Source organism: Hydrogenophaga sp. (assembly GCF_025699295.1).
Classification (GTDB): Bacteria; Pseudomonadota; Gammaproteobacteria; order Burkholderiales; family Burkholderiaceae_C; genus Hydrogenophaga.
Map to the genome: position 1 here is coordinate 1 of NZ_JAILWB010000017.1, position 56,951 is coordinate 56,951.

General features: G+C 66.6%; 48 protein-coding genes and 4 tRNA genes (1 of these 52 running past the window's edge). 37 read left to right on the top strand and 15 right to left on the bottom strand.

The features are described 5' to 3' along the window. The 5 genes from K5880_RS17425 to K5880_RS17445 form a co-directional block, all read right to left on the bottom strand. Nucleotides 1–1,053: Gfo/Idh/MocA family oxidoreductase (locus tag K5880_RS17425; RefSeq protein WP_297655214.1), on the bottom strand; the 1,053-nt coding region annotated here is incomplete at its 3' end. Continuing rightward, the gene (locus K5880_RS17430; protein ID WP_297655217.1) at nucleotides 1,050–2,120 is read right to left on the bottom strand and encodes a sugar phosphate isomerase/epimerase; all 1,071 of its coding nucleotides are present in this window, start codon (nucleotides 2,118–2,120) and stop codon (nucleotides 1,050–1,052) included. The genes K5880_RS17425 and K5880_RS17430, both read right to left, overlap by 4 nt. Before the next feature lie 23 nt (nucleotides 2,121–2,143). Continuing rightward, nucleotides 2,144–3,511: a xylose isomerase gene (gene xylA, locus K5880_RS17435; RefSeq protein ID WP_297655220.1), complete on the bottom strand. Its 1,368-nt coding sequence runs from the start codon at nucleotides 3,509–3,511 to the stop codon at nucleotides 2,144–2,146. A 31-nt stretch (nucleotides 3,512–3,542) separates the two neighbouring features. Continuing rightward, complete coding sequence (xylB, locus tag K5880_RS17440) at nucleotides 3,543–5,033, bottom strand: xylulokinase (protein ID WP_297655223.1); 1,491 nt, start codon at nucleotides 5,031–5,033, stop codon at nucleotides 3,543–3,545. Beyond that, nucleotides 5,030–6,076, bottom strand: coding sequence for a LacI family DNA-binding transcriptional regulator (locus K5880_RS17445; protein ID WP_297655226.1), 1,047 nt, complete (start codon nucleotides 6,074–6,076; stop codon nucleotides 5,030–5,032). The genes xylB and K5880_RS17445 overlap by 4 nt, the downstream gene beginning before the upstream one ends. A 170-nt stretch (nucleotides 6,077–6,246) precedes the next feature. On the opposite strand from K5880_RS17445, the gene K5880_RS17450 reads away from it, so the two are divergent. Continuing rightward, nucleotides 6,247–6,687, top strand: a complete 441-nt coding sequence (locus tag K5880_RS17450; RefSeq protein ID WP_297655229.1) for a nucleoside deaminase — start codon at nucleotides 6,247–6,249, stop codon at nucleotides 6,685–6,687. Nucleotides 6,688–6,702: 15 nt separating this feature from the next. Here the strand turns inward: K5880_RS17450 and hpnC are convergent, their stop codons facing one another. Next, nucleotides 6,703–7,626: a squalene synthase HpnC gene (gene hpnC / locus K5880_RS17455; RefSeq protein ID WP_297655232.1), complete on the bottom strand. Its 924-nt coding sequence runs from the start codon at nucleotides 7,624–7,626 to the stop codon at nucleotides 6,703–6,705. Between the two features lie 119 nt (nucleotides 7,627–7,745). Here hpnC and K5880_RS17460 point away from each other — a divergent pair, with 119 nt between their 5' ends. From K5880_RS17460 to K5880_RS17470, 3 genes are all read left to right on the top strand, one after another. Then, nucleotides 7,746–8,867: an efflux RND transporter periplasmic adaptor subunit gene (locus K5880_RS17460; protein ID WP_297655235.1), complete on the top strand. Its 1,122-nt coding sequence runs from the start codon at nucleotides 7,746–7,748 to the stop codon at nucleotides 8,865–8,867. 8 nt (nucleotides 8,868–8,875) lie between these two features. Beyond that, nucleotides 8,876–12,037 carry an efflux RND transporter permease subunit gene (locus K5880_RS17465; protein WP_297655238.1) on the top strand — a complete coding sequence of 1,054 codons (3,162 nt, stop codon included), beginning with the start codon at nucleotides 8,876–8,878 and terminating at the stop codon, nucleotides 12,035–12,037. 323 nt (nucleotides 12,038–12,360) lie between these two features. Further along, nucleotides 12,361–13,260, top strand: coding sequence for a LysR substrate-binding domain-containing protein (locus tag K5880_RS17470; protein ID WP_297655241.1), 900 nt, complete (start codon nucleotides 12,361–12,363; stop codon nucleotides 13,258–13,260). Here the strand turns inward: K5880_RS17470 and K5880_RS17475 are convergent. After that, entirely contained in the window at nucleotides 13,220–14,512 is a 1,293-nt protein-coding gene (locus tag K5880_RS17475) for a D-amino acid dehydrogenase (RefSeq protein ID WP_297655244.1), read from the bottom strand. The genes K5880_RS17470 and K5880_RS17475 overlap by 41 nt on opposite strands. A gap of 155 nt (nucleotides 14,513–14,667) precedes the next feature. Between K5880_RS17475 and K5880_RS17480 the strand changes: the two genes are divergently transcribed. From K5880_RS17480 to K5880_RS17545, 14 genes are all read left to right on the top strand, one after another. Beyond that, a complete protein-coding gene (locus K5880_RS17480) occupies nucleotides 14,668–16,026 on the top strand; it encodes an aspartate aminotransferase family protein (RefSeq protein ID WP_297655246.1) in 1,359 nt (452 codons plus the stop codon). A gap of 145 nt (nucleotides 16,027–16,171) precedes the next feature. Beyond that, nucleotides 16,172–17,146 (top strand): TAXI family TRAP transporter solute-binding subunit, encoded by a 975-nt coding sequence (locus K5880_RS17485; protein WP_297655249.1) that lies wholly within the window; start codon nucleotides 16,172–16,174, stop codon nucleotides 17,144–17,146. 116 nt (nucleotides 17,147–17,262) lie between these two features. After that, a complete protein-coding gene (locus tag K5880_RS17490) occupies nucleotides 17,263–19,860 on the top strand; it encodes a TRAP transporter permease (protein WP_297655252.1) in 2,598 nt (865 codons plus the stop codon). After that, the gene (locus tag K5880_RS17495; protein WP_297655255.1) at nucleotides 19,857–20,507 is read left to right on the top strand and encodes an aspartate/glutamate racemase family protein; all 651 of its coding nucleotides are present in this window, start codon (nucleotides 19,857–19,859) and stop codon (nucleotides 20,505–20,507) included. Before K5880_RS17490 ends, K5880_RS17495 begins: the two co-directional genes overlap by 4 nt. 105 nt (nucleotides 20,508–20,612) lie before the next feature. Beyond that, nucleotides 20,613–20,699 (top strand) — tRNA-Leu (locus K5880_RS17500). A gap of 73 nt (nucleotides 20,700–20,772) precedes the next feature. Next, nucleotides 20,773–22,083 carry a trigger factor gene (gene tig / locus K5880_RS17505; RefSeq protein ID WP_297655258.1) on the top strand — a complete coding sequence of 437 codons (1,311 nt, stop codon included), beginning with the start codon at nucleotides 20,773–20,775 and terminating at the stop codon, nucleotides 22,081–22,083. A 178-nt stretch (nucleotides 22,084–22,261) separates the two neighbouring features. Then, nucleotides 22,262–22,879 (top strand): ATP-dependent Clp endopeptidase proteolytic subunit ClpP, encoded by a 618-nt coding sequence (gene clpP, locus K5880_RS17510; protein WP_297655261.1) that lies wholly within the window; start codon nucleotides 22,262–22,264, stop codon nucleotides 22,877–22,879. 110 nt (nucleotides 22,880–22,989) lie between these two features. After that, the gene (clpX, locus tag K5880_RS17515; protein WP_297655264.1) at nucleotides 22,990–24,255 is read left to right on the top strand and encodes an ATP-dependent Clp protease ATP-binding subunit ClpX; all 1,266 of its coding nucleotides are present in this window, start codon (nucleotides 22,990–22,992) and stop codon (nucleotides 24,253–24,255) included. A gap of 98 nt (nucleotides 24,256–24,353) precedes the next feature. Continuing rightward, complete coding sequence (gene lon, locus K5880_RS17520; protein WP_297655267.1) at nucleotides 24,354–26,786, top strand: endopeptidase La; 2,433 nt, start codon at nucleotides 24,354–24,356, stop codon at nucleotides 26,784–26,786. An 89-nt stretch (nucleotides 26,787–26,875) separates the two neighbouring features. Then, a tRNA-Gly gene (locus K5880_RS17525) sits at nucleotides 26,876–26,951 on the top strand. Between the two features lie 73 nt (nucleotides 26,952–27,024). After that, nucleotides 27,025–27,098, top strand: a tRNA-Cys gene (locus K5880_RS17530). A 74-nt stretch (nucleotides 27,099–27,172) separates the two neighbouring features. After that, nucleotides 27,173–27,260: transfer RNA gene (locus K5880_RS17535), tRNA-Leu, on the top strand. A 41-nt stretch (nucleotides 27,261–27,301) separates the two neighbouring features. After that, nucleotides 27,302–27,925 carry a DUF6806 family protein gene (locus K5880_RS17540; RefSeq protein WP_297655270.1) on the top strand — a complete coding sequence of 208 codons (624 nt, stop codon included), beginning with the start codon at nucleotides 27,302–27,304 and terminating at the stop codon, nucleotides 27,923–27,925. Nucleotides 27,926–28,019: 94 nt separating this feature from the next. Then, nucleotides 28,020–29,333, top strand: coding sequence for an MFS transporter (locus tag K5880_RS17545; protein WP_297655272.1), 1,314 nt, complete (start codon nucleotides 28,020–28,022; stop codon nucleotides 29,331–29,333). A 7-nt stretch (nucleotides 29,334–29,340) separates the two neighbouring features. Here K5880_RS17545 and murI read toward each other — a convergent pair whose 3' ends face one another. Continuing rightward, nucleotides 29,341–30,144, bottom strand: coding sequence for a glutamate racemase (murI, locus tag K5880_RS17550; RefSeq protein ID WP_297655275.1), 804 nt, complete (start codon nucleotides 30,142–30,144; stop codon nucleotides 29,341–29,343). Further along, nucleotides 30,141–31,694 (bottom strand): fumarate hydratase, encoded by a 1,554-nt coding sequence (locus tag K5880_RS17555; protein WP_297655278.1) that lies wholly within the window; start codon nucleotides 31,692–31,694, stop codon nucleotides 30,141–30,143. Before K5880_RS17555 ends, murI begins: the two co-directional genes overlap by 4 nt. A 147-nt stretch (nucleotides 31,695–31,841) precedes the next feature. Between K5880_RS17555 and fumC the strand changes: the two genes are divergently transcribed. Further along, on the top strand, nucleotides 31,842–33,239 hold the full coding sequence (fumC, locus tag K5880_RS17560; RefSeq protein ID WP_297655281.1) for a class II fumarate hydratase: 1,398 nt from the start codon (nucleotides 31,842–31,844) through the stop codon (nucleotides 33,237–33,239). 69 nt (nucleotides 33,240–33,308) lie between these two features. Here fumC and K5880_RS17565 read toward each other — a convergent pair whose 3' ends face one another. Then, nucleotides 33,309–33,908, bottom strand: a complete 600-nt coding sequence (locus tag K5880_RS17565; protein WP_297655284.1) for a TIGR00645 family protein — start codon at nucleotides 33,906–33,908, stop codon at nucleotides 33,309–33,311. A 172-nt stretch (nucleotides 33,909–34,080) separates the two neighbouring features. On the opposite strand from K5880_RS17565, the gene acs reads away from it, so the two are divergent. Next, entirely contained in the window at nucleotides 34,081–36,075 is a 1,995-nt protein-coding gene (acs, locus tag K5880_RS17570) for an acetate--CoA ligase (RefSeq protein WP_297655287.1), read from the top strand. An 88-nt stretch (nucleotides 36,076–36,163) separates the two neighbouring features. On the opposite strand, the gene K5880_RS17575 is transcribed toward acs, so the two are convergent. Then, complete coding sequence (locus K5880_RS17575) at nucleotides 36,164–36,469, bottom strand: c-type cytochrome (protein ID WP_297655290.1); 306 nt, start codon at nucleotides 36,467–36,469, stop codon at nucleotides 36,164–36,166. A 123-nt stretch (nucleotides 36,470–36,592) separates the two neighbouring features. On the opposite strand from K5880_RS17575, the gene K5880_RS17580 reads away from it, so the two are divergent. Then, nucleotides 36,593–36,838, top strand: a complete 246-nt coding sequence (locus K5880_RS17580) for a TIGR04438 family Trp-rich protein (RefSeq protein WP_297655292.1) — start codon at nucleotides 36,593–36,595, stop codon at nucleotides 36,836–36,838. Nucleotides 36,839–36,850: 12 nt separating this feature from the next. Here the strand turns inward: K5880_RS17580 and ilvD are convergent, their stop codons facing one another. Continuing rightward, complete coding sequence (gene ilvD, locus K5880_RS17585; protein ID WP_297655295.1) at nucleotides 36,851–38,557, bottom strand: dihydroxy-acid dehydratase; 1,707 nt, start codon at nucleotides 38,555–38,557, stop codon at nucleotides 36,851–36,853. 129 nt (nucleotides 38,558–38,686) lie between these two features. On the opposite strand from ilvD, the gene K5880_RS17590 reads away from it, so the two are divergent. From K5880_RS17590 to K5880_RS17615, 6 genes are all read left to right on the top strand, one after another. After that, complete coding sequence (locus K5880_RS17590; RefSeq protein WP_297655297.1) at nucleotides 38,687–39,613, top strand: LysR family transcriptional regulator; 927 nt, start codon at nucleotides 38,687–38,689, stop codon at nucleotides 39,611–39,613. 25 nt (nucleotides 39,614–39,638) lie between these two features. Beyond that, on the top strand, nucleotides 39,639–40,448 hold the full coding sequence (gene lgt / locus K5880_RS17595; protein ID WP_297655301.1) for a prolipoprotein diacylglyceryl transferase: 810 nt from the start codon (nucleotides 39,639–39,641) through the stop codon (nucleotides 40,446–40,448). Nucleotides 40,449–40,522: 74 nt separating this feature from the next. Then, nucleotides 40,523–41,191, top strand: a complete 669-nt coding sequence (locus K5880_RS17600; protein ID WP_297655304.1) for a GntR family transcriptional regulator — start codon at nucleotides 40,523–40,525, stop codon at nucleotides 41,189–41,191. Nucleotides 41,192–41,237: 46 nt separating this feature from the next. Then, on the top strand, nucleotides 41,238–42,569 hold the full coding sequence (locus K5880_RS17605; RefSeq protein WP_297655307.1) for a malonyl-CoA decarboxylase: 1,332 nt from the start codon (nucleotides 41,238–41,240) through the stop codon (nucleotides 42,567–42,569). 107 nt (nucleotides 42,570–42,676) lie between these two features. Further along, a complete protein-coding gene (locus K5880_RS17610; protein ID WP_297655310.1) occupies nucleotides 42,677–43,444 on the top strand; it encodes an enoyl-CoA hydratase/isomerase family protein in 768 nt (255 codons plus the stop codon). A 25-nt stretch (nucleotides 43,445–43,469) separates the two neighbouring features. Continuing rightward, entirely contained in the window at nucleotides 43,470–45,029 is a 1,560-nt protein-coding gene (locus K5880_RS17615) for a malonyl-CoA synthase (RefSeq protein ID WP_297655313.1), read from the top strand. Here K5880_RS17615 and K5880_RS17620 read toward each other — a convergent pair. Continuing rightward, nucleotides 45,002–46,375, bottom strand: a complete 1,374-nt coding sequence (locus K5880_RS17620; RefSeq protein ID WP_297655316.1) for an MATE family efflux transporter — start codon at nucleotides 46,373–46,375, stop codon at nucleotides 45,002–45,004. The two genes, K5880_RS17615 and K5880_RS17620, sit on opposite strands and share 28 nt — an antisense overlap. Nucleotides 46,376–46,435: 60 nt before the next feature. Then, nucleotides 46,436–46,879, bottom strand: a complete 444-nt coding sequence (locus K5880_RS17625; protein ID WP_297655319.1) for a universal stress protein — start codon at nucleotides 46,877–46,879, stop codon at nucleotides 46,436–46,438. A 110-nt stretch (nucleotides 46,880–46,989) separates the two neighbouring features. On the opposite strand from K5880_RS17625, the gene K5880_RS17630 reads away from it, so the two are divergent. From K5880_RS17630 to K5880_RS17670, 9 genes are all read left to right on the top strand, one after another. Beyond that, nucleotides 46,990–49,347, top strand: coding sequence for a cation-translocating P-type ATPase (locus tag K5880_RS17630; protein ID WP_297655322.1), 2,358 nt, complete (start codon nucleotides 46,990–46,992; stop codon nucleotides 49,345–49,347). A 9-nt stretch (nucleotides 49,348–49,356) separates the two neighbouring features. Continuing rightward, nucleotides 49,357–49,494 carry a cbb3-type cytochrome oxidase assembly protein CcoS gene (gene ccoS / locus K5880_RS17635; RefSeq protein WP_297655324.1) on the top strand — a complete coding sequence of 46 codons (138 nt, stop codon included), beginning with the start codon at nucleotides 49,357–49,359 and terminating at the stop codon, nucleotides 49,492–49,494. Between the two features lie 81 nt (nucleotides 49,495–49,575). After that, nucleotides 49,576–51,024, top strand: a complete 1,449-nt coding sequence (ccoN, locus tag K5880_RS17640; protein ID WP_297655326.1) for a cytochrome-c oxidase, cbb3-type subunit I — start codon at nucleotides 49,576–49,578, stop codon at nucleotides 51,022–51,024. Between the two features lie 10 nt (nucleotides 51,025–51,034). Then, the gene (gene ccoO / locus K5880_RS17645) at nucleotides 51,035–51,658 is read left to right on the top strand and encodes a cytochrome-c oxidase, cbb3-type subunit II (protein ID WP_297655328.1); all 624 of its coding nucleotides are present in this window, start codon (nucleotides 51,035–51,037) and stop codon (nucleotides 51,656–51,658) included. A 19-nt stretch (nucleotides 51,659–51,677) separates the two neighbouring features. Then, the gene (locus K5880_RS17650; RefSeq protein WP_297655330.1) at nucleotides 51,678–51,845 is read left to right on the top strand and encodes a cbb3-type cytochrome c oxidase subunit 3; all 168 of its coding nucleotides are present in this window, start codon (nucleotides 51,678–51,680) and stop codon (nucleotides 51,843–51,845) included. After that, complete coding sequence (gene ccoP, locus K5880_RS17655) at nucleotides 51,842–52,756, top strand: cytochrome-c oxidase, cbb3-type subunit III (protein WP_297655332.1); 915 nt, start codon at nucleotides 51,842–51,844, stop codon at nucleotides 52,754–52,756. Before K5880_RS17650 ends, ccoP begins: the two co-directional genes overlap by 4 nt. 19 nt (nucleotides 52,757–52,775) lie before the next feature. After that, on the top strand, nucleotides 52,776–54,209 hold the full coding sequence (gene ccoG, locus K5880_RS17660; RefSeq protein ID WP_297655335.1) for a cytochrome c oxidase accessory protein CcoG: 1,434 nt from the start codon (nucleotides 52,776–52,778) through the stop codon (nucleotides 54,207–54,209). 27 nt (nucleotides 54,210–54,236) lie between these two features. Continuing rightward, the gene (locus K5880_RS17665) at nucleotides 54,237–54,536 is read left to right on the top strand and encodes a hypothetical protein (RefSeq protein ID WP_297655337.1); all 300 of its coding nucleotides are present in this window, start codon (nucleotides 54,237–54,239) and stop codon (nucleotides 54,534–54,536) included. Between the two features lies 1 nt (nucleotide 54,537). Continuing rightward, complete coding sequence (locus tag K5880_RS17670) at nucleotides 54,538–54,777, top strand: hypothetical protein (protein WP_297655339.1); 240 nt, start codon at nucleotides 54,538–54,540, stop codon at nucleotides 54,775–54,777. Here the strand turns inward: K5880_RS17670 and fnr are convergent. Continuing rightward, a complete protein-coding gene (fnr, locus tag K5880_RS17675; RefSeq protein WP_297655341.1) occupies nucleotides 54,762–55,481 on the bottom strand; it encodes a fumarate/nitrate reduction transcriptional regulator Fnr in 720 nt (239 codons plus the stop codon). The two genes, K5880_RS17670 and fnr, sit on opposite strands and share 16 nt — an antisense overlap. A 121-nt stretch (nucleotides 55,482–55,602) precedes the next feature. On the opposite strand from fnr, the gene hemN reads away from it, so the two are divergent. Then, nucleotides 55,603–56,951: the 5' portion of an oxygen-independent coproporphyrinogen III oxidase gene (gene hemN / locus K5880_RS17680; RefSeq protein ID WP_297655343.1), read on the top strand. 46 nt of this gene lie beyond the right edge of the window; only the first 1,349 of its 1,395 coding nucleotides appear in the window; it begins with the start codon at nucleotides 55,603–55,605; its stop codon lies beyond the right edge, outside the window.

The window sequence follows — 56,951 nt, forward strand, 5'->3', positions numbered from 1 at the left end:
ATCGCGCGCGGCGCGCAGGGCCTGCGCGATCTCGGCGTAGACGGTGGCAAAGCCTTCCAGGTAACCCTCGGGGTGGCCCGAGGGCAGGCGCGTCACGCGGGCGGCATCGGCGTTGGCCGCGCCGGTGCCGCGCGAGACGATCTGCGTGGGTTGCCCGAAGGGTGACCAGTGCAGCTGGTTGGGGTGTTCCTGGCGCCATTCGAGGCCACCCTTGTCGCCATAGAGGCGCAGGCGCAGGCCGTTCTCGTTGCCGGGCGCGACCTGGCTGGCCCACAGCATGCCGCGCGCGCCACCGGCAAAGCGCAGCATCACCTGCACGTTGTCGTCCAGCGCGCGGCCGGGCACGAAGGCGCTGAGTTCGGCGCAGAGCGACTGCGTCTGCAGGCCGCTCACGAACGCGGCCAGCTGGTAGGCGTGCGTGCCGATGTCGCCAATGCAGCCGCCCGCGCCGGCGCGCGCCGGGTCGGTGCGCCAGGCAGCCTGCTTCTGGCCGCTGGACTCCAGTGCCTCGGTCAGCCAGTCCTGGGCGTACTCCACCTGCACCACGCGCAGCGTGCCCAGCGCGCCGTCGCGCACCAGCTTGCGCGCGTGCCGCACCATGGGGTAGCCGCTGTAGTTGTAGGTCACGGCCAGCAGGCGTCCTTTCGAACGGGCGAGTTCGCGCAGGCGCTGCGCCTCGGCCAGCGTGGTGGTCACCGGCTTGTCGCAGATGACGTGGATGCCGGCTTCCAGGAAGGCCTCGGCGGCGGGTGCGTGCTGGTCGTTGGGCGTGACGATGGCCACGGCCTCGATGCCGTCGGCGCCGCGCGCGGCTTCTTCGCGCGCCATGGTGCGGAAATCCGGGTAGGCGCGCGCCAGGCCCAGCGCCTGCGCCGAGCGCAGGGCCTTCTCGGGCGTGGACGAGAGCGCCCCGGCGAGCAGTTCGTAGTGGTCGTCCAGCCGCGCGGCGATGCGGTGCACCGCGCCGATGAAAGCCCCTTCACCGCCGCCGACCATGCCCAGCCGGATGCGGCGGCCTGCGCCTTCGGAAGCGGAGCCGGCTTCGATCGTCATTTCGCGGCCTCCTGCAGCCCGAGCATGCGGCGCAGTTGCGCGGGGTCGGTGTCGCCACCGGCGAAGTCGTCGAAGGCTTTTTCCGTCACGCGGATGATGTGGCGGCGGATGAACTCAGCGCCTTCGGCCGCGCCGGCTTCCGGGTGCTTGAGGCAGCACTCCCATTCCAGCACGGCCCAGCTGTCGTAGTTGTACTGCGCCATCTTGGAGAAGATGGCACCAAAGTCCACCTGCCCGTCGCCGAGCGAGCGGAAGCGCCCCGCGCGCTGCACCCAGGGCTGGTAGCCGGAATACACACCCTGGCGACCGGTGGGGCGGAATTCCGCGTCCTTGATGTGCAGGGCCTTGATGCGCTCGTGGTAGATGTCGATGAACTCGAGGTAGTCCAGTTGCTGCAGCAGGAAGTGCGAGGGGTCGTAGTTGATGCAGCAGCGGGGGTGGTTGTTCACGCGTTCCAGGAACATCTCGAAGGTGGTGCCGTCGAACAGGTCTTCGCCCGGGTGCAGTTCAAAGCACACGTTGCAGTCGGCGTCCTCGAAGGCGTTGAAGATCGGCGTCCAGCGCTTGGCGAGTTCGTCGAAGGCGGCCTCGATCAGACCGGCCGGGCGTTGCGGCCAGGGATAGAGAAACGGCCAGGCCAGCGCGCCGGGGAAACTCACGTTGCTCTTCAAGCCCAGGCGCTGCGAGGCCCTGGCCGAGAGCTTCATCTGCTCCACCGCCCAGGCCTGGCGCGCTGTCGGGTTCCTGCGCACGGCCTCGGGGGCGAAGCCGTCGAAGGCTTCGTCGTAGGCCGGGTGCACGGCCACCAGTTGTCCTTGCAGGTGCGTGCCCAGTTCGGTGATGGCCACGCCGTTCTCGCGCGCCACGCCGGCGATCTCGTCGCAGTAGGTCTGTGATGCGGCGGCCTTGTCCATGTCGAAGATGCGCTTGTCCCAGGACGGGATCTGCACCCCCTTGAAGCCCAGGCCGCCGGCCCATTTCGTGATCGACGCCCAGGAATCGAACGGCGCGCTGTCGCTGGCGAACTGCGCGAGGTAGATGCCGGGGCCCTTGATGTTGGTGGCCATGTCGTTGTCTCCTTTGTCGGGGTTCAGAAGTAGCTGTTGGCCAGGTGCTCCAGCCGTTCCTGCTGGGCAGAACGTGGCTGGGGTTCGATGGCGTCGGCCTCGACCTCGCGCGCCAGCGCTTCCAGCGAACGTTCGCCCTGCAGGATGGCGCGTCCGCGCTCTGTGTCCCAGCCCTGGTAACGCGCCTGGACGTGGCGCTGCAGCGCGCCGTCCTGCAGCATCTTCTCGGCCACCAGCAGGGCGCGCGCGCACAGGTCCATGGCGGTGGCGTGGGCCCACACCAGGTCGTCAGGGTCGATCGACTGGCGGCGCAGCTTGGCGTCGAAGTTCAGGCCGCCCTGGCCGATGCCGCCGGCCTTGAGCACCTCGTACATCGTCATCGCCACCTGCGGCAGGTTGTTGGGGAACTGGTCGGTGTCCCAGCCCAGCATCTCGTCGCCGCGGTTCATGTCCAGCGAGCCCAGGATGCCGAGCGCGCCGGCCAGCGCGATCTCGTGTTCGAACGTGTGGCCCGCCAGCAGCGCGTGGTTCTGCTCCAGATTCACCTTCACTTCGTTTTCCAGCCCGTGCGCCTTCAGGAAGCCGTAGACGGTGCCCACGTCGTAGTCGTACTGGTGCTTGGTCGGCTCGGCCGGCTTGGGCTCGATCAGGATCTGGCCGGTGAAGCCGATCCTGTGCTTGTGCTCGACGACCAGGTTCAGGAAGCGGCCCAGCTGCGCCAGCTCGCGTTTCAGGTCGGTGTTGAGCAGGGTCTCGTAGCCTTCGCGCCCGCCCCAGAGCACGTAGTTGTGGCCCTTGAGGCGGTGCGTCATCTCCAGCACGTTCTTCACCTGCGCGGCGGCGTAGGCGAACACGTCGGGGTCCGGGTTGGTGGCGGCGCCGGCCATGTAGCGCCGGTTGCTGAACAGGTTGGCCGTGCCCCAGAGCAGCCGCACGCCGGTCTCGTCCATCTTGCGTTCGAACACGGCTTCGATGCGGCGCAGGTGCTCGTTCGATTCGCGCAGCGTGGCGCCTTCGGGGGCCACGTCGCGGTCGTGGAAGGTGAAGAAGGGGGAGTCGATCAGGCGGAACAGGTCGAAGGCCGCGTCGGCCTTGCGCAGTGCCTGGGCCATGGGGTCGCCCGCGCCATGCCAGGGCCGCTGGAAGCTGGGTTCACCGAAGGGGTCGGTGCCGCCCCAGCCGAAGCTGTGCCAGTAGCAGGTGGCAAAGCGCAACTGGTCTTCCATGCGCTTGCCCAGCACCAGGCGGTTCTTGTCGTAGTAGCGGTAGGCCAGGGGTTCGTCGGGCGTGGGCTGGAAGCCTTCGCCACGGAAGGCGACGGGCTGGCGCAACGAGAAATAGGCGGTGTGTGGCGCGGTGGCCACCGGCGCGGCATCGAGTGTCTGCATCATGGGGCGGGGCTGTGGGATGAAGGTGGGTGGATCACGCGGCCAGGGCGGGCGTGGGTGAGGGAAAGGCGGGCGGCGCGCTCACCTGGCGCGCCAGGCGGTAGAGCATCTGCCAGCGGGGATAGGCCTCGTCGTACAGCGCCATGCGGCAGCGATCGGGCTCGAAGCTGCGCACACGCCGGGGCTTGGCAAAGTCGCTGCCACCACCGGCGGCGGCGCGGGCGAGCCGCGCGGCACCGAGCGCACAGCCGTGTTCGCCGCCCTCGACCTGGTGCAGCGGGATTCCCAGCACGTCGGCCAGGATCTGACTCCAGCGCGCCGAACGTGCGCCGCCCCCGAGCAGGTCGGCCTCGCGCAGCTGCGTGCCGGCGCTGGCAAGCGCATCGCGCGCGTCGCGCAAGGCGTAGGCCACGCCTTCGAGCACGGCCTGGGTCATGCCGGGCCGCTCGGTGTCGGCCGAGAGGTGCAGGAAGCCGCCGCGCACGGCGCTGTCGTTGTGCGGTGTGCGGTCGCCCGAGAGGTAGGGCACGAACCAGCAGGGCGCGGGGCCGCCGTGGCCGAAGCCTTCCAGTTCGTCGAGCAGCGCAGCTTCGCCCGCGCCGGCCACACGCGCCCACCAGCTCAGCGAGGCCGCGGCCGAGAGCTGCACGCCCATCTGGTGCCACAAGCCGGGCAGGGCGTGGCAGAAGGCGTGCACGCCCAGGTCGGCGGCGGGTGCGAAGCCGGCGGTGGTGGCCCACAGCACGCCCGAGGTGCCGAGCGAGACGAAGGCGTCACCCGGCTCGACCGCGCCCACGCCCACGGCGCCGGCCGCGTTGTCGCCCGCGCCACCGGCCACGACCGGCGCCTGCGCGAAGCCCCAGCGTCGGACCCACTCGGCGCGCAGCGTGCCCGCGGCTTCGCTGCCTTCGACCAGGCGCGGCATCTGGGCTTCGGACAGGCCGCAAGCCGCCAGCAGCGAGGGCGACCAGCGGCGTTGCGCCACATCGAGCCACAGGGTGCCGGACGCGTCGGACATCTCCTCGATGAACTCGCCCGTGAGCTTCCAGCGCAGCCAGGCCTTGGGCAGCAGCACGGTGGCGATGCGCGCGAACACCTCGGGTTCGTGCTCGCGCACCCACAGCAGTTTGGGCGCGGTGAACCCGGCCATGGCGGGGTTGCCCGCGATCTGGCGCAGCCGCAGGTCCGGTGCCTCCAGCGGCTCGCACTGCGCGCCGCTGCGCCCGTCGTTCCACAGGATGCAGGGGCGCAGAACGGCGTGGCTTGCGTCGAGCAGGGTGGCGCCGTGCATCTGGCCCGACAGCCCGATGCCGCGCACGGCGGCCATGGCGCGCGGGTGCGCGGCGGCCAGTTCGTCCAGGCAGCGCTCGGTGGCCTGCCACCAGTCGTGCGGGTGCTGTTCCGACCAGCCCGGCGCGGGCCGCTGCACCGACAGCGGTGCCGTGGCCGTGGCGATGGTGGCGTCGCCGTCCAGCAGCAATGCCTTCACGCCGGAGGTGCCGAGATCGAGGCCGAGCGTGATCACGGCAGGTTGTCCTTGAGGTAGATGTCGATGCGGATGCGCTCCTGGTCCGCGATCACCGGCTCCTGCGACCACTGCGCCAGCGCCACGCGCAGGGCGGAGCGGATCTCGTGGCCAGCGTCCTGGTTGATGACGGCGTCCATCGTGCCGTTGAGCAGCTCGGCACGCGAAACGGCGGTGAGTTCATGACCGACGAAGACCGTGTCCTGATCGCGCCCGGCCGCGCGCAGCGCCTGGCAGATGCCCGCGTTGCCCGCGCCCACGCTGTAGATCGCCGCGAGGTCGGCGTGCGCCGCCAGCAACTGGGTGGCCAGCACCTCGTTGCGCGCGGCGTCGTCCTGGCCCTCGACCGGGGGCAGCACGCTCAGGTGCGGGTGTTCCTGCGCCATGACCTGGTTGAACCCGAAGTAGCGTTCGGCATGGTCGCGCAGCGAGAGGCTGCCGAGCACGACGGCCACCTTGGCGGGGCGGGGGCCGGCGAAACGGCCGATGAGCGTGGCGGCGGTGCGGCCCGCGGCCGTGTTGTCGATGCCGACGTAGTGCTGGCGCGTGGAGGAGGGCACGTCCGAGACCAGTGTGATCACCACGGTGCCGGCCTGCGTGAGCTGGTCGATGGCCGAGCGCACGACCGGGTGGTCCAGCGCCATCACCACCACCGCATCGCGACGGCCTTCCTGCGCGAGCAGGGCCTTGGCCAGCTCACCCGGGTTGAAGACGTTGACCGAGAGCACCTCGGATTCGATGCGCTGGTCGCGCATCCATTCGGTGTTGGCTTCTATCTGTTCGCCCAGCAGGTCCACGAAGCGGTTGACACCCGCGGGCAGCAGGAAAACCACCTGACGCAGGCGGGAGCGGGCGAGCCGCGCGGCCGACGGATCGGGCCGGTAGCCCAGCCGGCGCACGGCGGCGTCCACCCTGGCCACCGTGGCCGCGCGCACGCCGGGGCGCTTGTTCACCACCCGGTCAGCCGTGGCCAGGCTGACCTGGGCGTCCTGCGCCACGTCTTCCAGCGTGGCGCGCGACTTGGTGGGTGGTTTGGCGTCCATGTGGCAATTTTGAGGTGCGCACCTCAGAAATGTCATTAGGGGTTTCTACGGAATGTTGAAGCCGGTTTGAGGTTCGCTCCTCTTTGTCATCAGGCATGGGGGGTGGCATGAAGCCTGCTCCACAATCGCCACCAGGCCGCCAACCGGTGGCCGTTCGCAAAGGAGATCCCATGGACCCGTTCATGCAGGCCGCCATCGACGAAGCCCGGCTCGGGCGCGCCGAGGGTGGCATCCCCATCGGCTCGGTGATCGTGCACCGGGGTCGCATCATCGGGCGCGGCCACAACCGGCGCGTTCAGCAGGGCAGCGCCATCCTGCACGGCGAGATGGACGCGCTGGAGAACGCTGGGCGCCAGCCGGCGCAGGTGTACCGGGAGTCGGTGATCTACACCACGCTCTCGCCCTGCCCGATGTGCAGCGGCGCGATCGCGCTCTATGGCATTCCGAAGGTGGTCGTGGGCGAGAACCAGACCTTCATGGGCGAAGAAGCGTGGCTGCGCGGCCGGGGCGTGGCGGTGGAGGTGCTGCAGGACGCGACCTGCGTGCACCTGATGCGCGACTTCATCGAAGCCGAGCCGACGCTCTGGAACGAGGACATCGGCGAGCCCTGAGTTCCTGGCGCGCGCTCACATCCACAGCGCGCGCCAGGCCAGCCGCGGCAGATCGCCCTTGTGCAGGGTCACGCGCGCCAGCCAGCTGCGGTGCTGCTGCGCGGCGATGCCGTCGAGGATGCGCAGCCCGCCCTGCACGACCATGCGCAGTTCCCAGCCGGCGCGGCCGGGCACGCGGTGCACCAGGGGTGCGCCCTGCTGCATGAGGCCGCGCGCCTGGGCGCAGAGCTCGGCCACGGCGGCCTCCATCGTTGCCCCGCTCTGGCGGGTTTCGAAATCGGCCACGCCCACACCGTGGCGGCGCAGCACGTCGGCCGGCAGGTAGCAGCGCCCGCGCGGCAGGTCCACGCTGAGGTCCTGCCAGAAGTTGATGAGCTGCAGCGCGCTGCAGATCTGGTCGCTCTGCTGCAGCGCCACTTCCTCGCGCACGCTGTACAGATGCAGCAGCAGCCGGCCCACGGGGTTGGCCGAGAGGCGGCAGTAGGCCAGCAGCTCGGCGCTGTCGGCGTACCGGTGGCCGCTCGCGGTGTGGCGCACATCCTGCTCGAAGGCGCTGAGCAGGTCGTGCAGCAGTTCCCCGGGCAGGGCGTGGCGCCGAACCGCCAGCGAGAGCGGGCCGAAGATGCCCGGCCAGCGCAGGTCGGCATCGGCGATGGCCAGGGTCGATCGCGAGGTCGGCTGCAGGCAGCGGTGCAGCTCGGCGCGGTAGGCCGCCAGGTCGGCCAGGCGTTGTTCGGCCGTGGCCTCGCCCTCGTCGGCGATGTCGTCCGCGGTGCGGGCAAAGCGGTAGATTGCCGCCACCGCCGGGCGCAGGTTGGGCGGGCAGAGCCAGGACGCGACAGGGAAGTTCTCGTAGTGGCCCACCCCATCGGCCAGGGGCAGGCCGGGCAATGGCGAGCGGGGCTGCTGCGGGGCGGGTTCGGATGACGGCGATGTCATGAAACGGTGGCCTGTTCTGGTCTACAATTTTGTTACTAACCGGTCAGTCATTAATATACGGCAGACCTGCGGACCTCGAATTCCCGCTCCAGCCCAGCCAGTCCATCGCCTGCATCGCCATGAAAACACCGCATTTTGTCCTGATCATGACCGTCGCGCTGACCCTGGTGGCCTGCGCACCCGCCACGCCGCCGCAGGAGCCGATCCGCTCGGTCAAGCTGCTCACGGTGGGCACCGACAAGCTCAGCGCACGCACCGAATACGCTGGCGACGTGCGCGCGCGCATCGAATCGCGCCTGGGCTTTCGCGTGGGGGGCAAGCTGGTACAGCGCCCGGCCGAAGTGGGCCAGCGGGTGAAAGCGGGGCAATTGCTGGCACAGCTGGATGCGCAGGACCTCGCGCTGTCGAGTCAGGCGGCACAGGCCCAGGTGAGCGCGGCGCAGACGCAGCGCGACCTGGCGGCGGCCGACCTCAAGCGCTACCAGGACCTGCTGGCGCAGGGCTTCGTGAGTGGCGCGGAGATCCAGCGCCGCGAGGCCACGCTGCAGTCGGCCGAGGCCACGCTGCGCCAGGCGAAGGCCCAGGGTGCGGTGCAGGGCAACCAGGCCGCCTATGCGCGCCTGCTGGCCGACGGCGCCGGCGTGGTGCTGGCCGTGGAGGCCGAGGTGGGCCAGGTGGTGGCCGCTGGCACGCCCGTTGTGCGGCTGGCGCGCGATGGTGCGCGCGATGTGGTCATCGCCGTGCCCGAAGACCGTGTGACGCAGATCAAGCCCGGCATGCCGGCGAAGGTGCGCCTGTGGGCCGGCGCGGGTGCCGCCGCCACGGGCGGTGTGGTACCGCTGGACGCCGAGGTGCGCGAGGTGGCTGCCAGTGCCGACGCGGCCACGCGCACCTACCAGGTCAAGCTCTCGCTGCCCGACGACGCGGCCGTTCCCCTGGGTGCTACCGCCTACGTGACGCTGGGCGGCGCCACGACGACCGCGGCGCCGGCCGTGATCAAGCTGCCCACCACCGCGCTGATGCGCTCGGATGAGGGAGACCGTTCGGGCTCGGCGGTGTGGGTGTACGACGCCAGCGCCAGCACGGTGCAACCGCGCGCGGTGCAGGTGGCGGGCGCCGACGGCAACCAGATGGTGATCGCCGCCGGCCTCAAGCCGGGCGAGGAGGTGGTGGCCACGGGGGTGCACGTGCTCTCGCCAGGCCAGAAGGTCACGCGATTCGACGCCGCCGCCACGCGATGAGGCCCGGCATGAACGACGCCACCTCGAGCACGACGACCCCCGACCACCCCGCTTCCTGGGTTTCGCGCTTCAACCTCTCGCAGTGGGCGCTGGACCACCAGGCCTTCACGCGCTACCTGATGATCGTGCTGATGGTGCTGGGCGTGGCGGCCTATTTCCAGCTCGGCCAGGACGAAGACCCGCCTTTCACCTTCCGCGCCATGGTGGTGCAGGCCTTCTGGCCCGGCGCCACTGCCGAGCAGATGGCAGAGCAGGTGGCCGACCGGATCGAGAAGACGCTGCAGGAAGTGCCCTACGCGGACAAGATCCGCAGCTATTCCAAACCGGGCGAGACGCTCATCATCTTCCAGCTCAAGGACTCGTCGCCCCCGCGCGAGGTGTCGCAGGTCTGGTACACGGCGCGCAAGAAGATCGGGGACATGCGCGGCACGCTGCCCCAGGGTGTGCAGGGGCCGTTCTTCAACGACGAGTTCGGTGACGTCTATGGCGTGATCTACGCCTTGCAGGGCGAGGGTTTTTCGCCCGCCGACAAGAAGCAGGTCGCCGACGAGGTGCGCCAGCAACTGCTGCGCGTGCCCGACGTGAGCAAGGTCGAGCTGTTCGGCGAGCAGGACGAAAAGCTCTATATCGAGATCTCGCAGAAGCGCCTGGCCACGCTCGGGCTGAACCTGCAGCAGGTGCTGGATGCGCTGGGCCAGCAGAACGCGGTCGAATCGGCCGGCAGCGTGCAGACCCCGGGTGACGTGGTGCAGGTGCGCGTGGCCGGGGCCTTCAACTCGGTGGAGCAGTTGCGCGCCATGCCGATCCGTGCCGCCAGCGGCACGCAGATCCGTCTGGGCGACATCGCGGAGATTGGCCTGGGTTACGCGGACCCGCCGCAGGTGATGGTGCGCCACGACGGCAAGGACAGCATCGCCCTGGGTATCTCCATGGCCAAGGGCGGCGACATCATCGCCCTGGGCGAGGCGCTCAAGACCACCGTGGCGGGCATCGAGGCCACACTGCCCGCGGGCATGACGCTGGCGCAGGTGCAGGACCAGCCCAGCGCCGTGACGACCTCGGTCAACGAGTTCGTGAAGGTGCTGATCGAGGCGGTGGTGATCGTGCTCGCGGTGAGCTTCCTCGCGCTGGGCCTGCACCGGCGCCCGGGCGGCAAGGGCCTGCGCCGCTACGTGCTGGACATGCGCCCCGGCCTGGTGGTGTTCATCACCATCCCGCTGGTGCTGGCCATCACCTTCCTGGCCATGAACTACTGGGGCATCGGCCTGCACAAGATCTCGCTGGGCTCGCTCATCATCGCGCTGGGCCTGCTGGTGGACGACGCCATCATTGCGGTGGAGATGATGGTGCGCAAGCTCGAAGAGGGCTACAGCATGGTGCGCGCGGCCACCTTCACCTGGGATGCCACCGCCATGCCCATGCTGACCGGCACCCTGATCACGGCGGCGGGCTTCCTGCCGATCGGCCTGGCCAACTCGCTCACGGGCGAATACACCTTTGCGATCTTCGCGGTCACGGTGCTGGCGCTGGTGATCTCCTGGGTGGTGGCGGTGATGTTCGTGCCCTACCTGGGCGTGGTGCTGCTCAAGGTCAAGCCACACGTGGGCGAGGTGCACGAGGTGTTCGACGGCCCGTTCTACGTGCGCTTTCGTGCCGTGGTGGACTGGTGCGTGCAGCACCGCTGGCTGACCATCGGCGCGACCATCCTGACCTTCGTGCTCGGCATCGCCGGCATGGGCAAGGTGCAGCAGCAGTTCTTCCCCGATTCGAGCCGCCCGGAGATCCTGGTGGACATCTGGCTGCCCGAGGGCAGCGGCATGCGCGCCATGGACGAGGTGAGCCGCCGGCTGGAAAAGCGCCTGGCGGCCGAGGAGGGCGTGCGCAGCGTGACCACCTGGGTGGGTTCGGGCGTGCCACGTTTCTACCTGCCGCTGGACCAGATCTTTCCGCAGACCAACGTGTCGCAGCTGATCGTGCTGCCGCAGGACCTGAAGACGCGCGAGCACCTGCGCATGGCCCTGCCGGCGCTGCTGGCGACCGAATTCCCCGAGGTGCGTGGGCGCGTGAAGCTGCTGCCCAACGGCCCGCCCGTGCCGTACCCGGTGCAGTTCCGCGTGGTCGGCACCGACCCCACCCAGCTGCGCACCCTGGCCGATGAAGTCAAGCAGGCGATGCGCGAGAACCCCAACATGCGCGGCGTGAACGACAACTGGAACGAGTCGGTGAAGAAGCTGCGCCTGGAGGTTGACCAGGTCAAGGCGCGTGCGCTGGGCGTGTCGAGCCAGTCGATCGCGCAGGCCGCGCGCACGCTGCTCTCGGGCACCACGGTGGGGCAGTACCGCGATGGCGACAAGCTGATCGACATCGTGCTGCGCCAGCCGCTCAGCGAGCGCGACGCCATCACCGATCTGGCCAACGCCTACCTGCCCACGGCCAGCGGCCAGGCGATTCCGCTGCTGCAGATCGCGACACCGGTGTTCGACTGGGAGCCGGGCGTGGTCTGGCGCGAGAACCGCGACTATGCGATCACCGTGCAGGGCGATGTGGTCGAGGGCCTGCAGGGCGCGACCGTCACGGCCGAATTGCAGCCGGCGCTCAAGGTGATCAGCGACGGCTGGGCCGCGCGTGGCCTGGGTGCCTACCGCATCGAGGTGGCGGGGGCGGTGGAGGAGAGCAGCAAGGGTTCGGCGTCGATCGCGGTCGGCATCCCGGTGATGCTGTTCATCGTGTTCACGCTGCTCATGCTGCAGTTGCAGAGCTTCAGCCGTTCCATGCTGGTGTTCCTCACCGGCCCGCTGGGCATGGCGGGCGTGGCAGCGGCGCTGTTGCTGCTGAACCGGCCGTTCGGTTTCGTGGCGCTGCTGGGCGTGATCGCGCTCATGGGCATGATCCAGCGCAATTCGGTGATCCTGATCGACCAGATCGAGCAGGATCGCGCGCGCGGCGTGCCGGCCTGGGACGCGATCGTGGAGGCGGCCGTGCGGCGCATGCGCCCGATCGTGCTGACGGCTGCGGCGGCGGTGCTGGCGATGATTCCCTTGTCGCGCAGTGTGTTCTGGGGGCCGATGGCGGTGGCCATCATGGGTGGCCTGATCGTGGCGACGGTGCTGACCTTGCTGGCCTTGCCGGCGATGTATGCGGCGTGGTTCCGGGTTCGGCGGCCCGCCTGAATTGCATTTCCTTTCTTTCCAGGACCTCGCGGACCCGGAGGCGGTTGGCGCTCTGCTCCGCGAATGTCCCCTGGCGGCGGGAGGCCGCCTCCACCTTGATTACGCTGCGCAGAGCGCCAACCGCCTCCGGGCCAGAGACAGGGGTGGCGCGCGAACGGCTCGAATGCCCTAAGGCCATCGGCGCGGGCGGGGGGAGGGCGCAGCGAAGTCAAGGAGGAGAACCGGCGAAGCCGGTTCGGGGGACATGAGCGGAGCCCTCCCCCCGCCCGCGCCGATGACCGCTCCAGCCGGCGACAACCCGGGCATGGTCAACAATAAGACCCATGCGCCTCCGACACATTGAAGTCTTCAACGCGGTGATGCTCACCGGCAGCGTGAGCGCGGCCGCGCGCATGATCAACGTCACGCAACCTGCGGTGAGCCGCACGCTGCAACACGCCGAGATCCAGCTCGGCTTTCAGCTGTTCCAGCGCGTGGGCGGGCGGCTCAAGCCCACGGTCGAGGCGCAGACGCTGTACCCGCACATTGAACGCCTGTTTGCTCAGCTCGACGAGGTGCAGCGCCTCTCGGCCAGCCTCAAGGCCGGTCGCGGCAAGGGTGAATTGCGTGTGCTCACGGTGCTGGCGCTGAGCTACGAGGTGTTTCCGCGTGCCATGCGCCTGTTCCGCGAAAAACACCCGAGCGTGGTGGTCCACCACGAGGCGCTGCATTCACCCCAGATCGTTTCGTCTCTCGTGCTGCAGGAGGCCGACGTGGGCTACGTGTTCAGCGCGGTCTCGCACCCGGCGCTGGTGCAGGAACAACTGGCCGACCGCAAGGTGGCCTGCGTGGTGCCCAGGGGCCTGCTGGCGCCGCGCCAGGTCAGGGCCGGCACGATCACGGTGGCGCAGCTCGCGAAGCTGCCGGTGATCGCGCTCGACGGCCAGGACCCGCTGGGCGTGCTGCTGGCGCACGCGGTGCGCGACAGCGGCGCCGGGCTGAAGGAGGTGATGACCGTGCAGACCTACCACGTGGCGCTGGCGCTGGCCCACCACGGCGTGGGCGTGGCCATGGTCGAGGGCTGCACCGCCGCTTCGGCCGACCGCAGCAAGGTCGATGTGCTGACGCTGGAGCCGCCCGTGGCCACCGCCGTGCACATGCTGCGGCCCACCGCGCGGCCGAATTCGCTCACCACCCGCGCCTTCACGCGCTGCATGCAGCAGGCGCTGCAGGAAACGGCCTGATCGCCACCTTGCGCGGCGGTGCCAGCTGCGCGGCGATGCGCTGCGCGCTGCCGAAGGCCAGGGTGAAACCCAGCGCACCGTGCCCGGTGTTGAACAGCAGGTTGGACGGCCCCCCGCGCAGCCGACCCGCCACCGGCAGGCCGGTGGGTGTGGCTGGGCGCAGGCCGGCCCAGGGCCGCAGTTCCTCGTAGCGGCTGGCTTCGGGGAACAGCGCGCGCGCGGTTGCCACGAGCGAGGCGACGCGGTCGGCCGGAATGCTCATGTCCTCGCCCACCAGTTCGGCCATGCCGGCCACGCGCAGGCGCTGGCCGATGCGCGCGAACACCACCTTGCGCGCCGCGTCGGTCACGCTCACGCGCGGCGTGGCACCGGGTGCATCGCTCGCGTCCACCGTGAGGCTGTAGCCTTTGAGCGGGTAGACCGGCACGCGCAGGCCCAGCGAACGCGCCAGTGGATGAGAGGCCGTGCCCAGCGCGACCACGAAGGCGTCGGCCTCGATCGCGCCCTGGGGCGTTTCCGCCGCCACCACACGCCCACCCGAGCGCCGCAACTGTGTGACCGGTGTGTCGAATGCGAAGCGCACGCCGCGCGCCTGCAGCAGGCGCTGCAGTTCGAGGCAGACCTTGTGGCAATCGGCCGCGCACTCGCCGGGGGTGTGGACGGCGCCTGCGAAGCGGCCCGCGTAACTGGCCAGCGCGGGCTCCACGGCCACGCTTTCGATGGGCGAGAGCGCGTGCTGCGGGCTGCCACCCAGCGCCTGTTGCAACTGCATCTGCCGGCGCGCGGACGAAAAGCTGGTGGCATCCGGGTAGAGCACGAGCTTGCCGGTGGTGGAGAAGTCGCATTGAATGCGCTCCTCGTTCATCAGCCGTTCAAACCCCGCGCGGCTCTCTGCCGCCAGCGCGAGCAGGCTTGCGGTGGTGCGCAGCGACACGGGGGTGCGGCAGGCGGCGAGAAACTGCAGGCCCCACACCCACTGGTGCAGGTCGGGCCGCAGGCGCAGCTTCAACGGCGAATCGTCGGCCAGCAGCAGCCGGGGCAACTGGCGCCAGATGCCTGGATCGGCCAGCGGCTGCACGTAGGCGTAGCTCAGTTGCGCGCCATTGGCGGCGCTGGCACCGGAGCCAGCCCGGGCGCGGTCGAGAACGGTGACCCGGTGGCCCTGCTGATGCAGTTGCCAGGCCGTGGCCAGGCCAACGATGCCGGCGCCGAGCACGCACACATGGAGGGGTTTGTCGGCATGGGGGTTCATGGCGGTCCACTGTAGGAAAAACGGCCCGGGCGGAAAAATGCCGATCGCGCCGTCACCCATGCCGCGAACTCATGGGTCGGGGTCAAAAAGGCATTTCTGCGCCGGCGCCCCGCTGCCTACACTGCGCTTGTCGTTCACCACCTGTTCATTGCCACATGACCACCGCACCCACCCACGTGTTCCACCGCCAGTTGCGCCACGCCTTGCCTGTCGCCGTGAGCGGGCAGGGCATATCCATCACCGACGCCAGTGGCAAGGCCTATCTGGACGCGTCGGGCGGCGCCGCGGTCTCGTGTCTTGGCCACGGTCACCCGGACGTGATTGCCGCCATGCACGCGCAGATCGACCAGCTGGCCTATGCCCATACCAGCTTCTTCACGACCGCCGTGGCCGAGGAGCTGGCCGATCAATTGATCGACACCGCTCCCGCGGGCATGAGCCATGTGTACTTTGTCAGTGGCGGTTCCGAGGCGGTGGAGGCCGCGCTGAAGATGGCGCGCCAGTATTTCGTGGAGATCGGACAGCCGCAGCGCCGCCATTTCATCGCGCGCCACCAGAGCTACCACGGCAACACCCTGGGTGCGCTGGCAGTGGGCGGCAACGCCTGGCGGCGCGAGCAGTTCAAGCCGCTGTTGATCGATGTGACCCACGTGGCGCCGTGCTACGAATACCGCGACCGACGCACCGACGAAACCGCCGAGCAGTACGGCCAGCGCCTGGTGGTCGAGCTGTCCGACGCCATCGATCGCCTGGGGGGCGAGAACGTGATGGCCTTCGTGGCCGAGACCGTGGGTGGGGCCACGGCTGGCGTGCTCACGCCGGTGCCCGGCTACTTCAAGGGCGTGCGCGAGCTCTGCGACCGCCATGGCATTTTGCTGATCCTGGACGAGGTGATGTGTGGCATGGGCCGCACCGGCACGCTGCATGCGTGCGAGCAGGAAGGCGTGGTGCCCGACCTGATCACCATCGCCAAGGGCCTGGGCGGCGGCTACCAACCCATCGGCGCGGTGCTGGCGCAGTCGAAGCTGGTGGAGGCTTTCCGCCAGGGCAGCGGCCTGTTCCAGCACGGCCACACCTACCTGGGGCATGCGGTGGCCTGCGCGGCGGCACTGGCGGTGCAGCGCGTGATCCAGCGCGATGGCCTGCTGTCCCAGGTGCGCGAGCGTGGTCAACAGTTGCAGGCTCTGCTGCAACAGACCTTCGGTGACCATCCTCACGTGGGCGACATCCGCGGACGCGGCCTGTTCCGGGGCGTCGAGCTGGTGGCCGATCGCGCCAGCAAGCGCTGGTTCGACCCGGTGCACAAGCTGCACGCGCGCATCAAGAGCGAGGCCATGGCCGCTGGCCTGATGGTCTACCCGATGGGGGGCACGGTGGACGGTCGCTGTGGCGACCACGTGCTGCTCGCGCCGCCTTTCATCAGCACGCCCGCCGAGCTGGAACAGATCGTGGCGCGCCTGGCCGTGGCAATCGATCGCGCGGTGGCGCAGGCTGACATCGGCCTGACTTCATGAGGCATTTGCATGCCCCTCGGGGTAAACCCGGGCTCAAGAATGCAGAGTGAGCACGGTGCTTGCTTTAGCATGTAAAGCCTTCGTGTACGGCCCGTGCGGGCACCACGATGTTTCATCCACGCAAGAAACCGCAGGAGCATTCACCATGAAAAAGATCCCCCTTTGCCTGAGCAGCCTGGCTGCCGCGGCCGCCCTGATGGCCCCGATGGCACCGGCCCAGGCCCAGCAGAAATTCATGACCATCGGCACCGGCGGCGTCACGGGTGTGTACTACGCGGCCGGTGGCGCGATCTGCCGCCTGGTCAACAAGGACCGCGCCAAGCACGGCTACCGCTGCTCCGTGGAGTCCACCGGTGGCTCGGTCGTCAACATCAACACCATCAAGGCCGGTGAGCTCGATTTCGGCGTGTCGCAGTCGGACGTGCAGTACAACGCCGTCAACGGCGCCAAGCAGTTCGAGAAAGATGGCAAGCACGCCGATCTGCGCGCCGTGTTCTCCATCCACCCCGAGCCCTTCACCGTGCTCTCGCGCAAGGAAGCGAACATCACCAAGTTCGATGACCTCAAGGGCAAGCGCTTCAACATCGGCAACCCCGGCTCCGGTACCCGTGCCGCCATGGAGGAGTACCTGAGCACCGCCGGCTGGAAGGTGTCCGACTTCGGCCTGGCCGCCGAACTCAAGGCCGACGAACACGGCGCCGCGCTGTGCGACAACAAGATCGACGGCTTCTTCTATGGCGTGGGCCACCCCAGCGCCAACATCCAGGACCCGATCACCACCTGCGGCGCCAAGCTGGTGCCCATGACCGGTGCGGCCGTGGACAAGCTCGTTTCCGCCAACAGCTACTACGCCAAGGTCAACATCCCCGGCGGCCTGTATGCCGGCCACCCCAACCCCACGCCCACCTACGGCGTGCTGGCCTCTTTCGTGACCTCCGCCAAGGTATCCGACGCGGCCGTGTACGAGCTGGTCAAGGCGGTGTTCGAGAACTTCGACGAGTTCAAGAAGCTGCATCCCGCGTTCGGCGCGCTGGACCCGAAGAACATGATCAAGGACGGCCTGTCGGCGCCCCTGCACCCCGGTGCGGTGAAGTACTACAAGGAAAAAGGCTGGATGTGATCATCCATCCGGGGCCGAGGTCTTGAGGGACTGAAGCGCGCAAGAAAGCTCTGACCTGTCAGGGCTTTTTTGTTTTTGTCCGCTGTGCAACGGGAAAACGAAGAATCGAGGAACGCATGAACCAGCCCACACCAACCGACGTCGACGTCAATCAACTGGTGGCCGACAACGACACCGGCGGGCGGGCCCCGGGCCCGTGGATGAGCCGCTTTCTGCTGTACCTGGCGATCGCATGGTCGCTGTTCCAGCTCTGGATCGCCTCGCCGCTGCCGTTCACCCTGGGGGTGTTCGTGTTCAACGACACAGAGTCGCGCGCCATCCACCTGGCCTTCGCGGTGTTCCTGGGTTACATGGCCTATCCCGCGTTCAAACGTTCGCCACGCACCTATGTGCCCGTGACGGACTGGGTCTTCGCCATCGTGGGCGCGTTCTGCGCGGCGTACCTGTTCCTGTTCTACAGGGAGTTGTCAACGCGCCCCGGACAGCCGACGGACATGGACGTGTACACCGCCGCCGTGGGCATGGTGCTGTTGCTCGAAGCCACGCGCCGTGTGCTGGGGCTGCCCATGGTTATCGTGGCCCTGGTGTTCCTGGTCTATACCTTTGGCGGGCCGTACATGCCCGACATGATTGCCCACCGCGGCTTCTCGCTCAATCGCGCGATGAGCCACCAGTGGCTGACCACCGAAGGGGTCTTCGGTGTCGCGCTGGGCGTCTCCAGCGGCTTCATCTTCCTGTTCGTGCTGTTCGGCTCGCTGCTGGACAAGGCGGGCGCGGGCAACTACTTCATCAAGTCGGCGTTTGCGCTGCTGGGGCACATGCGCGGCGGTCCGGCCAAGGCGGCGGTGCTTTCGTCGGCGGCGACGGGCATCATCTCGGGGTCGTCCATCGCCAATGTGGTGACCACGGGCACCTTCACCATCCCGCTCATGAAGCGGGTGGGCTATCGGGGCGACCAGGCCGGCGCGGTCGAGGTGTCGAGCTCGGTCAACGGTCAGATCATGCCGCCGGTGATGGGCGCGGCGGCGTTCCTGATGGTGGAGTACGTCGGCATTCCCTACATCGAGGTGATGAAACACGCCTTCCTGCCGGCGATCATTTCCTATATCGCGCTGATCTATATCGTGCACCTGGAGGCGCTCAAGGCCAACATGGTCGGGCTGCCCCGGCGTGGCACAGCCACGCCGGGCTCACGCCTGCTCTCGTTCGCTCTCACGCTGACCGGCTTCTTCGCGCTCGCGGGCGCCGTGTACTGGGGTATTGGCTGGATCAAGGACGTGGCGGGCGATGCCGCCATCTGGATCGTGGGCGTGGGCCTGCTGGCCGCGTACGTGGGCCTGCTGCGGTTTGGCGCCCGACAGCCGGAACTGGCGCTGGATGATCCGAACGCACCGGTGTTCGAGCTGCCCGAGACCGGGCCTACGGTGAAGTCCGGGCTGCACTACCTGCTGGCTGTGGTGGTGCTGATCTGGTGCCTGATGGTCGAGCAGATGTCGCCCGGCCTCTCGGCGTTCTGGGCCACGATGTTCATGATCTTCGTCATGCTCACGCAAAAGCCCATCACGGCGGCCTTTCGAGGCCAGGGCCAGCTGGGCGAGGCCACCCGCCAAGGCTTCATGGACCTGGTCGATGGCCTGGCCACGGGCGCACGCAACATGATCGGCATCGGCGTGGCCACAGCGGCGGCGGGCATCATCGTCGGCACGGTGTCGCTCACCGGCGTCGGTCTGGTCATGACCGAGCTGGTGGAACTGCTCTCGGGTGGCAATCTCATGCTGATGCTGGTGCTGGTGGCGCTGATCAGCCTGATCCTGGGCATGGGCCTGCCCACCACCGCCAACTACATCGTGGTGTCCACGCTGATGGCGCCCGTGGTGGTGGAGCTGGGCGCGCAAAGTGGCCTGATCGTGCCTCTGATCGCGGTGCACCTGTTCGTGTTCTATTTCGGCCTCATGGCCGACGTGACGCCGCCGGTGGGCCTGGCCTCGTTCGCGGCCGCGGCCATCGCCCGCGCCGATCCGATCAAGACCGGCATCACCGCCTTTGCCTACAGCATGCGCACGGCCATCCTGCCGTTCCTGTTCATCTTCAATACGCAGTTGCTGTTCATCGGCCTCACCGGGCCATTCCATCTGATTCTCACGGTGACGAGTGCGGTGGTTGCCATGCTCGTGTTTGCGGCCGCCACGCAGGGCTACTTCGTCGTTCGGTCGCGCTGGTACGAGTCGCTGGCGCTGCTGCTGGTCACCTTCACGCTGTTCCGGCCTGGCTTCTGGTGGGACATGGTCTATCCACCTTATGAGCAGGTGCCGGCGTCCAGGATGTCCGAGCTGATCGAGGCGGCCCCGGCAAACACCGGCAAGCGCCTGTGGATCGAGGGCACCAACCTGAACGGTGACGACATCCGCAAGGGCGTGCTGCTGCCCCTGGGGCCGCAGGCACCGGCGCGCGAACGTCTGGCCAGCGCAGGCGTGAGCGTGGTGGCCCAGGGTGACGAGCTGCTGATCTCGGGCGTCAAGTTCGGCAGCCGGGCCGAGAAGCTCGGCATGGAGCAGGGCTTCCGCATCGTCTCGGCAGAAGTGGCGACGGAGCGCCCACCCAAGGAATGGATGTTCCTGCCGGCGGTGCTGCTGCTGCTGGTGGTGATGGGTCTGCAGCGGCTGCGCCGACCGCGCAAGGGCAGTGCCCAGCCCGTGGGAGGAAGCGCTGCGTGACGCGTCTGGCCCTGATTCATGCGCTCGCTCATTCTGTGGCCCCCATCAACGAAGAGTTGAGCCGGGCATGGCCGGAGGCGGTGCGCATGAACCTGCTGGACGACAGCCTTTCCGCCGACCTGGCGCGCAGCGGCGCCGGGCTGGATGCGGCGATGCACCAGCGCTTCGAAGCCCTGGCGGCCTATGCCGAAGGTACCGGTGCGCAAGCCATTCTGTTCACCTGCTCTGCGTTCGGACCCTGCATCGAGGCGGTGGCTGCGCGACGCCCCCACATGCCCGTGCTCAAGCCGAACGAAGCCATGGTCGCGGAAGCCGTGGCCGTGGCGCGCGGTGGCCGCATTGGGCTGGTGGCGTCCTTTGCTCCGACGCTGGTCTCGATGCCGCAGGAGTTCCCGCCCGGTACCGAACTGCTCACCTGCCTGGCTGAAGGTGCCATGGACGCGCTCAACCGCGGTGACGATGCCGGTCACGACGAACGGGTGGTGGAAGCGGCGCGCTGGCTGGTGGCGCAGGGCTGTGACGTGATCGCGCTGTCGCAGTTCAGCATGGCGCGTGCCCAGATCGGCGTGCACCGGGCTGTCGGACTGCCCGTGCTCACTACGCCAGGCAGTGCCGTGCGCGCCTTGCGCCATCGGCTGGAGGGCTGAGGCCGCCTGTCGGACCAGGTCCAGCGGCTACAATCGAAGGTTGCCGTGAGGTGGGCAACCGGTCGCTCAGCGCTCTTTCGCGCAACGCCGGTTACCCCGCGAGGCGCGCGGGTGGCGAAATTGGTAGACGCACCAGGTTTAGGTCCTGACGCCAGCAATGGTGTGGGGGTTCGAGTCCCCCCCCGCGCACCACACCACAGACGACGAACACTTCCCCCGGGTCGGCCAGAGAGGCTGGTTGACCGACACCCATTTGGAGAAAGCCATGACCGTGACCGTTGAAACCCTGGAAAAGCTCGAGCGCAAGATCACGCTGACGCTGCCGGCCGATGTGATCCAGAACGAGGTGTCCAGCCGCCTCAAGCGCATCGCGCGCGACGTGAAGATGGATGGCTTCCGTCCTGGCAAGGTGCCGATGAACGTGGTGGCCCAGCGCTATGGCTACTCGGTGCACTACGAGGTCATGAATGACAAGGTGGGCGAGGCCTTCAACAGCGCCGCCAACGAAGCGCAACTGCGCGTGGCGGGCCAGCCCAAGATCACCGAAAAGGAAGGCGCTCCCGAGGGCCAGTTGACCTTCGACGCGGTCTTCGAGGTGTACCCGGAAGTGAAGATCGATGATTTGTCCACCGCCGCCGTTGAAAAGGTCTTGGCCGCCGTCGACGACGCCGCGATCGACCGCACGCTGGACATTCTGCGCAAGCAGCGCCGCACCTTTGCGCAGCGCGCCCAGGACCAGGCCGCGCAGGACGGCGACCGCGCCACCATCGACTTTGCCGGCAAGATCGACGGCGAGCCCTTCGAAGGCGGCAAGGCCGAGGCATTCCAGTTCATCATTGGCGATGGCCAGATGCTCAAGGAATTCGAAGATGCCGTGCGCGGCATGAAGACCGGCGAGTCCAAGACGTTTCCGCTGGCCTTCCCGGCCGATTACCACGGCAAGGACGTGGCTGGCAAGACCGCCGACTTCCTGGTGACCGTCAACAAGGTCGAGGCGGCCAATCTGCCTGCAGTGGACGACGCGCTGGCGAAGGCGCTGGGCATTGCCGACGGCACGGTGGAAGGCTTGCGCGCCGACATCCGCAAGAACCTTGAGCGCGAGGTCAAGTTCCGTCTGCAGGCCCGCAACAAGCAGGCGGTCATGGATGCGCTGGTGTCCAAGGCCGAGCTGGACCTGCCCAAGTCGGTGGTGCAGTCGGAGCTGGACCGCCTGGTCGAAGGTGCGCGAGCCGATCTGAAGCAGCGCGGCGTGAAGGATGCCGACAAGGCGCCGATTCCCGAGGAACTGTTCCGCCCCCAGGCCGAACGCCGCGTCCGTCTGGGCCTGGTGGTGGCCGAACTGGTGCGCGCCAACGAACTGCACGCCAAGCCCGAGCAGATCAAGGCGCACATCGAGGAACTGGCAGCGTCCTACGAGAAACCCGCCGACGTGGTGCGCTGGTACCAGGGCGACAACCGCCGCATGGCGGAGGTCGAAGCAATCGTGATCGAGAACAATGTGACCGAATTCGTGCTGTCCAAGGCGCAGATCACCGAGAAGACCGTCAGCTTCGACGATCTGATGGCGCAGTCCTGATTGCCCCGGGGGGCGGTGTAGCAGGGCGGAGCAATCCGCCCTTTCTTTTTTCGTCGGACCCCCCATCTGTGGTCACCCGCATCCCCGCAGCCATTCCGGTCTTCAACCCGGGCGGCATGGGGCTTCAAGCGGTTGGTTACAGTAGCGTCGTGAAAAGCATCAATACATGGAGAAACGCATGAGCGCAATGGACATTCAAGGTTTGGGCATGGTGCCCATGGTCATCGAGCAGTCGGGCCGGGGCGAACGTGCTTACGACATCTATTCGCGTCTGCTCAAGGAGCGCGTGATCTTCCTCGTCGGTCCGGTCAATGACCAGTCGGCCAACCTGGTGGTCGCGCAACTGCTGTTCCTGGAAAGTGAAAACCCCGACAAGGACATCTCGTTCTATATCAACTCCCCCGGCGGGTCGGTCAGCGCCGGCATGGCGATCTTCGACACCATGAACTTCATCAAGTCGGACGTTTCCACGCTGTGCGTGGGCATGGCCGCTAGCATGGGGGCCTTCCTGTTGGCCGCTGGCGCCAAGGGCAAGCGCTTCGCTCTGCCGAACTCCAAGATCATGATCCACCAGCCGCTGGGCGGTACCCAGGGGCAGGCCACGGAGATCGAGATCCACGCCCGGGAGATCCTCAAGACGCGCGAGCAACTCAACAAGATCCTGGCCGAGCGCACCGGCCAGCCGCTGGAGAAGATCGAGCGTGACACCGAACGCGATTACTACCTCTCGGCCGCGGAGTCGGCCGAGTACGGCCTGATCGACAAGGTGATCGACAGGCGCCCGGGTACGACCTGAGGTCGTCCAAACCCGGGAGACGGCGCCAAAACGGGCGCTTTTTGCCCGTTTGGCCCTCTCGGGGCTTGAACTATCATTGTTGTTACCGCTTCATCCGACCTCCCCAATCTATGGCCGACAAAAAAGCCGCCTCCAGTGAAAAAGCGCTCTACTGCTCGTTTTGCGGCAAGAGCCAGCACGAGGTCAAGAAGCTGATCGCCGGCCCCTCGGTGTTCATCTGCGACGAATGCATCGACCTGTGCAACGACATCATTCGTGATGAGCTGCCCGGCCTTGAGTCGGTCAAGGCCACTGGTGATGATGTGCCAACGCCCGCGCAGCTCAAGTCCAATCTGGACAACTACGTCATTGGCCAGCAGGCCGCCAAGCGTGCGCTGGCGGTGGCGGTTTACAACCACTACAAGCGCTTGCGCCACAAGCAAGGCGCCCGCAAGGACGATGTGGAGCTGGCCAAGAGCAACATCCTGCTGATCGGCCCGACGGGTTCCGGCAAGACCCTGCTGGCGCAGACCATGGCGCGCATGCTGAATGTGCCGTTCGTCATGGCCGACGCCACCACGCTGACCGAAGCTGGCTACGTGGGCGAGGACGTTGAAAACATCGTCGCCAAGCTGCTGCAGAGCTGCAACTACGACGTCGAGCGCGCCCAGCAGGGCATTGTCTACATCGACGAGATCGACAAGATCACGCGCAAGTCGGACAACCCGTCGATCACCCGGGATGTCTCGGGCGAGGGTGTGCAGCAGGCGTTGCTCAAGCTCATCGAGGGCACGATGGCCTCTGTGCCGCCCCAGGGTGGTCGCAAGCACCCCAACCAGGACTTCCTGCAGGTGGATACGACCAACATCCTGTTCATCTGCGGTGGTGCATTTGCCGGATTGGAAAAGATCATCGAGAACCGGACCGAGGCCTCCGGTATCGGCTTTGGTGCGATGGTCAAGAGCAAGCAGCAACGCAGCCTCACCGAAGCCTTCAAGGAAATCGAGCCGGAGGACCTGATCAAGTTCGGTCTGATCCCCGAGCTGGTGGGCCGTGTTCCTGTCATCGCAGCCCTGTCGGAACTCAGCGAAGACGCACTGGTCGAAATCCTCACCGAACCCAAGAATGCGGTGGTCAAGCAGTTCTCGCGACTGCTGGCCATGGAAGGGGCAGAGCTCGAAGTGCGGCCCGCCGCGCTCAAGGCGATTGCACGCAAGGCGCTGGCGCGCAAGACGGGCGCGCGTGGTCTGCGATCGATTCTGGAGAATGCGCTGATCGACACCATGTTCGATCTTCCCGGCATGAGCAATGTTGAAAAGGTGGTGGTCGACGAATCGACCATCGACGAAAGCAAGCCGCCTCTGCTGGTGTACCGCGAAGCGGCCAAGCAGGCCTGACACCTGCTTGCCGGGCCTAGGCCTGCCAACCCGCCACGGATGCGTCCGGTTGAGATCGCCCGCACCGACCCCATTTACCCGTTTTAGTCGAGGTTGAAATGTCCGGACAGACCCCCCTCCCCAGTACTCCGGTTGAGCTTCCGCTGCTGCCCTTGCGCGACGTGGTGGTGTTTCCGCACATGGTCATCCCGCTCTTCGTGGGACGGCCCAAGAGCATCAAGGCGCTCGAAGCGGCCATGGAGTCCGAGCGCCGCATCATGCTGGTCGCGCAGAAGGCTGCGGCCAAGGACGAACCCTCGACCGAGGACATGTTCGAGATGGGCTGCGTGGCCACGATCCTGCAGATGCTCAAGCTTCCCGACGGCACCGTGAAGGTGCTGGTCGAAGGCGTGCAGCGTGCCAAGGTTCTGGATATTAGGGACGGCGAGAGCCATTTCGTGGCCAACGTGAACCCTGTCGACCCAGGTCTTGAGCGATCCGATGTGCAGTCCAACGAACTCGAAGCTCTGCGCCGCGCGGTGATGCAACAGTTTGACCAGTACGTCAAGCTCAACAAGAAGATCCCTTCCGAGATTCTGACCTCCATCTCCAGCATCGACGACCCGGGTCGACTGGCCGACACGATCGCCGCGCACCTGCCGCTCAAGCTCGAGTCCAAGCAGGTGGTGCTCGATCTCGATCCGGTCAACAAGCGCCTGGAGAACCTGTTCGAGCAGCTCGAACGCGAAGTGGACATCCTCAACGTCGACAAGAAAATCCGTGGCCGCGTCAAGCGCCAGATGGAGAAGAACCAGCGCGACTTCTACCTGAATGAGCAAGTCAAGGCGATCCAGAAGGAGCTGGGCGAGGGTGAAGAGGGTGCCGACATCGAAGAGATCGAGAAGAAGATCAAGCTGGCCAAGATGCCCGCTGAGGCGCGCAAGAAAGCCGATGCCGAATTCAAGAAGCTCAAGCTGATGTCACCGATGTCGGCTGAAGCGACCGTCGTGCGCAACTACATCGATGCACTGGTGGGTCTGCCCTGGAGCAAGAAGACCAAGATCAAGCACGATCTGGCCCATGCCGAAGCGGTGCTCAACGAGGATCACTACGGCCTGGAGAAGGTCAAGGATCGCATCCTCGAATACCTCGCGGTCCAGCAACGCGTGGACAAGGTCAAGGCGCCCATCCTGTGCCTGGTTGGCCCGCCCGGCGTGGGCAAGACGTCGCTCGGGCAGTCGGTGGCCAAGGCCACCGGGCGCAAGTATGTCCGCATGGCCCTGGGCGGCATGCGCGACGAGGCCGAGATCCGCGGACACCGTCGCACCTACATTGGCGCCATGCCTGGCAAGGTCCTTCAGAGCCTTACCAAGGTGGGCACACGCAATCCCCTGTTCCTGCTGGACGAAATCGACAAGCTCGGTACCGACTTTCGCGGCGATCCGTCCAGTGCACTGCTCGAGGTTCTCGACCCGGAGCAGAACCACACTTTCGGAGACCACTATGTCGAGGTCGACTTCGACCTGTCCGATGTGATGTTCGTTGCCACCTCGAATTCGATGAACATTCCACCAGCCTTGCTGGACCGGATGGAGGTAATCCGCCTTTCGGGTTACACCGAGGAGGAGAAGACCAACATTGCCATGCGCTATCTGTTGCCTAAGCAGCTCAAGAACAACGGCCTGAAGGAGGGCGAGCTCGAAGTGCAAGAGGAGGCAGTGCGCGACATCGTGCGCTACTACACACGTGAAGCCGGTGTGCGGTCGCTGGAACGCGAACTCTCCAAGATCTGCCGCAAGGTGGTCAAGGGCTTGCTGCTGAAGAAATACACACCCACCGTGGTGGTCAACGCCGAAAATCTGAGCGAATTCCTGGGTGTGCGCAAGTTCAGCTATGGTCGTGCTGAGGCCCAGAATCAGGTCGGCCAGGTCGTTGGTCTGGCGTGGACAGAGGTGGGGGGGGATCTGCTGACCATCGAGGTCGCGACGATGCCTGGCAAGGGTGTGATCACGCGAACAGGCTCGCTCGGTGACGTCATGAAGGAGTCGGTCGAAGCCGCCCGCACCGTGGTTCGCAGCCGGGCGCGCCTGCTGGGTATCAAGGACGAGCAGTTCGACAAGCGCGACATCCACATTCACGTGCCGGATGGCGCCACACCCAAGGACGGCCCGAGTGCCGGTGCCGCCATGACCACTGCGCTGGTGTCGGCCATCACCGGTATCCCCGTGCGCGCCGATGTGGCGATGACGGGTGAGATCACGCTGCGTGGCGAGGTGACCGCCATCGGCGGATTGAAGGAAAAGCTGCTGGCCGCGCTGCGGGGTGGCATCAAGACTGTGATCATCCCGGAAGAGAACGTGAAGGACCTCGCGGAGATTCCGGACAACGTGAAACAAGGGCTTGAGATCGTGCCCGTGAAGTGGGTCGACAAGGTACTCTCGATTGCCCTTGAACGCCAACCCGTTCCGCTGACCGAAGAGGAAGTGGCGGCACAGATTGCGGCCGCCAGCGTGAGCAAGCCGGCAGCCGTGCCGGATGCTGTGAAGCACTGAGCAAAAAAATTCGGAGCGCTTGAAAACACCTAAATTTTTAGGCTAGAATCACGGTTTCCGACGAACACTCGGAACGGCATGAAAAGCATGCGGGAATAGCTCAGTTGGTAGAGCGCAACCTTGCCAAGGTTGAGGTCGCGAGTTCGAGTCTCGTTTCCCGCTCCAGATTCAAAAAGGGAAGCTTTGCTTCCCTTTTTTGTCAGAGTTTCAGAACGGTGCTTCTGGCGCCGCAACTGATGGCGCGATAGCAAAGCGGTTATGCAACGGATTGCAAATCCGTCCAGTCCGGTTCGACTCCGGATCGCGCCTCCAGATGGAACACGGGCCCCGCCAGCGTTGCGTTGACGGGGCCTTTGTTTTTTGCAACCTGCCACAATGGCTGGCGTGCCTCGGTGGTGAAACTGGTAAACACAGGGGACTTAAAATCCCCCGTCGCGAAACGACTTGGCGGTTCGAGTCCGCCTCGAGGCACCATCTCTAGGATTTTTCCGTTTTCGCCAGTACAGTGAGTTTCCATGACCCGATACAACGCGCCCTTCGAGATCCACGTGCACGGCGACGTTCCGCTGCGCGAGGACGTGGCATTTGCCCAGATACAGGACGCGCTCAAACCCCTGTGGCAGTACGCGGGTGCTCGCTCGCTCGCGGCGGCGGCCGAAAGCAGTTATGAGGACGAGCCGGGTATCCGGTTCGATGCCGAGGCCCACGTGCTGCAGATCTGCTGGACGGTGCCTGGCGATGAGGATTTTCGTCAGGCGGTCGAGGAAGCCTGTATGGGCCTGAACGAGATCGCCTCGGCCGGTGCTCCCCTTGAAGTGTCCTTTTACGACGCCGAGTATGACGAAGAAGACGAGTCCTCCGAAGAAGAGGCTCGGGACGACTTCCTGATGTGCTTCGTCGGCCCCACGCCGGCTGCGATCATGCAGGTGCAACGCGATCTGCTGGTTCAGGACGTGATGCATATCATGGAGCGCCATTTTGATGCCGCCGAGCTCGGTGACGTGGTCGGCGCCATCGACAAGCTTTTCACCCAGCGTTTTGACGCGCTGGTGAGTTCCATGCAGTTGGGCAAGCCGCCGCGCGGCTACGGTGGCCCTTCCGGGCATGGCGGCCCGCGCAAGCCGCGCCATCTGCACTGAGCTGACACCCGCGCCGGCCGGTCACCGACCGATCGCCTGCACGTACTAGACTCCCCTGCAACGCGAGCGGGTGGCCTCGCGGTCTGGAGTCTGCATGGCCTTCTTCTCCTCCGATGCCCTGAACCCTGGTGTGCGCAAACGCGAGGTGTTCGGCTGGGCGATGTTCGACTTCGCGAACTCGGGCTATACCACAGTGGTCATCACCGCGGTGTTCGCGGCCTATTTCGTGGGCGCGGTCGCCGGAGGCGCCCATTGGGCAACGTTTGCCTGGACGGCGGCCCTGAGCCTGTCCCACCTGATCGTGATGTTCACCATTCCGGCGATGGGCGCCTGGGCGGACCGCCACGCGGCCAAGAAGCGCTTGCTGATGATGACCACGCTGGGCTGTGTGCTCGGCACTGCCGCGCTCGCGCTGGTGAGCCCCGGAGCCGTGGTGCTGGGGGTGGTGCTGATCGTGATCTCCAACGTCTTCTTCGCCTGGGGCGAGTCGCTCATCGCGGCCTTTCTTCCGGAACTGGCGCGTCCGCAGGCGATGGGGCGGGTCAGTGGCTGGGGCTGGAGCCTTGGGTACGTGGGTGGCATGCTGGCGCTGGGCTTGTGCCTGGCCTACGTGTTGTGGGCGCAGGCACAGGGCCAGAAGGCCGAGCAGTTCGTGCCGGTGACGATGCTGATCACCGCGGGCGTGTTTGCGGCAGCGTCCCTGTTCACCCTGCTGTTGTTGCGCGAGCGAGCGCAACCGTTGACGCAGACGGAGGGTGCCGCGGGCTGGCGCGAGTCGCTCCGGCAGTTGCGGCGCACTTTCGGGCAGGCGCGCCGCTATCAGGACTTCATGTGGTTGCTGGCCTGCGTGGCGGCCTACCAGGGCGGCGTGGCCGTGGCCATCACGCTCGCGGCGATCTATGCCGAACAGGTGATCGGTTTCGTGCAGCAGGAAACCATGGTGCTGATCTTCGTGCTCAACATCGCTGCGGCAATGGGTGCGTTGGCGTTCGGTTACTGGCAAGACCGGCTGGGCCACAAGCTGGCGCTGGGCATCACCCTGGTGGGCTGGGTGGCCACCTGCATCATCGCGGCACTCACCACCACCAAGGGCGGCTTCTGGTACGCCGCAGCCATTGCCGGCGTGTGCATGGGCTCGAGCCAGTCATCCGGCCGTGCCATGGCCGGCATGCTGGCGCCGCCAGCGCAACTGGCCGAGTTCTTCGGGCTGTGGACCTTTGCCACGCGCGTGGCCAGCATCATTGGACCCCTGAGCTACGGTGCCATCACCTGGATGACCGGGGGTAACCAGCGTCTGGCGATCGGATTTACCGCGGTGCTGTTCCTGATCGGCCTGGCGTTGCTGATGCCGGTGAACGTGCAGCGTGGTCGGGCGGCCGCGCTGGGCGAGGGCGCCCTCTCGCATTGAATCAGCGTCAAGGCTGGGCGAGCTGCGCCGTGACGCCAAGACCCAACCAGCGGTGTACGGCGTGCGCGAGCCCTTGTGGATCGCGGGTGGCCAGCAGCACAGGCGGCAGGGCCGGCGCATCGGGGGAGGCGGTCATCGCGCCCAGCACCTCGCGTGTGCGGCGAGCCACCGGCACGGCGGTGTCCACCAGGGTCACGGTCGGTCCGCACAGAAGGGCGAGTGTGCTCATCGCGAACGGATAGTGCGTGCAGCCCAGCACCACGGTGTCAAGCTCAGACCCGGCCGCCTTGCACAGGGACAAGATGTAGCGTTCGCACAAGGCCCGGATGGCATCTTCATCATCGCGTTCGATCGCGGCGGCCAGCCCGTCACAGGGTTGGCTGATGAAGTGAAGCGGGCCTTTCGCCTGCGACGCCTGCCGTTCGCGCAGCAAGGCAAACCGCGCGCTGTCGAGCGTGCCCCGCGTGGCCAGCACGCCGATGCGCCCGCTGCGGCTCAGGCTGACAGCGGGCTTGAGGGCCGGCTCCACGCCGATGATGGGCAGGTCAGGGTGCGTCTTGCGAAGGCTGTCGACGGCAAGTGCCGTAGCCGTGTTGCAGGCCACAACCAGCGCGTCGATGGCGTGGACTTCACGCAGGTACCCGGTGATGCGGTGGCTGCGCTGCGACACCTCGGCCGCGGAGCGCTCGCCATACGGCGCAAAGGCGTTGTCGGCCAGGTAGACGAAGCGCGTGTCCGGCAGCTCGACGAGCAGGGCACGCAGCACGCTCAGGCCGCCGACCCCGCTGTCGAATACCCCGACGGTTTTCAAGCGGTCGCGACGGCGATGCCCTTGAACTCGCCGGTGGCGATGCGCTTCTGCCACTCGGCCGGGCCGGTGATGTGCGCGCTGGTGCCGCCAGCATCCACCGCCACCGTCACCGGCATGTCAACCACGTCGAATTCGTAGATGGCTTCCATGCCGAGATCCTCGAAGCCCACCACCCTGGCGTGTTTGATGGCCTTGGACACGAGGTAGGCCGCGCCGCCCACGGCCATGAGGTAGGCGCTCTTGTGCTTCTTGATCGACTCGATGGCGACCGGGCCGCGCTCGGCCTTGCCGATCATGGCGATGAGGCCGGTCTGCTCCAGCATCATGTCGGTGAAGCCGTCCATGCGCGTGGCGGTGGTGGGGCCTGCGGGGCCCACGGCCTCGTCGCGCACCGGATCGACCGGGCCCACGTAGTAGATGACGCGGTTGGTGAAGTCCACCGGCAACTTTTCGCCCTTGGCCAGCATGCCCTGGATGCGCTTGTGCGCCGCATCGCGGCCGGTGAGCATCTTGCCGTTGAGCAGCAGGGTCTGGCCCGGCTTCCAGCTGGCGACTTCGGCCGGCGTCAGCGTGTTCAGGTCCACTCGCTGGCTCTTCTGTGTGTCGGGCACCCAGTTGACGTTGGGCCAGAGGTCCAGGCTCGGCGCGTCCAGGTAGACCGGGCCGCTGCCGTCGAGCACGAAGTGCGCGTGGCGCGTGGCCGCGCAGTTGGGGATCATGGCCACCGGCTTGCTGGCCGCGTGCGTGGGGTACATCTTGATCTTGATGTCGAGCACGGTGGTGAGGCCTCCCAGGCCTTGCGCGCCGATGCCCAGCGCATTGACCTTCTCGTAGAGTTCCAGGCGCAATTCTTCCACCTGGGTGAGCTTCTCGCCCTTCGATGCCTTGGCCTGCAGTTCGTACATGTCGATGTCGTCCATCAGGCTTTCCTTGGCCATCAGCACGGCTTTCTCGGCGGTGCCGCCAATGCCGATGCCCAGCATGCCCGGCGGGCACCAGCCGGCGCCCATGGTGGGCACGGTCTTGAGCACCCAGTCGACCACCGAGTCGCCGGGGTTGAGCATGATCATCTTGCTCTTGTTCTCGCTGCCACCACCCTTGGCCGCCACGGTCACTTCCACGGTGTCGCCGGGCACCAGCTCGGTGAAGATCACCGCCGGGGTGTTGTCCTTGGTGTTCTTGCGGGCGAACTGGGGATCGGCCACGACCGAGGCACGCAGCTGGTTGTCGGGGTGGTTGTAGCCCTGGCGCACGCCTTCGTTGATCGCGTCGTCCACGCTGCCGGTAAAGCCTTCCCAGCGCACGTTCATGCCGACCTTGAGGAACACGTTGACGATGCCGGTGTCCTGGCAGATCGGGCGGTGGCCCGTGGCGCTCATCTTGCTGTTGGTCAGGATCTGCGCGATCGCGTCCTTGGCCGCCGCACTCTGCTCGCGCTCGTAGGCACGTGCCAGGTGGGCGATGTAGTCGGCCGGGTGGTAATAGCTGATGTACTGCAGCGCGGCGGCGATCGATTCGATCAGGTCGGCCTGGCGGATGGTGGTGGTCATGGTGTCGTGGGCGTTGGGAGCAAATCGCGCTGGCGGCCACCGGGCTTCAAGAGGCCATCCCGTCAGAGTTGCTTTGGTTCGGAACTATGCTGAGGGTCTCCGGGCAGGAGCGTCCCAGCCCGCTATTTTGACAGGTGAAGCCAGACCATGAGCACGCGCCCAGCCACTCGAACCGAACACGACACCTTCGGCCCGATCGACGTGCCGGCCGAGCGCCTCTGGGGGGCGCAGACACAGCGCTCGCTGCAGAACTTCGACATCTCCGGTGAGCGCCAGCCGCTCGAGCTCATCCGTGCCCTGGTGCAGGTCAAGCGCGCGTCGGCGGTGATCAATCACGCGCTGGGCCTGCAGAAGGTGGATACAACGCAGGCCATCGTGGCAGCAGCGGACGAGGTCATCGCAGGTGTCCACAATGCCGAGTTCCCGCTGGTGGTCTGGCAGACCGGCTCGGGCACGCAGACCAACATGAACGTCAACGAGGTGCTGGCCAACCGCGCAAGCGAGTTGCTGGGCGGCGAGCGTGGAGAAGGGCGCCTCGTGCACCCCAACGACGACGTGAACCGCAGCCAGTCCAGCAACGACGTGTTCCCGACCGCCATGCATGTGGCGGCGGTGGGAGCGATCACGCACCGGCTGCTGCCGTCCCTGGCGCTGCTGCGCGCTACGCTGGAAGACAAGGCGCGCGCGTTCGACGACATCGTCAAGATCGGCCGCACCCACCTGCAGGACGCCACGCCCCTTACGCTGGGCCAGGAGATCTCCGGGTGGGCTGCCCAGCTTGCTCATGGCGAAGCGCACGTGCGCGCGGCGCTGCCGCACCTGTGTGAACTGGCGCTGGGCGGCACGGCGGTGGGCACCGGCTTGAACGCGCCCAAGGGCTATGCCGAGCAGGTGGCGGCCGAACTGGCGAGGCTCACCGGCCTGCCATTCGTGACGGCACCGAACAAGTTCGAGGCCATGGCCAGCGTCGATGCACTGGTGCACGCGCACGGCGCGCTCAAGACGCTGGCGGCCAGTCTGATGAAGATTGCCAACGACGTGCGCTGGCTGGCCAGTGGCCCGCGCAGCGGCATCGGGGAAATTGGTATTCCCGAGAACGAACCTGGCTCGTCCATCATGCCGGGCAAGGTCAATCCCACGCAGAGCGAGGCGGTCACCATGCTGGCTGCACAGGTGTTCGGCAACGATGTGGCCGTCAACATCGGTGGTGCCTCGGGCAATTTCGAGCTCAACGTGTTTCGCCCGATGGTGGCGCACAACTTCCTGCAGAGCGTGCGCCTGCTGGCCGACGGCATGCGCAGCTTCAACAACCACTGCGCTGTGGGAATCGAACCCGATCGCGGGCGCATTGCAGAACTGGTGGATCGCTCGCTGATGCTGGTGACGGCGCTGAACCCCCACATCGGCTACGACAAGGCCGCGCAGATCGCCAAGAAGGCACACCAGGAGGGCTCCACCTTGCGCGAGGCCGCGCTGGCGCTGGGCCATGTGACGCCCGAACAGTTCGACCAGTGGGTGCGGGCGGAGCAGATGGTGGGGCGTTGACGGGACGGAAGCCCAACGAGAAAGGCGGTCGATGTGACCGCCTTTCTCGTTGAAACCCTGGGAAAGCCCTCAGTGCTTCGCGCCGGGTGCCGGCTGCATCAGCCGGTCCGTCAGGGCAATAGCCATGGCACTGAGCAGGAACACGACGTGGATGATGGTCTGCCACATCAGCACCTTCTCGTCGTAGTTGGCGGCGTTGATGAAGGTCTTGAGCAGATGGATGGAGCTGATGCCGATGATGGCGGTGGCCAGCTTCACCTTGAGCACCGAGGCGTTCACGTGGCTGAGCCATTCGGGCTGGTCGGGGTGGTTTTCCAGGTGCATGCGGCTGACGAAGGTTTCGTAACCGCCCACGATCACCATGATCAGCAGGTTGGAGATCATGACCACGTCGATCAGCGCCAGCACCACCAGCATGATGACGGTCTCGTTGAGGCCGGTGAGCTGCACGTCGCTCTTGTAGCCGATGCTGGTGACCAGTTTGGCCAGCGCGGCATCGTTGCCGAAGGCGGCCTCGATCAGGTGGACCAGCTCGACCCAGAAATGGAAGACGTAGATGCCTTGTGCGGCGATCAGCCCGATGTAAAGGGGCAACTGCAGCCAGCGGCTGGCAAAGATCAGGTTGGGCAGGGCGCGGATGGGTGCGGTGGCTTTGACGGGGTCGGTCATGCGGGGAGACAATCTGTCGCGCGCCGGGTTGGCGCCGGTGTATTGTATGAGTGCTGCAATCGCCCGCGCCCGGTGCCGTCGAGTCTGGCGCACTCGGGTGTAAGAGGCTCGTAAGAGCCTTTGCGCACAGTCCGCCGCAGCCGCGTACCCACAACATCCCAGGAGACAGCCCATGTCCGCACCTTCGTCGTCCATCGAGTCCACCCTGGTCGAGAACCGTGTTTTTGAGCCCACAGAGGCGACGGTCAAGACCGCCCGGGTATCCGGCATGGCAGCGTACCAGGCGCTGTGTGACGAGGCGGACATGGATTTCGAAGGCTTCTGGGCCCGGCTGGCGCGCGAAACCCTGCACTGGCACAAGCCCTTCACCAAGACCCTGGACAGTTCCAGAGCCCCGTTCTACAAGTGGTTCGAGGATGGCGAGCTCAACGCCTCATACAACTGCCTGGACCGCCACATCGGCACGCCGGTGGAGAACAAGACCGCCATCATCTTCGAGGCCGATGGCGGGGAGGTCACCAGGGTCACCTACAAAGAATTGTTGGCCAAAGTCTCGCGCTTTGCCAATGCGCTCAAGGCACGCGGCGTGAAGAAGGGTGACCGCGTCGTCATCTACATGCCCATGACGGTGGAGGGTGTGGTGGCCATGCAGGCCTGCGCCCGCATCGGGGCCACGCACAGCGTGGTGTTCGGCGGCTTTTCGTCCAAGGCACTGCAGGAGCGCATTCAGGATGCGGGCGCTGTCGCCGTGATCACCGCCAATAACCAGTTGCGCGGTGGCAAGGAATTGCCCCTCAAGGCCATCGTGGACGAAGGCATTGCCATGGGCGGATGCGAATGCGTCAGGAACGTGATCGTGTTCCAGCGCACGCCGACCGCCTGCAACATGGTGGCGGGGCGCGACAGCTTCATGCACGAGGTGATGGCCAGCGAATCCGACGTCTGCCCGGCCGAGATGGTGAGCGCCGAACACCCGCTGTTCGTGCTCTACACCTCGGGCTCCACCGGCAAACCCAAGGGCGTGCAGCACAGCACCGGCGGCTACCTGCTGTGGGCACAGCTCACGATGAACTGGACCTTCGACCTCAAGCCCGAAGACATCTTCTGGTGCACGGCCGACATCGGCTGGATCACCGGCCACACCTACGTGGCCTATGGTCCGCTGGCCGCAGGCGCCACGCAGATCGTGTTCGAGGGCGTGCCCACGTTCCCGAACGCCGGGCGCTTCTGGCAGATGATCGAGAAGCACAAGGTCACCATCTTCTACACCGCCCCGACGGCGATCCGCTCGCTGATCAAGGCCGCCGAGGGCGACGAAAAGGTGCATCCGGCGCGCTCCAACCTTTCCAGCCTGCGTCTGCTCGGTTCGGTGGGTGAACCGATCAATCCCGAGGCCTGGATGTGGTACTACAAGCATGTCGGTGGCGAGCGCTGCCCGATCGTGGACACCTTCTGGCAGACCGAGACCGGCGGCCACATGATCACGCCGTTGCCGGGTGCCACGCCGCTGGTTCCGGGTTCGTGCACCCTGCCGCTGCCGGGCATCGCCGCAGCCATTGTCGACGAGGCGGGTCACGACGTGCCCCACGGCGCGGGCGGCATCCTGGTGGTGAAGAAACCCTGGCCATCGATGATCCGCACCATCTGGGGCGACCCGGAGCGTTTCAAGAAGAGCTACTTCCCCGACGAGCTCAAGGGTTACTACCTCGCCGGTGACGGCGCGGTGCGCAGCGCCGACCGTGGCTACTTCCGCATCACCGGCCGCATCGACGACGTGCTCAACGTCTCTGGCCACCGCATGGGCACGATGGAGATCGAGTCCGCCCTGGTGGGCAAATCCGACCTTGTGGCCGAAGCCGCCGTGGTGGGACGCCCGGACGATCTGACTGGCGAGGCCATCGTGGCCTTCGTGGTGCTCAAGCGTTCGCGCCCCACGGGTGAAGAAGCCAAGGCCATTGCCAAACAACTTCGCGACTGGGTGGGCAAGGAGATCGGCCCGATCGCCAAGCCCAAGGACATCCGTTTCGGCGACAACCTGCCCAAGACCCGCAGCGGCAAGATCATGCGCCGCCTGCTGCGTTCGATCGCCAAGGGCGAGGCCATCACGCAGGACACGTCCACCCTGGAGAACCCGGCCATCCTGGACCAGTTGTCGGAGAACAACTGATCCAGGCCCGGCGCTGGCGAGAAGTCCGCGCGGGCCAACAAAAAACCCGCTGATCGCTCAGCGGGTTTTTTGTTGGATGGGCGCAGGCCTACTTCTGGCTCAGGACCCACGCCGCCAGCTTCTTGGCATCGGCTTCGCTGACCTGCGGGTTGGCGGGCATGGGAATCGCGCCCCAGGTGCCCGAGCCGCCCTTCATGATCTTGGTGGCCAGCAAGTCGACGGCCTTGGCGTCGCCAGCGTATTTCTTGGCCACATCCTTGTACGAGGGCCCCACGAGCTTCTTGTCGACGGCGTGGCAGGCCATGCAGTTCTTGCTCTTGGCCAGGGCTTCATCTGCCATCACGGGTGCCGCCAGCGTGGTCATGGCGGCCATAATCAGGAGAGCACGTTTCATGGGGTTGTCCTTCTGTTGGAGGTCTGAGGAGTTGATGCGGTCGATTCTACCGACGCCGGGGCTCCCGGAAACGAACGCTTACAGTTGCTTGCCCGCTTCACGGGGCCTTTACCGGAGTGTGTGATGTATTTGCTGATCCTGGGCGTCCTGCTGCTGCTGATGAAGTACCTGGAGTACGGTATCGTGGCCACCTGGTCCTGGTGGTGGGTGCTTTCGCCGTTCGCGCTGGCGGTGGCGTGGTGGGCCTGGGCCGACACCACCGGGTACACCCGCCGCAAGGCCATGGAGAAGATGGACCAGAAAAAACAGGACCGCATCGACAAGCAGCGCGAGGCCCTGGGCATCAAGACCAAGCGGCGCTCGCGCTGACGTGCGGATCGATCAATAGTTGTCGAGCACGGCGCCCTTGCTGGCGCTGGCCGCGTTGAAGGCGAACTTGGCCTGCACGCCGCGCGTGTAGCGCGGTGCAGGCGCCGTCCAGGCCGCGCGGCGCCGGGCGATCTCCGCCTCCGGCACATGGAGCTCCAGGAGCAGCTGGTGTGCGTCGATGGTGATGCTGTCACCTTCCTGCACGAAGGCGATCGTGCCGCCGGCTGCGGCCTCGGGGGCCACGTGGCCCACGACCATGCCCCAGGTGCCACCGCTGAAGCGGCCATCGGTGATCAGGCCCACGCTCTCGCCCAGGCCCGCGCCGATCAGGGCGCCGGTCGGTGCCAGCATTTCGGGCATGCCGGGGCCGCCCTTGGGGCCGAGGTAGCGCAGCACCATCACGTCGCCGGCCACGATCTTGCCGTCCAGGATGGCCTTGAGAGCCGACTGCTCGTCGTCGAACACGCGCGCCGGGCCGGTGATGACCGGGTTCTTCAGGCCGGTGATCTTGGCGACCGCGCCCTCGGGCGAAAGGTTGCCCTTGAGGATGGCGAGGTGGCCCTGCGCATACATGGGCTTGTCGATCGGGCGGATCACGTCCTGGTCGGCGCGCGGTGTGTCGGGTACGTCCTTGAGCACCTCGGCGATTGTCTGGCCGGTGATGGTGAGGCAGTCGCCGTGCAGCAGGCCGGCGTTGAGCAGCACCTTCATCACCTGTGGAATGCCGCCGGCCTGGTGCAGGTCGACCGCGAGGTACTTGCCCGACGGTTTGAGGTCGCAGAGCACCGGCGTGCGCTGGCGGATGCGCTCGAAGTCGTCGATCGACCACTCGACCCCGGCAGCGTGAGCGATGGCCAGGAAATGCAGCACCGCATTGGTGGAGCCACCGGTTGCCATGATCACGGCCACGGCGTTCTCCAGCGCTTCCCGGGTGACGATGTCGCGCGGTTTGATGTCCTTCCTGATGGCTTCGATCAGCACCTTGGCCGATTCCCTGGCGGAGTTCTGCTTCTCGTCGTGCGGATTGGCCATGGTGGAGGAGTAGGGCAGCGACAGGCCCAGGGCCTCGAACGCGGAACTCATCGTGTTGGCCGTGTACATGCCGCCACACGAGCCGGTGCCCGGGATGGCGCGCATTTCGATCTCGCGCAGGTCCTCGTCACTCAGATTGCCGGCGGCGTTCTGGCCCACGGCCTCGAACACGCTGACGATGTTCAGGTCCTGGCCCTTGTAGCGCCCTGGCAGGATGGTGCCACCGTACACGTAAATGGCCGGCACGTTCGCGCGCAGCATGCCCATCATGCCGCCCGGCATGTTTTTGTCGCACCCGCCGACCACCACCACGCCGTCCATCCACTGGCCCTGTACGCAGGTTTCGATGCAGTCGGAGATGACTTCGCGGCTCACCAGCGAATACTTCATGCCTTCGGTGCCCATGGCCATGCCGTCGGAGATGGTGGGCGTGCCGAAGATCTGGGCGTTGCCGCCCGCTTCCTCGATGCCGGCCACCGCCGCGTCGGCGAGCTTTTGCAGGCCGCTGTTGCAGGGAGTGATGGTGCTGTGGCCGTTGGCCACCCCGACCATGGGCTTCTTGAAGTCGCTTTCCTCGTAGCCCATGGCGTAGTACATGGAGCGGTTGGGTGCGCGAGACTTGCCTTCGGTGATGTGGGCGCTGCGGCTGTTGATGGGCTTGATGGAGATGGTCTTGCTGTCTGCCATGGCATGTCTCTTCGTGGGGGAGGGTAGGGTGGCTGAGGGGTGCGCGCCACGGGGCGTCTGGCGCGAGTATGCGTCAGTCGTCGGCCTCTTTCCAATTGCTTTGAAGGTCTCCATTAATATGTTCAACATATGAGTGAGGCAAAAAATCCGCTGCGTATCGAATTGAGACAATGGCGGCAATTCGTGGTCCTGGCTGAAGAACTGCACTTCGGGCGCGCCGCCGCGCGCCTGCACATGACGCAACCACCGCTCACGCAGGCGATTGCCGGGCTGGAGCAGACGCTGGGCGTGCGCCTGTTCGACCGCACCCGGCGCAGCGTGGCGCTGGCGCCGGCGGCGGCAGCGCTGCTGCCCGAGGTGCGCGAGCTGCTGGTGCGGGCCCAGGGGCTGCCCGCGCTGGCGCGCGCCGCTGCCGCCGGTGAAATGGGGCGCCTGCGGCTGGCGTTCGTGTCCACCGTGGGGTTCGAGCTGCTGCCACGATGGGTGCGCGCGTTTCGCCAGCGCTGGCCGCAGATCGCGCTGGAGCTGATCGAAGCCACTGGGGACGTGCAGCTGGAGATGCTGGCGCGCGGGGAGGCGGACGCGGGCATGGTGCTGCATTCCCCGGGGCTCCAGGCGCCGGGCCTGGCCAGCGCGCGCATTGCCAGCGAGCCGCTGGTGGTGGCCCTGCCGGAATCGCATCCGCTCGCGGCGCACGACCACCCGGGGCTGGCTGCCCTGCTGGCCGAACCGCTGGTGATCTTCCCGCGGCGCATCCTGCCGACGCTGCACGACGCCATCTTCGCTCTGTACCACGGGTCCGACCGCGCGCCGCAGGTAGCGCAGGAAGCGATCCAGATGCAGACCATCGTCAACCTGGTGTCGGCCGGTCTGGGGCTTGCCTGGGTGCCGCAGAGCGTGCGGCAGTTCCAGCGCCCAGGCGTGGTGTACCGGAGTGTGCGGCCCCCACGTGGGCGTGCCATGCCCGCCTGCGAAACCAGCCTGGTCTGGCGCGCCGATGCGATGAGCCCGACATTGGCGCACTTTGTCGACTTCGCGTTGGCGCGGGCCTCGTGAATTCGCCCCTGCCACAATAGCCGCCATGCTTCAACATCCCCAGATCGACCCTGTCGCCCTGCAGATCGGCCCCTTGGCGATTCACTGGTACGGCCTGACCTATCTGCTGGCCTTCGGCCTGTTCATGCTGCTGGCCAACGCGCGCTTGCGCCATCAGCCATTCGCCGGTGTGACCCAGCCGCCCTGGACGCGCCGTGATGTGGAAGACATCCTCTTTCTCGGTGTGCTCGGTGTGGTGGCGGGCGGGCGCGTCGGTTATTGCCTGTTCTACAAGCCCGCGTACTACCTCGCCCACCCGCTGGAGATTTTTGCGGTCTGGCAGGGGGGCATGAGCTTTCACGGCGGACTGCTGGGCGTGATGCTGGCGATGGTGTGGTACGCGCGCAGCCGTCAACGACCCTTCATGCAGGTGATGGATTTTGTCGCACCGTGCGTGCCCACCGGTCTGGCGGCCGGGCGCCTTGGCAACTTCATCAACGGCGAACTCTGGGGCCGCGTGGCAGATCCGTCCCTGCCCTGGGGCATGGTGTTCCGCGGCGCCGGCGACCTGCCGCGCCACCCCTCGCAGGCCTACCAGTTCCTGCTCGAAGGTCTGCTGCTGTTCGTGCTGCTGTGGTTCTACGCCCGCAAGGAGCGCGCGCGCGGGCAGGTCTCGGCCGTGTTCCTGTTCGGCTACGGCGTGTTCCGCTTCATCGCCGAGTTCTTCCGCGAACCCGACGCCCACCTGGGTCTGCTCTCGCTGGGCATGAGCATGGGCCAGTGGCTCTGTGTCCCCATGATCCTGGGTGGTGCCGGCCTGTGGTGGTGGTTCGGGCGGCGCGCGCCCATCGCCTGAACACCGCAGGGTAAACACCGGGACTGTCCGTCGATTGAGGGTTTAAAATTTCCTGTAATTACGGATGATTACAGATGCGCCTGGTGCTCAATTCCCTGCACGACGAAGTGGCCGCGAAGCTGCGCGAGCGCATCTTTGCCGGTGAACTGCTGCCCGGCAGCTTTCTGGACGAACCCGCGCTGTGCGCCGAGCTGTCCATTTCCCGCACGCCGTTGCGCGAGGCGCTCAAGGTGCTCGCCGCCGAGGGCTTGCTGCGCCACGAACCGCGTCGTGGCTGCTTTGTGAGCGAGATCACCGAGCGCGACCTCGATGAGATCTTCCCAGTGATCACCCTGCTGGAGGGGCGCTGCGCGTTCGAGGCCGCCACCCATGCGACCGATGCCGACCTGGTGGCCCTGGAAGCCCTGCACGAGCGGCTCAACCGGTTCGCGAAATCGCGGCGCATCAACGAGTACTACGAGGCCAATCACGCGATCCACGAAGCCATCATCCTCCTGGCCGACAACCGCTGGCTGGCGCAGGTGATCGGCGACTTGCGCAAGATTGTGCGGCTCGCGCGCTTGCAGCAACTGCATGCGCCCGGCCGCCTGGAGCAAAGCCTGTCCGAGCACATGGCCGTGTTCGCGGCGCTCAAGGCGCGCGACGCGGAGGGCGCCGAGGCTGCCATGCGCACCCATCTGACACGCCAGCGCGTGGCGCTGCGCGAACTGGCCCGCAGCCAGACGTCGAGGTTGTCGGCATGAAGGTTGCAACCACCGAGGTCGCGATGTGCGCAAAGGAGCTCCCTCAATGACACCACCCGATTGGCTTGCCCATGGCGTGTCCCTGCTGCGCCCCGGCGCGAAGGCGGCTGGCCCCCGTTCCACGATGGAGAGACTCAAGGCGACCCTGCGTCACGACGAGGAGGCGATGTCCCCGCGCATGCTGCGCCAGTCGCTCAAGGAGCTCCAGGCCATCGTCGACCCCCTGGTGAGCGAGGTCGAGGGCGGACGCCGTGCGCAGGCCATGATGGACTGGTACGCCGGCGCAACGCCCCCGCACCGGCGCGACCTGTGGCTGCTCATGAGCGAGCGCTTCGTGGCCGATCCGCAGCAGGTGAAGAAGGCGCAGTCCCAGTTCGCCGCTGCGGTGGGCACGCCCGACGAGGCCGCGGCCGAGGTGCTGTACCGCCGCGCCACCGTCTCGCCGCGGCGCCGTCTGCTGCAGCGCTTCAGCGCCAACTCCGATGGCGTGCGCTTCCTGGTGGACATGCGCGCCGAGTTCCAGCCGCAGCTCAAGACCGACAAGCGCCTGCTCGCGCTCGACGTGGAGATGGAGTACATGTTCTCCACCTGGTTCGACGTGGGCTTTCTGGAACTGCAGCGAATCACCTGGGACTCGCCAGCCTCGCTGGTGGAAAAACTCATCAAGTACGAGGCAGTGCACGACATCCGCAGCTGGTCGGACGTGAAGAACCGGCTCGACAGCGATCGGCGCTGCTATGGCTTCTTTCATCCGCGTCTGCCGCAGGAACCCCTGATCTTCGTGGAGGTGGCGTTGATGAACCAGATCGCCACCAGCATCACGCCACTGCTGGACGAGTCGGCCGCGCCGGCCGACCTGGACAAGGCCACGACGGCCATCTTCTACTCAATCAGCAACACCCAGACCGGGCTCAAGGGCGTGAGTTTCGGGGACTCGCTCATCAAGAACGTGGTGGAGACGCTCAAGCAGGAGTTTCCGCGCCTCAAGACCTTTGCCACGCTCTCGCCCATTCCCGGCCTGCGCACCTGGCTCTCGAAGAATGCGCCGGCCGAGTTGCTCAAGGCCTGGGAGCGCGCCGAGGACTTGCCCGAGGGAGCGCCCGAGCGCCGCGCGCTCATGGGTTGGGCCGCGCGCTACCTGGGTGACGAGCTCAAGGACGGCAAGCCGCTGGATCCGGTGGCGCGTTTTCACCTCGGCAACGGCGCGTGCGTGGAGCGCCTGAACTGGGCCGCCGATCCGTCGGCCAAGGGGGCGCGGCAATCGTTCGGCATGATGGTGAACTACCTCTATGATCTCAAGCGGCTGGACAAGCACCGCGCCCTGCTGGCTCAGGGAAAAGTCCCGATAGCCAAGGCCGTCAGGGAGCTCTATCTTTGAACCCGTTCATGCCGTTCCCGGAGACCTTCGCTTGACCGAGACTTCCGTCGTCCTCCTGCATGGCTGTCGCTCAGGCGCGGCCGGCGCCATGCAGGCCTGATTGCGGCATGCCGGGCCAGGTAGGACTCACCATCGATGGCGCGCTGGCGCGCGTGAGCCTGTGCCATCCGGGCAAGTTCAACGCCATGTCGCGCGCGATGTGGCTCGAACTCCGGGCCATCTTTCTGGCGTTGCAGGCGCGCGAGGATCTGCGCTGCGTGATCGTGGCCGGCGACGCGGGTCATTTCTGCGCCGGCGGCGACATCTCCGAATACCCTGCCTTTCGTTTCGAGGAGGCCGCGCTGCGCGATTTCCACGAAACCGACGTCTGGGGCGGTCTGGGTGCGATGCTGGCATGCGACCTGCCCGTCGTTGCGCAGATCGAAGGCAACTGCCTGGGCGCGGGTCTGGAAATCGCCAGCTGCTGCGACATCCGCGTGGCCGGTGAAGGCGCGCGCTTCGGTGCACCGATCGCGCGGCTGGGCTTCCCGATGGCACCACGCGAGGCGCAGCTCGTCGCACGAGAGGCGGGCGCGGCCACTGCGCGCGAGGTGCTGCTGGAGGCGGCGGTGCTGGGCGCGCAGGAGATGAAAGCACGCGGCTTCCTGCATGCCGTGCTGCCCGACGCCGGGGTGGCCGCCGACGCGCTGGTGCGCGCGCAGCGCATCGTGGCGCTGGCCCCGCGTGCCGCGCGCCTGAACAAGCAGACCCTGCGGGCCTTGTCCACGGGGGTGTCCATCGAATCCGTCGTGGATCGCGCGTACCACTACGCCGACCATGCCGAGCACCGCGAGGGGGTCGAAGCATTCGTGGCCCGGCGTCGCCCCGCATTCTGAATTCCTGTCCCGTACAAGAACCACCATGAACAACCACAACCTGTATGCCGCCCTGCGCGCGGCCTTTCCCGTTGATTTCGATGCCACCGCCGTGGAAACCGTGGGCGGCGCCCACGGTGGCCTGCGCTACTCCTGGCGCGACCTGGATCGCGCCAGCGCCATGCTGGCCAACCTGCTGGGCTCGCTCGCGCTGCCGGCTGGCTCGCGCATCGCGGTGCAGGTGGAGAAGTCGGTCGAGGCGCTGATGCTGTATCTCGCCGTGCTGCGCGCGGGCCATGTGTTCCTGCCGCTCAATACGGCCTACCAGTCGGGCGAGATCGAGTACTTCGTGGGCAACGCCGAACCGGCCGTGGTGGTCTGCAGTCCCGCCAACTTCGGCTGGGTGTCGAAGATCGCGTTCAAGGCCGGCACGCGCCACGTGTTCACGCTCGGCGAGGACCGCAGCGGCAGCCTGCTTGATCGCGCCGCGCACCACAGCGACGTGCACACGCCGGTGCAGAGCCGGGCCGATGACCTCGGCGTGATCATCTACACCAGCGGCACCACCGGGCGCAGCAAGGGGGCGATGCTCTCGCACGGCAACATGCTGAGCAACGCGCAGGTGCTCAGGGCGTACTGGGGCTGGAAGCCCGATGACGTACTGATCCACGCGCTGCCGATCTTTCACGTGCATGGGCTTTTCGTGGCCATCCACGGCGCCCTGATCAATGGCAGCCCCATGCTCTGGCTCAACAAGTTCGAGCCGCGCGCCGTGGTGGAACTGCTGCCGCGCGCGACCGTGTTCATGGGCGTGCCGACGCTGTACACCCGCCTGCTTGCCGAGCCAGACCTGACGAAGCAGCAGGCGGCGCACATGCGGCTGTTCGTCTCGGGCTCGGCGCCCCTGCTGATCGAGACCTTCGACGAATGGCAGGCGCGCACCGGCCACACCATCCTGGAGCGCTACGGCATGAGCGAGACGGTGATGATCACTTCCAACCCCTACGCGCCCGATGCGCGCCACGGCGCACAGGGCGAGCGGCGTGGCGGCACAGTCGGATTTCCCCTGCCGGGCAACGAGCTGCGGGTCGTCGACGACGCCAACCGGCCGGTACCCGTGGGCGAGATCGGTGCCATACAGGTCCGTGGCCCCAACGTGTTCAAGGGCTACTGGCGCATGCCCGAGAAGACGGCCGAAGAGTTCACCGCGGACGGCTTCTTCAAGACCGGCGACGTGGGCCGCGTCGACGAGCGCGGCTATGTGAGCATCGTCGGCCGCAGCAAGGATCTCATCATCTCCGGGGGCTACAACGTCTACCCGGCGGAGATCGAGAGCTGCATCAACGAGATGCCCGGCGTGGCCGAGAGCGCGGTGGTGGGCGTGCCGCACCCGGACTTCGGCGAGGTGGGGGTGGCGGTGCTCACCGTCCGGCCCGGCGCGGTTGTGGACCCTGAGCAGGTGCTCGCGGCCCTGAAGGCACGGCTGGCGAATTTCAAGATCCCCAAGCGCTGCGTGGTGGTGCCCGAGCTGCCACGCAACACCATGGGCAAGGTGCAGAAGAACCTGCTGCGCAACGATTACGCGGGCTTGTTCAAGGCCGCCTGAATCTCCAGCCTGCGCAGCACGCGAAAGCACAGCAGCGTGCCCGTCACGCCGAACAGCACCACGCCGAGTCCGTAGCCGGCCAGCACGCCACGCGCACCGAACCACTGCGCGCCCAGCCAGATGAAGGGCACGACGCCCAGGGTGGAGCGGCCCCAGTTCAGCGCGGTCGAGTAGAACGCGAAACCCAGGTTGTTGAACGCCGCGTTGGCCACGAACAGCGCGCCGTTGAACATGAAGCTGCCGGCCACGAAGACGCAGAAGAACACGATCAGCTGGCGCGCTTCGCCCGTTGCCCCGAAGGCGTCGGCGATCTGGCCGCTGCCCAGCGCCAGCAGCAACCACACCACCAGCACGTAGATCAGCACCACCTTGAGGCTGTCGCGCACGGCCGTGCGCAGGCGGTCGTGGCGCAGCGCACCCAGGTTCTGGCCAAGGATCGGCCCGATCGAGCCGGAAAGTGCGAACAGGGCCACGAAGGCCACCGGGATCAGGCGCACGATCACGGCCCAGCCTGCCACGGCGTTGTCGCCGAAGGGCGCCACTGCCGCCGTGACGAAGGCATTGCCCACCGGCGTGGCGACCTGCGTGAGAACAGCCGGGAAGCCGATCGCGAGGAACGGCCCCAGCGTCTGCCGCAACACCTGAGGCGAGGGGCGGGCATACAGTCCGTGAACGCGCAGCAGCGCGTGCAGGCCGATCAGCATCATGGCGCCGCGAGTGACCAGTGTGGCGACCGCTGCACCGTCCAGCCCCCAGCCCAGGCCGAAGATCAGGATCGGATCGAGCACGGAGGCCACTGCACCCGCACCCAGCGTGACCCACATGGCGCGTCGCGCATCGCCCAGCGAACGCAGCAACGCGCCCAGGCACATGCCCATGCCCAGCAGCGGCGCGGAGGGCAGCACGATGTGCATGAAACGCAGGGCCAGGACGGCGGTTTCGCCGCTGGCACCCAGCAGCGCAAGCAGCGATCGCAGCCAGGGCAGGGCCAGCAAGGCCGCCAGCGTCATGGTCAACGCCATCAGGACCAGCGAGGCGCCGGCCAGCGCCCGGGCGTGTTCGCGGTCACCGCGGCCCAGGGCGCGCGAGGTGAGGGCCGTGACCGCGATCGAAAGACCAATGGACAGCGAGGTGATGAAAAACAGCAGCGTGCCCGCATAGCCCACGGCGGCGGCCAGCTCTTTCTGGCCGAGCAGCGAGATGTAGAAGAGGTTGAGCATGTCCACGAAGAACACCGCCACCAGGCCCACCGAGCCCGTGGCCGTCATGGTGATGACGTGGCGCAGCGTGGAGCCGGTGACGAAGGTACCGGTGGAGGGCGAGGGTGGGCGTGGATCGTTGGGCATGGGCGGGCGACAGGCCCGCGCACTCTACCCTGTCTGCCCGGCGCGTGCCGACGCAGGACTTCAGCGCAGCACGAGCACGGGAATGTGCGAGTGCGTCAGTACCTGCTGGGTTTCGCTGCCCAGCAGCAGCCGCTTGATACCGCGCCGCCCGTGCGAGGCCATGACGATCAGGTCGCACTTGTTGCGTTTGGCCGCGGCGATGATGGCCTCGGCAATCAGGTCGGACTTCACCGTGACCGGCTTGACCTTGACTTCCCGCAGTTGTCCGGCCGACTTGACCGCGTTGACAGCGTCCATGGCCTCGGAGTGCCACTGCTTTTCGATGCGGGCGATTTCGGCCGCCGCCAGCGCCATGCCGCCTTCGAAATAGGTCTGGGGATAACGCGGTATCACCTTGAGCGCGACCACTTCGGCGCCCGTGAGGTCGGCCAGATTGAGGCCGTGCTCCACAGCCTGCTGGGAGAGCTTGGAGCCATCGGTGGCCACCAGAATGCGCTTGTACATGTGGTTTTCTCCTTGTTTCGTTGGCGTGAGCCCTCAGGGTAGCAAATCCCGTCCTTTGGTGCTTGATCTGCATCAAGGGCTTGAAACACGATATGACGTAGCCTCCGTGCATGAATCCGGCCGTATCAGCAGTTCCGCCGCAGCGGTGGCGAACCGGTGCCGCGTCCGAGGCACCGCAAGGGGCAGCCGCGCCCGCGTCCGGCTGGCTCGGGTTGCAGCGCGGCTCGCTCACGGTGACCGACGATTTCGCGGTGCTGGACGACCCTGCCGAGCAGGAGGTTTTCACGCGCGTCGTGGACGCGGACGGTGGCACCGAAGCCGAGTCGCTGCTGGTGGTGCAGGGCATGCATTGCGCTGCCTGCGCCGACGCGGTGGAGTCCGTGCTCGATGGGCTGCCCGGCATGCGGCACGCGCGGGTGCATGCGGCCAGCCGGCGCCTCACGCTGCGCTGGGACCCTTCCCAGACCCAGCTGTCGCGCCTGGCGCGTGCGGTGGGCGAGGCCGGTTACCGCCTGCTGCCGATGCAACAGGCCCTGTCCGTCAGCGAACGCCAGCGCGAGACCCGGCAGGCGCTGTGGCGGCTGTTCGTGGCGGGCTTCTGCATGATGCAGGTGATGATGTACGCGTGGCCCGCGTACGTGAGCGCACCAGGCGACATTCCGCCGGACATCGTGCAACTGCTGCGCTGGGCCAGCTGGGTGATCAGCCTGCCGGTGGTGTTCTTCGCCAGCGGTCCCTTCTTTGCCAGCGCCTGGCGTGATCTGCGGCGCGCGCGCGTGGGCATGGACACCCCGGTGTCGATCGGCATCCTGGTGACTTTTCTCGCCAGTTCGGCCGCCACCTTCGATCCCACCGGCCCCTGGGGCGACGAGGTGTGGTTCGACTCGCTGACCATGTTCGTGTTCTTCCTGCTCGGCGGCCGCTATCTGGAGCACAAGGCGCGCGACAGAACGGCGGGTGCGCTGGACGAACTGATGAACCGCTTGCCGCAGGTGTGCGATCGGCAGCGCTCCGATGGTGGATACGAATCCGTGTCGTTGCGGCGCCTGCGGGCGGGAGACGCGGTGCGCGTGCGCGCGGGGCAGGCATTCCCCGCAGACGGGGCCTTGCTTGATGCGGTGGCACTGGTGGACGAGGCGCTGCTCACGGGCGAGTCCCATCCCGTGACGCGGGAGCATGGGCAGGCCGTGGTGGCCGGCAGTTTCAACCTGGGCGGGCCCGTGCGCGTGCGCGTGCTGCGCACCGGCGCGGACACCCGTTTCGCGCAGATCGTGCGGTTGATGGAGCAGGCCAGTGTCGAGAAGCCCCGCTGGGCCGTGCTGGCCGACCGCGTGGCCGCGCCGTTTCTCGTGCTGGTCCTGCTCGCCGCGGCGGCGGCGGGCGTGTACTGGTGGCAGATCGACCACACACAGGCGCTGGCGGTAGCGGTGGCGGTGCTCATCGTCACCTGTCCCTGTGCGCTTTCGCTGGCCACCCCCGCGGCCATGCTGTCCTCGGCCGGCGCGCTCGCGCGGCGCGGCGTGCTGGTGCGCCGGCTGCAGGCCTTCGAAACCCTGGCCCGCATTGACGCGGTGGTGTTCGACAAGACCGGCACGCTGACTCACGACCGCCTCGAACTGCACGAACTGCTCACCCGCGAAGGCGTGAGCAGAGAACAGGCACTCGCCCTGGCGGGAGCACTTGCCGAAGGGTCGCTGCACCCGGCATCTCGCGCCATCGCGTCCGAGGCCGACAGCGCCGGTGTTTCACTGGCGGCGCTGGCCGGCCACCAGGAGCGGGCGGGGCAGGGCATGCAGGCGCTGCGAGCCGATGGTTCGTGGGTGCGCCTGGGTTCAGCGGCGTTCTGCGGCGTGTCACCGCAGGCCGGCGAAGGCGATGCGCCGCTGGTGCATCTGAGTGACGCGCACGGCTGGTTCGCCAGCTTCCGGTTGCGTGAAGGCGTGCGCGCCGATGCTGCACAAGCAGTATCGGCCCTGCGGACGCTGGGCGTGCAAACCTGGCTGCTGTCAGGCGACCGTGTCACGGCAGCGCTGCAGGTGGGGCAGGCCGTGGGCGTGGACCATGTTGTGGGGGAGGCGTCACCGGAGCGCAAGCTGGCCGAGCTGATTGCCCTGCAAGGGCGCGGCCTGACCGTGGCGATGGTGGGCGATGGCCTCAACGACGGGCCGGTGCTCGCGCGCGCCGACACCTCGTTCGCGCTGGGGCACGCCGCGCCGCTGGCGCAGGCGCAATCGGACTTCATCGTGCAAGGCGGGCAGGTGATGGATGTGGTGCGCACGCTCACGCAGGCCCGTGCCACGTTGCGCACGGTGCGGCAGAACCTGGCCTGGGCCGCCGGCTACAACGTGGTGAGCGTGCCGCTGGCGCTGGCCGGTTTCATGCCGCCGTCGCTGGCGGGCCTGGGCATGGCGGCCAGCTCGCTGCTGGTGGTCGGCAATGCGCTGCGTCTGGCCCGGCTTGAACGTTGAAGGCACGCCATGGACGTTCTCTATCTGCTCATTCCGCTGTCCGTGCTGCTGGTGTTCGGGATCATCGGCGTGTTCTGGTGGGCCTTGCAGGCGGGGCAGTTCGACAACGTCGAACGCGAAGGCGAGCGCATTCTCAAGAACGATTGAGGCGGCGCTTGACGCAGGTCAAGGCGCGATCGGGACTCCTTGTCCACACTGCAGGCAGTGACATTCGCAAGGAGTTTCTGTATGTCCGTGACCAACAAGAAGGCCAGCCCGTCGGCGGTCTACAACGACAAAGTCGTGCGGCAGTTCACCATCATGACCGTGGTGTGGGGCGTGGTGGGCATGCTGGTCGGCGTGATCATCGCCGCCCAGCTCACATGGCCCGGACTCAACATGGGCATCGAATGGCTGTCGTACGGCCGATTGCGCCCGTTGCACACCAACGCGGTGATCTTCGCCTTCGGGGGCTGTGGCCTGTTCGCCGCGAGCTACTACGTGGTGCAGCGCACCTGCCAGGTGCGCATCTTCTCCGACGCGCTCGCGGCCTTCACTTTCTGGGGTTGGCAACTGGTGATCGTGCTCGCCGCCATCACTCTGCCGCTGGGCATGACGCAGGGCAAGGAATACGCCGAGCTGGAGTGGCCGATCGACCTGCTGATCGCGGCGGTGTGGGTGGCCTACGCCGTCGTGTTCTTCGGCACCATAGGGCTGCGCAAGGTACGCCACATCTACGTGGCCAACTGGTTCTTCGGCGCCTTCATCCTGGCCGTGGCGGTGCTGCACATCGTCAACAGCGCGGTGATTCCGGTCGACATCTTCAAGTCCTACTCGGCCTACGCGGGCGTGCAGGACGCGATGGTGCAGTGGTGGTATGGCCACAATGCCGTGGGCTTCTTCCTCACGGCCGGCTTCCTCGGGATGATGTACTACTTCATCCCCAAGCAGGTCGAACGCCCGGTGTACAGCTACCGCCTGTCCATCGTGCACTTCTGGGCGCTGATCTTCACCTACATGTGGGCCGGCCCACACCACCTGCACTACACCGCGCTGCCGGACTGGACACAGTCGATCGGCATGGTGTTCTCGCTCATCCTGCTCGCGCCCAGCTGGGGCGGCATGATCAACGGCATCATGACGCTCTCGGGTGCGTGGCACAAACTGCGCGACGACCCCATCCTGCGCTTTCTCATCGTCTCGCTGTCGTTCTATGGCATGTCGACCTTCGAGGGGCCGATGATGTCGATCAAGACCGTCAACGCACTCTCCCACTACACCGACTGGACGGTGGGCCATGTGCACTCCGGCGCGCTCGGCTGGGTCGGCCTGGTGACCATGGGATCCATGTACTACCTGATTCCGCGGCTGTACGGCCAGAAGAAGATGTACTCGGTGCCCGCCATCGAGCTGCACTTCTGGATTGCCACCATCGGCATCGTGCTCTACATCGCCGCGATGTGGATCGCCGGGGTGATGCAGGGACTGATGTGGCGCGCCGTCAACCCCGACGGCAGCCTGACCTACACCTTCGTCGAATCGGTCAAGGCCACCTTCCCGTTTTACGTGATCCGCCTGGCGGGCGGTGTGCTCTACCTGGCAGGCATGGTCGTGATGTTGTGGAACACGGTGATGACCGCGCGCAGCGGCCGGTCGGAAGACGTCCGCATTCCCGCTCTCAACCCCGCCCACGCCTGAGGACCGCATCATGGACAACGACAAGCCACAAGGTTTCACCCACGAGCGGATCGAGACCAACAACTTCCTGATGATCGTGCTCATCGTCCTGGTGATCGCGGTGGGCGGACTGGTGGAGATCGTCCCGCTGTTCTTCCAGAAGTCGACCACGCAGCCGGTGGCCGGCCTCAAGCCCTACAGTGCGCTGCAACTGGCTGGCCGCGACATCTACGTGAAGGAGGGTTGCTACAACTGCCATTCGCAGATGATCCGCCCCTTCCAGGCCGAGACCCTGCGTTACGGCCACTATTCGGTAGCGGGCGAGTTCGTCTACGACCGGCCCTTCCAGTGGGGCAGCAAGCGCACCGGGCCCGACCTGGCGCGCGTGGGCGGGCGCTACAGCGACGAGTGGCATCGCCTGCACTTGAACAACCCGCGCGACCTGGTGCCCGAGTCCAACATGCCGGCCTACCCCTGGCTGGAGAAGAAAACCGTGAACGAGGCGGGCCTGCCCCGGCGCATGGAGGTGCTGCGTACGCTCGGCGCGCCCTACACCGACGAAGAGATCGCCACTTCCAGCGCGGACGTGAAGGGCAAGACCGAAATGGAAGCCCTGATCGCCTACCTGCAGGTGCTGGGCACGGCGATCAAGTGACCGCAAGGAGAACATCACCATGGATATCAACGACCTGCGCAGCGCCGTCACCGTGATCAGCCTCATGACCTTCCTGGGCATCGTGGCCTGGGCATGGGCCCGGCGCAACCAGTCCCGCTTCGACGAGGCAGCTCAGCTGCCGTTTCAGGACGAAGCCAGCACGGACAGCACGAAAGAACCGTCATGAGCGATTTCACAAGCGAATTCTGGTCCTGGTACGTGGCCGGGTTGACCCTTGTCAGCATCGTGGCCTGCCTGATCCTGCTCTGGGTGAGCGGCACCACCAAGGTCAAGGCCTCGGCCGACAACACCACCGGCCACGTGTGGGACGGCGACCTGCGCGAGATGAACAACCCGTTGCCTCGCTGGTGGGTCTGGCTGTTCGTCATCACCGTGGTCTTTTCGCTGATCTATGGCGTGCTGTATCCCACCTTCGGCAAGTACCCCGGCGTGCTCGGATGGTCGTCCGGCGGACAGCACCTGGCCGAGGTCGCGGCGGTGGAGAAGGCCATCGCGCCCATCTACGAGAAGTTCCAGGGCATGGAGCCGCAGCAACTCGCCGGCGACGCGCAGGCCATGGCGATCGGTGAACGCCTGTTCATGAACAACTGCGCCCAGTGCCACGGCTCGGACGCGCGCGGTGCGCGCAGCTTCCCGAACCTGGCCGATGGCGACTGGCTCTGGGGCGGCGAGCCGGCGGCTATCAAGACCTCCATCACGGAAGGCCGCACCGGTGTCATGCCACCCATGGCCGCCGCCGTGGGCACACCGGAGGATGTGCGCAATGTGGCCCACTACGTGCTGAGTCTGTCTGGCAGCCCGCACGATCCGGTGCGCGCGACGCTGGGGCGCCCCAACTTTGCGGCCTGCGCCGCCTGCCACGGCGCAGACGGCAAGGGCAACACGGCCCTGGGCGCGCCGAACCTGAGCGACAGCACCTGGCTGCACGGCTGGGGCGAAGAGGCTGTGGTGCGCGCCATCACCCAGGGCTTCACCAACCAGATGCCGGCCCAGGCGGGCAAGCTCAACGCCGACCAGATCCACGTGCTCAGCGGCTACGTCTGGGGCTTGTCCAACAGGCCAGCGACCGCCAACTGATCCCGGGCTGCGGGATGCCATGACTGTTCCAGAACGCCACATCATTCCCATCGTTCCCGCCGCGGTAGACGACGAAGCAGCGGTGTCCCTGTATGTGGCACACGAGAAGATCCAGCCGCGTGCGGTCTCGGGCCTGTTCGCCCGCTGGCGCTGGGTCATGGTCTGGGTCACGCAGGTCGTGTTCTATGGCCTGCCGTGGCTGCAGTGGCATGCGCGCCAGGCGGTGCTGTTCGATCTGGAGGCACGGCGCTTCTACATTTTCGGCCTGGTGCTGTATCCGCAGGATTTCATCTACCTCACCGGCCTGCTCGTCATTTCGGCGCTGTCGCTGTTCCTGTTCACGGCGGTCGCCGGGCGCCTGTGGTGCGGCTTCACCTGTCCCCAGACGGTCTACACCGAGATATTCCTGTGGATCGAGAAACTGGTGGAGGGTGACCGCTCGGCCCGCCTGCGGCTGGACCGCTCCGCGCTGTCCGCCGGCAAGCTCGGCAAGCGATCGCTCAAGCACGTGCTGTGGATCGTTGTCTCGCTCTGGACCGGCTTTACCTTCGTGGGCTACTTCACGCCCATCCGCGAGCTCGGCGCCCTGTCCCTGGCCGCCGCGCTCGGCCCCTGGCAGACGTTCTGGATTTTCTTCTACGGCTTCGCCACCTATGGCAATGCCGGCTTCCTGCGCGAGCAGGTCTGCAAGTACATGTGCCCCTACGCACGCTTCCAGAGTGCGATGTTCGACCGCGACACCATGATCGTCACCTACGACGAGCGGCGCGGTGAGCCGCGCGGGGCGCGCTCGAAGAAGGCAGACCCCCAGGCGCTGGGACTGGGCTCCTGCGTCGACTGCACGCTGTGCGTGCAGGTCTGCCCGACCGGCATCGACATCCGCAAGGGCCTGCAGTACGAGTGCATCGGCTGCGCGGCCTGCATCGACGTCTGTGACGACGTGATGGACAAGGTCGGCTATCCCCGTGGCCTGATTCGGTTCTCGACACAGAACGGCATCGCCGGCGGATGGGACACGCGCCAGATGCTGCGGCGTGCATTGCGACCACGGGTGCTGGTGTACGCCAGCGTGCTCCTCGCTATCACACTGGCTGTCGGTGTGAGCCTGTTCCTGCGAACGCCGCTCAAGGTGGACGTGATCCGCGACCGCGGAGCGCTCGCGCGCATGGTGGAGCAAGGGCGCATCGAGAACGTGTTCCGCCTGCAGATCATGAACGCCACCGAGTCACCGCAGCGCTACGCCATTGGTGTCTCTGGCTTGCCGGGCATCGCCGTGGCCTCCTCCACCGAGGTGGAGGTGCTGCCCACCGAGGTGCGTTCGGCGGCCGTGCGGGTGCAGATTCCGCCGGACGCCGCCGCACCGGGTTCGCATCCGATCCACTTTGACATCCGCGCCCTGGGCGACGGCACCATCCGCGTCACCGAAAAGGCCGCGTTCGTGGTGCCCCGCTGAGCGTCACCTGCCCTGAAGGAGCCTTGCATGAAACCGTCGACATTCCCCGAGGCCATCGTCGCCCCTGCCATTCCCTGGTGGCGCGTGCCGCAGATGTGGCTGGTGGTGGGAGGACCGCTGGTGGTTGTGGTGGCCAGCCTCATCACCGCCTTCATCGCGATCCGCCACGCCGATCCGGTGCTGGACAAGGCGGCGTTCGAGCGCGACCGCGAGGCTGCACTGGCACTGCAGGGCGCGCAGCGGGAGGCCGCGCTGATCCAGCTGCAGCCAGCCCACCAGGCCCGCAATCACGCGGCGTCGCCGCTGGTGCCCGGGAAGGAGCGCTGACATGCGGGCACGCCTCTGGATGGGCGTGGCCTGGCCGGCCTTCCTGGCAGCGGCGGCGCTGGAAATGGTCGTGTTCGCAATGGTGGACCCGAGCGACCTGCACTGGTTCGGGCGGCCACTGGAGGCGTCGCGCCAGACGGTCTACACCGCAGCGTTCTTTGCATTCTGGGCCGTCGCCACCGTATCGAGCGCCTTGACGACGCTGCTGATCCGGACCCCGAACGGTCAGTTGCAGGACTGAGGATTGACGATCTGGCGCAGGCCTTCGGTATTCCTGATGTGCACGTAGCGCTGCTTGACGTCGATGATGCCGTCGTCCGCGAACCGGGAAAAGGTGCGGCTCACGGTCTCCAGCTTCATGCCGAGGTAGCTGCCGATTTCCTCGCGCGTCATGCGCAGCACCAGCTCGGACTTCGAGAAGCCGCGCGCGTGCAGGCGCTGCACCAGGTTGAGCAGGAAAGCCGCCAGGCGCTCCTCGGCGCGCATGCTGCCCAGGAGCAGCATGACACCATGGTCGCGCACGATCTCGCGGCTCATGATCTTGTGCACATGGTGCTGCAGGGTCGTGAATTCACGGGAGAGCTCCTCCACCTGATCGAACGGCATGATGCAGACCTCGGCGTCTTCCAGCGCGATCGCGTTGCACGAGTGGTGGTCGTTGACGATGCCATCGAGCCCGATGATCTCGCCCGTCATCTGGAAGCCGGTCACCTGATCACGGCCATCGGCCGTGGTCACGCAGGTCTTAAAGAAGCCCGAGCGCACGGCATAGAGGGATGTGAACTTCTCTCCGACGCTGAACAACTGGGCGCCACGCTTGATGCGGCGGCGCTTGGAGATGACCTTGTCGAGCTTGTCCATTTCGTCGGGGTTGAGTCCCATGGGCAGGCAGAGCTCGCGCAGGTTGCAGCTCGAGCAGGCGACTTTGATGGTTTGGGCGTCCATTGAAATTGCGGTTCCTCTCTTGGGACGTGAGCATACCCCTCGGGGTGTCCTTTGGATACCGGCGCTTGTTTGATCCCGGTCAAGGGCGCCCGCGTCGGTCTGTCGCACAGTATGGGCCTACATGGAGATTCCGACAGTGAGCCACGCGATATCCGAGGAACTGCTGCGGCGGTTCGACGTCCCCGGGCCCCGGTATACCTCTTACCCCACGGCCGACCGGTTCGTCGAGGCATTCACGGAGCGCGACTACATCCAGGCGCTCGAGCAGCGGCGCGCCGGCTCACTGGCGCTGCCTCTGTCGCTGTATGTGCACATCCCGTTCTGCGAGTCGGTGTGCTACTACTGCGCCTGCAACAAAGTCATCACCAGGCACCATTCGCGCGCGGCGGAGTACCTCCGTTACCTTGCGCGCGAACTGGAGCTGCAGGTCGAGCATGTCGGCAAGGGCCAGCCGGTGTCGCAGCTGCACCTCGGTGGCGGCACGCCGACCTTTCTGTCCGATGACGAGCTGGAAGACCTGATGTCGATGATCCGGCGTCATTTCACCCTCGTGCCCGGCGGCGAATACTCGATCGAGGTGGACCCCCGCACCGTGACCGGGGAACGCCTGCGCACGCTCGCGCGCCTGGGTTTCAACCGGCTGAGCTTCGGCGTGCAGGACTTCGACCCGGCGGTGCAGAAGGCCGTGCACCGCGTGCAGCCCGCCGAACAGGTGTTTGCCCTGGTGGAGGAGGCGCGGCGCATCGGCTTCGAGTCGGTCAATGTGGACCTGATCTATGGGCTGCCGCTGCAGACGCCCGAATCGTTTGCCCGCACCCTGGCGCAGGTGAATGCCTTGCGGCCGGACCGCATCGCGCTGTACGCGTATGCGCATCTGCCGTCGAGGTTCAAGCCGCAAAGGCGCATCGTGGCGGCCGAGCTGCCCAGCGCGTCGGACAAGCTGGGCATGTTGTCGCTGTCGATCGATGCCCTGCTGGACGCGGGCTACGTCTACATCGGGATGGACCATTTCGCGCTGCCCACCGACGCACTGGCCGTGGCCCGGCGCCAGGGGCGCCTGCACCGCAACTTCCAGGGCTACAGCACGCAACCGGACTGCGACCTGATCGCGTTGGGTGTGTCGGCCATCGGGCGCATCGGTGCCACCTACAGCCAGAACGCCAAGACGCTGGAGGAGTACCGCGACCTGCTCGACCAGGGCCGCCTGCCCATCGTGCGCGGCCTGGCGCTCACGCGCGACGACCTGTTGCGGCGCGCGGTGATCATGTCCCTGATGTGCCAGGGCGAAGTGCAGTTCGAGCCGATCGAGCTCGGGCATCTGATCGACTTCAGGCGGCACTTCGCGCGCGAGATCGAAGCCCTGGATGAGCTCGCGGCGCTGGGGCTGGTGCAGGTGGACGCCACCGGCCTGCATGTCACCGAAGCCGGCTGGTACCTGGTGCGTGCCATTGCGATGGTGTTCGACCGGAA

Coding starts and splice junctions, on each gene's coding strand:
- K5880_RS17430 (WP_297655217.1), bottom strand. CDS start 2,120: ATGGCCACCAACATCAAGGGCCCCGGCATCTACCTCGCGCAGTTCGCC.
- xylA (WP_297655220.1), bottom strand. CDS start 3,511: ATGATGCAGACACTCGATGCCGCGCCGGTGGCCACCGCGCCACACACC.
- K5880_RS17445 (WP_297655226.1), bottom strand. CDS start 6,076: ATGGACGCCAAACCACCCACCAAGTCGCGCGCCACGCTGGAAGACGTG.
- K5880_RS17450 (WP_297655229.1), top strand. CDS start 6,247: ATGGACCCGTTCATGCAGGCCGCCATCGACGAAGCCCGGCTCGGGCGC.
- hpnC (WP_297655232.1), bottom strand. CDS start 7,626: ATGACATCGCCGTCATCCGAACCCGCCCCGCAGCAGCCCCGCTCGCCA.
- K5880_RS17460 (WP_297655235.1), top strand. CDS start 7,746: ATGAAAACACCGCATTTTGTCCTGATCATGACCGTCGCGCTGACCCTG.
- K5880_RS17465 (WP_297655238.1), top strand. CDS start 8,876: ATGAACGACGCCACCTCGAGCACGACGACCCCCGACCACCCCGCTTCC.
- K5880_RS17470 (WP_297655241.1), top strand. CDS start 12,361: ATGCGCCTCCGACACATTGAAGTCTTCAACGCGGTGATGCTCACCGGC.
- K5880_RS17475 (WP_297655244.1), bottom strand. CDS start 14,512: ATGAACCCCCATGCCGACAAACCCCTCCATGTGTGCGTGCTCGGCGCC.
- K5880_RS17480 (WP_297655246.1), top strand. CDS start 14,668: ATGACCACCGCACCCACCCACGTGTTCCACCGCCAGTTGCGCCACGCC.
- K5880_RS17485 (WP_297655249.1), top strand. CDS start 16,172: ATGAAAAAGATCCCCCTTTGCCTGAGCAGCCTGGCTGCCGCGGCCGCC.
- K5880_RS17490 (WP_297655252.1), top strand. CDS start 17,263: ATGAACCAGCCCACACCAACCGACGTCGACGTCAATCAACTGGTGGCC.
- tig (WP_297655258.1), top strand. CDS start 20,773: ATGACCGTGACCGTTGAAACCCTGGAAAAGCTCGAGCGCAAGATCACG.
- clpP (WP_297655261.1), top strand. CDS start 22,262: ATGAGCGCAATGGACATTCAAGGTTTGGGCATGGTGCCCATGGTCATC.
- clpX (WP_297655264.1), top strand. CDS start 22,990: ATGGCCGACAAAAAAGCCGCCTCCAGTGAAAAAGCGCTCTACTGCTCG.
- lon (WP_297655267.1), top strand. CDS start 24,354: ATGTCCGGACAGACCCCCCTCCCCAGTACTCCGGTTGAGCTTCCGCTG.
- K5880_RS17540 (WP_297655270.1), top strand. CDS start 27,302: ATGACCCGATACAACGCGCCCTTCGAGATCCACGTGCACGGCGACGTT.
- K5880_RS17545 (WP_297655272.1), top strand. CDS start 28,020: ATGGCCTTCTTCTCCTCCGATGCCCTGAACCCTGGTGTGCGCAAACGC.
- K5880_RS17555 (WP_297655278.1), bottom strand. CDS start 31,694: ATGACCACCACCATCCGCCAGGCCGACCTGATCGAATCGATCGCCGCC.
- fumC (WP_297655281.1), top strand. CDS start 31,842: ATGAGCACGCGCCCAGCCACTCGAACCGAACACGACACCTTCGGCCCG.
- K5880_RS17565 (WP_297655284.1), bottom strand. CDS start 33,908: ATGACCGACCCCGTCAAAGCCACCGCACCCATCCGCGCCCTGCCCAAC.
- acs (WP_297655287.1), top strand. CDS start 34,081: ATGTCCGCACCTTCGTCGTCCATCGAGTCCACCCTGGTCGAGAACCGT.
- K5880_RS17575 (WP_297655290.1), bottom strand. CDS start 36,469: ATGAAACGTGCTCTCCTGATTATGGCCGCCATGACCACGCTGGCGGCA.
- K5880_RS17580 (WP_297655292.1), top strand. CDS start 36,593: ATGTATTTGCTGATCCTGGGCGTCCTGCTGCTGCTGATGAAGTACCTG.
- ilvD (WP_297655295.1), bottom strand. CDS start 38,557: ATGGCAGACAGCAAGACCATCTCCATCAAGCCCATCAACAGCCGCAGC.
- K5880_RS17590 (WP_297655297.1), top strand. CDS start 38,687: ATGAGTGAGGCAAAAAATCCGCTGCGTATCGAATTGAGACAATGGCGG.
- lgt (WP_297655301.1), top strand. CDS start 39,639: ATGCTTCAACATCCCCAGATCGACCCTGTCGCCCTGCAGATCGGCCCC.
- K5880_RS17600 (WP_297655304.1), top strand. CDS start 40,523: ATGCGCCTGGTGCTCAATTCCCTGCACGACGAAGTGGCCGCGAAGCTG.
- K5880_RS17605 (WP_297655307.1), top strand. CDS start 41,238: ATGACACCACCCGATTGGCTTGCCCATGGCGTGTCCCTGCTGCGCCCC.
- K5880_RS17610 (WP_297655310.1), top strand. CDS start 42,677: ATGCCGGGCCAGGTAGGACTCACCATCGATGGCGCGCTGGCGCGCGTG.
- K5880_RS17615 (WP_297655313.1), top strand. CDS start 43,470: ATGAACAACCACAACCTGTATGCCGCCCTGCGCGCGGCCTTTCCCGTT.
- K5880_RS17620 (WP_297655316.1), bottom strand. CDS start 46,375: ATGCCCAACGATCCACGCCCACCCTCGCCCTCCACCGGTACCTTCGTC.
- K5880_RS17625 (WP_297655319.1), bottom strand. CDS start 46,879: ATGTACAAGCGCATTCTGGTGGCCACCGATGGCTCCAAGCTCTCCCAG.
- K5880_RS17630 (WP_297655322.1), top strand. CDS start 46,990: ATGAATCCGGCCGTATCAGCAGTTCCGCCGCAGCGGTGGCGAACCGGT.
- ccoS (WP_297655324.1), top strand. CDS start 49,357: ATGGACGTTCTCTATCTGCTCATTCCGCTGTCCGTGCTGCTGGTGTTC.
- ccoN (WP_297655326.1), top strand. CDS start 49,576: ATGTCCGTGACCAACAAGAAGGCCAGCCCGTCGGCGGTCTACAACGAC.
- ccoO (WP_297655328.1), top strand. CDS start 51,035: ATGGACAACGACAAGCCACAAGGTTTCACCCACGAGCGGATCGAGACC.
- K5880_RS17650 (WP_297655330.1), top strand. CDS start 51,678: ATGGATATCAACGACCTGCGCAGCGCCGTCACCGTGATCAGCCTCATG.
- ccoP (WP_297655332.1), top strand. CDS start 51,842: ATGAGCGATTTCACAAGCGAATTCTGGTCCTGGTACGTGGCCGGGTTG.
- ccoG (WP_297655335.1), top strand. CDS start 52,776: ATGACTGTTCCAGAACGCCACATCATTCCCATCGTTCCCGCCGCGGTA.
- K5880_RS17665 (WP_297655337.1), top strand. CDS start 54,237: ATGAAACCGTCGACATTCCCCGAGGCCATCGTCGCCCCTGCCATTCCC.
- K5880_RS17670 (WP_297655339.1), top strand. CDS start 54,538: ATGCGGGCACGCCTCTGGATGGGCGTGGCCTGGCCGGCCTTCCTGGCA.
- fnr (WP_297655341.1), bottom strand. CDS start 55,481: ATGGACGCCCAAACCATCAAAGTCGCCTGCTCGAGCTGCAACCTGCGC.